Origin of the sequence: Marinococcus halotolerans DSM 16375 (genome assembly GCF_000420725.1) — a bacterium.
GTDB lineage: Bacteria > Bacillota > Bacilli > Bacillales > Marinococcaceae > Marinococcus > Marinococcus halotolerans.
In genome coordinates this window covers 1-47,537 of sequence record NZ_ATVM01000022.1, presented here as the reverse complement: position 1 = coordinate 47,537, position 47,537 = coordinate 1, and the positions used below count along the sequence as shown (strand labels likewise).

Sequence of the window (47,537 nt, the reverse complement as noted above, 5' to 3'; positions counted from 1 at the left end):
GAAAGCCACCGGATGAAAAACCGGCAGCGAATATTTTCAACAAAAGTGTAAACAGGAAATGAGCAAAAAGTGTAAAATTCGACTTGACGTCTACAGCACCTTTTCATCACTAAAGTAATTTATAAAAAAATCATCGGTTTGAGATTGATTCCATCCTTGTAAATATGGTTCTTTATATTTCGCTGAAGTCATGTTTTCGGTCATAGCCCAATTATATTCAAACATATTAATTTCCATCGCATTACGAACTTCTAGCATTCCTTCTTTATAACTAGCTTTTAATTCTTTAGCCAAAGCTTCTTGAGTCTCTTTTTGGGCTTTTAAAATATTGTTAAAAAAGGTGTTTATACTATAATTAATCAATAAAATTCCTCCTCATTTCACTCGCTTCAATTTCTCCTGGGACGTCAAAATTTTTGTCTCCCCATGTGCAGGCATAGGAGAGCAATAAAAACGGCCCACTAATAAGAAGTTCTTTTTGTTCTAAGTACCTCAAAATCTAGTTGCTTCATCCTGCTCCCAGTTGTCGCTATAGTGCTGCCAAGCAGATCGAAGCAGCGTAAATTTCCAGTAATGCTCCCCTTTTCTTTTTGCATCCTCTCAAATATCATTACGTACTAGATCTTTTCGCTAAAAGTCCCTTCCTTTGTTTTGTAGTGCCTCTCCCTCAACCGCTAACATCAGAACTTTTGCTTCTAAGTATTTGCTTACTTATTCACTACGGATTTTCTCCATTTCAAAATGTCTTCCTCCTGTCTGAAACTTTAATCACATTTTATCATTTTATTCCATATATATTTATTATTGAGTACTTTTTCTTATTACTTCTTTACAGTGGAGTTACGATAGTTCAATGTTTAAGCCATACAAATTAATCAAACAGATAGTTAGGAGGCAGACATTTTGCTTGGGTTGTTGTGAAAAAGGGAGAAAAAAGGCCTAATTAGAACATCGTGCTCGCCTATAACTTTAAAGAAAAAAACATTCTGACTGAAGAAGAATCCGAGACCAAGAAAGCAAAATTATTGAGGTAATTTAGGGGGCTCAGCAATGAGCGAACGACAGAAATGGTACAAAAAAATTCCGGGGTTTCGTACGCGACGCTGGTGGAAAATGCTTCTGGCTGCAGCCGGTTATGGGTTTATCCTTCTCTTATTGTTAGGGATCGGCCTGACAGTCACTGGGGTTGGTTCGAATCAAACAATTACTCAGCAGCAGGAAGAAATCTCCACGCTTGAAGAAGAGAAAGAACAGTTGAACCAACGTGTAAATAATTTAGAAGACGAAAACCAAATCCTGGAAGAGACAGCAGACGCTAACAATGCAGAAGCCAGTAAAGCAGAAGAAAATGCTACTCAGATCGACAATCTCCAGGGGAAAGTCGGTACATTACAGAGCGATAAGGAGCAGTTGAACGCAACGATCAATGATCTTGAAATAGAAAATGAAGAAGCGACTCAGCAGGTTTCGAATTTGGAAGATGAAAAAGAAGACTTAAATCAAAAATTATCAAATCTGGAAGAAGACAATAGTGAGCAGGAAGAGCTTCAGGGAAAAATCGATAACTTGAACGAAGAGATCGAGGAAAAAGATCAACGGATTGAAGAAGTAACATCAGATCTAGAAGACCTGCGCTCCTCGAGCAATGATACTTCATCAAATAACAATGAATCATCTAACAGTAACGAGACTTCCAGTAACGAGAGCAACGGCTCTTCCACTTCTGTATCCTCCGATATGAATTGCGGGGATTTTTCCAGTCAGGCCGAGGTGGATCAATTTTGGAACGATAATGATTATAGCGCAAATGATGACCCTCATAATCTGGATGGAGACTCAGACGGGGCCCCTTGTGAATCTTTTTTTGACACTTACAGCGAGCCTTCTGACGATTCCAGTGATTCCTCCTCTGAAAATGTATATTATGAAAATTGTACTGCCGCAAGAGACGCCGGAGCTGCCCCGGTACAGGAAGAAGATCCAGGATACGGCAGCCATTTAGACCGGGACGGGGATGGAACAGGTTGTGAATAATGTTCAAATATGTGAAAGTACAAGTCCTAAGAGATTTCTTAGGGCTTTTTCGCCCTGAAAGAGCGACTGCCCTAAATAAAGGAATCCACACAAAAAGCATGAAGATATAATATAGTAGTATTATATATTTAGGACAGGCTGGAGGGATTCGATGCAGAAGAAAATGATGCTTCTCACACTGGGAGTTTCTTTTGGTATTTTTTCCGCGGGCTGCAGTTTGGGAGAAAATGCTTCGCCGGAGGAAGAAAGCAAGGAGCAGCAACCTTCTGAAGAGCAGCCCGGTAATAATACGGAGGAGAGCTCTGCTCCGGAGGAATCGGTGGCCCAGCCGCCTGATGAAAGCGATTTTGAGGAAAATTTAAAAAATGCGGCTGAACCCTATTATGAGGATATGCATGAAGGCGCCCCTATCGTTGTCGAGGGAGAGATTACTCATGAATACTCGCCCGGCGAGAATTTTAACCCCTATGATGAACGTGTTTACAGAATGCATGCACCTTCAGGGGATAAAGACACTTATTTAGTCACTGCCCCAGAGGATAGTTACCTGAAGGTTGGTTTAACGATAGCGTTGTACGGCGGCTTCGACGGATTTGCCCCAAATACCGAAGTGCCGCTCGTTTTAGGGGATATTGCGGAGGACAGCGATATAGAAATTGAGAACGGGCCGGAGCAGGATGATCAGCTTGAAACATCAGATTAGACGAATATTGAGTAAAAAGTATTGCAATGTATGAAAAAAGTATTATAAATAAATTGCCAATCACTCGTATTACTGGTAAAATTAGCCTCGTTTCATTACATATGTAGGGGGTTAAATTTTATGGGTAAAATGTTTAAAGGCTGTCTGACAGGCGTCGGCGCCCTGGTCCTGGTGATCATTATTATTGTGATCATTGTAAGTGTGACCGGTGGGGACGGAGATGAATCCTCTGGTGACAGCAGCAACAATGAAGGTTCTTCAGAAGAAAGCAGCGCGTCGGAAGACGGAGGTTCTGAGGAAGAAACGTATGGTACTGGTGAGGAAGTTCAGGTTGGCGATGTGACTTATGTCGTTAATGGAATGGAAACGTCCGGGACAGTAGGTTCTGATGGCTTAGAAACAGAAGCTGACGGTACGTATATTCTCGTCGATGTAGAAATCACGAATAATGGCAGTGAAGCTATTACTGTAGATGAGTCTTACGTGAAATTACTGAGCGATGGCAATACTTACGAGCCAGACTCTGAAGCTTCTGGTTATGCTAATGAAGACGGTATGGGATTGTTCTTAGAGCAAATCAATCCTGATTCTACTTCTAGCGGGGTGATCGCCTTTGATGTTAATGAAGAAGTCGCTGAAGCAGATGATCTCCAGGCACAAGTTCAAGAAGGTATTCTTGGAAACAACTCTGCCAAGGTTAACTTAAACGAATAAAATCGCATTGTTTTATACTCAACAAAAGCCGACTCATGAGCGCTGAAGAAAAGCCGCTTATGAGCCGGTTTTTTATTTTCAATAATAAGTTTCTATGTATACCGAAACTCTGCGGTCATAATTTCATCCTTCCACCACCGTTTTCTGCCTTTCAAAATTCCGCTCCGCCTCTTTAAAGCGCTCCAAATTCCGCTGCACCCGCTCCCTTCGCAGCTGCTCTTCCACTTCGTTCAGCATTCTCCCCTGCATTACTATCGCGCACGCTGGCACCATTTAATACACTCCTTTGAGTCGGTAATTTAAGTCGTTTTTTGCCCCGGCGATCGTCACCAGGAAGGATTTGCACATCTGCACGATCCGGGAGGCGAGCGCGTCATCCACATCCACAAGCTCTTCCATGATCAGCTCGGTGGAAACGAGAATCGGCAGGTGATTCAGATACCGGTGATTAATCACGGCGTACATCTGCTCGATCTGCCAGGCGGTCGCCCGCGGCACCCGCTCATACCCATCCTTTGTCCACTGCTTCACCGGCTTGAACAAATCATCGATAAACAACACATCCGCCTTTTTCATGCGCTCCATTTTCCGCTCCAGCAGATTAAAGTCGTCCCGCAGGTCGTTAAACCCTTCAACGTAAGGAAAATACTGGACGGATATGCCCTGCTGCTGTCCACCCTCGTCCTCGATCTTTTTGCGCTGCATCAGATTATTGCTGAGCGCCGTTAAAATGTGCGTTTTACCGCAACCCGGAACTCCCATGATCAGCATGCTGTTCTCCCGCTGCTTCCGCAGATCCTGGTAATTGCTGTAGTAGGCGAGCGCGGCTTCTTTCATACTCGCTACCTGCGGATCCATGTTGTCGGTCTGAAACTGCCCGAAGGTGACATTCCGGAAGCTTTCGGTGATCTCACTGAATTGAAGCAGCCGCTGCGTCCGTCGCTCGCGAATACATGGGCAGATCACCCATTTTTCTACTCCCTCCACCCTTTCCAGCCAGCCGGTCTGGTCTTTGCATACCGGACACTGGTAGTCAGGTTCCCGGCCGGTACCATCCACGGCCGAGAGTGGATTGCTTTTCATTTCTGCTGATTTCTTTTCGAGACTGGCGAGTACCTCCTGCATGCCTTTGGCTGCTTCTTCCATGTCGGCGTGCCTCCTTCTGCTGTTTTTTTGTTTCTTCGTATTTCTCTACATCATCAAGCGTGCGACAGCCGAACCGCTGCCAGTCATTCAGGATCTGCTCAGCGTATTTCAGGCTGCGGCCGCCCTGCAGAATAGTAATCTCTAATGCCCGAAGCACAATCTCCGGGGAAAGCACCTCGCACCAATCACTCAGTCGCTCCCGGTGATAGGCTGTCATCTTTCCGCCAAAATTCTCCTCGTAAAACGGAACAACACTGCCGATGGCGCGGGGACTACTGTTTAATTCATCTGTTGAATTCAACTGCAGATCATCTGTTAAGGAATCCGACACTTTGTCCACATCCGGGTTAGTGACAGACTGTTCAGATGGATTTGCACATTTTGCCATAATGGAAGCAAGCATTTTGTCGTAATCCAGCGCATAGTGCAGCGTCGGCGCCCCGTTCGCCTTTTTCAGCTTGGTGGTGACCAGCTCTTTATGGATCAGCTTATCGATCGACCCCTTGATTTTGCGCCGGGACAACCCCGTCTCCACTTCCCATTCCCCGTAGCTTTTATAAAAGAAGCCGTCGGTGCGCTTTGTTTTGTCGGCGTAAAACACGAGCTGATTTAAAACGAGCGCCGTGTTCAGATCACCGTCCAAAAATTCGATAAAGATACGCGGCACCCTGATTATATGATCCTGTCCGCTCATTTTCTTCATGATGGCCCGCAGTTCATGATGCTTGCTCACACTTTTCACCTCTTTATAAATTTCCAGGAAAGCATCGAGTTTATTTTTCGTCTTCCCCACGTTGTATATTGTCTGGACTATTTGTTTTGGGGGATAAAAAACTATTATGTACGATGAATTTTTCTCATGCCTGGTTCAATACGGCCTCCAATTGAACATAAAAAAACCCGCTACTCGGTTTCGTAGCGGGCGCTTCCTGTCTTTTTCCACAGCACATCAATGATGGGTAATTCGCTCAGGCGGGTGATAATATATTCTTTTTGCCGGTACGTTTGAATGCTGTGAAATAATTCCTCTTCGGTTTCAAACGAATAAATTTCTTCTCCGTAATACGCATTGACGATTTCCTTGTACGCTCCGATGAGAATTTCATTGGTTTTTCCGCGTTTGATGTAAGCAAAGTTACTCATTTTATCACCTTCTGCCTACACATTACCATACTATTCTAGTTTTTCATCATTACATTTATTTTACAAAGTTTGGCTGCTCCAGCTGCTGCTGCAGCTCCTCCACACGCTCGGTATATTCATCGTGCGGAACCTCACCTTTATCGTACTCTTCCTCCAGCGCCAGTTTCTCCGTAATCAAATGTGCTTTATTCATTTTTTATCATCCTTTATTTTTTTATGTATTCCTCTCTACCTCTTTATATAAGGGAAGCAAACATCTAAATGCATTTTCGGGATGAAAGTCATATAGAATGCAGGCGCTAGGGTAATGCTTTAGAAAGCATTCCTACAAAGTTGTCCCAATACTTCTGTTTCGTCTTCTACCTGTTACAGCTTATCGCCCCAATTTTTCTCCGAAGGAAAATGAAAGCAAATGAGATTCATTTTGAAATCATTTTTTGCCACTTTGTCGTTCTTCTCCACCGGCTTCCGGTAGACATGCACATTTTTCACGTCTTTAGAGGCTGGCTATTCATAAATCGAAAAGATCAAATCCGTCCTGCTTCCGTCTTCTTGTGGGAAGTAGACGTTCCGGGCACAGTTCCTAATGGAGGTTTACTTCTTTCTAAGCAGTTTGACTTGGCTCTTCTAATTCTCATTCGTTTTAGATATCCGCTGCTTTATCCTGTTTGGCTGCCACTCGTTTCAAGGAGGAGGTTACATTACCCAAGGAGCGACTGATAAACATGGCTGGGGGTTCTGGGAATCAACTGAGACATGTTCGCCATGATATAGGCGTCTGTATGTTTCACGCGGTTTGTCATTCCTTTCAATATTTTATTCTATAGATACTTTGTCTCCATCCACTCTTAAAACTGACTTTTCTTCATCCAAAATATTACCTTTTAATTCATTATTATCAGTAAAGTAAATAAATGGGGTATTAAGAGTGTATTCGAAATTCTTAATATTTCTTTCACTTAGTACTCTTCTCCCTTCGGGATACTTTCCATACATTGTGCCATTATATCTGGGCTTTAACTGATTAATTAAAGCTCTTTCGCAATCTTGAATAATTAAAGCTTCGAGATCATTATCAATAACATATTCATTAAAATCAAAACCCTCTAATTCAATATTAAAAAAAGAAGTCAGTTCAAACAAAAAAACTTTGCATTCATTTTTCACTTCAGCTCCATACTCAATAGGAGAAGCGTTTTTTAATATTTTCTGTGTGGCGTGATGTGAGCCCTTGATTAAACGTGCATGAGCTCCTTTTGCTTTTGCCATACCAATATATAAAACTTCATAGTTTACAAATTGACCAAAATCAAATTCTTCTTCAATATCATACATTAAGTTATTGCTTAAAAGATGAGTCAAAAAAATATCGGAGGTAAATAAAAAAGTGTCATTGTTATCATTTTCAAGCGGTATCAAGTTGATCATTTTTTCTCCAGCTTTCAATCTATATTTATCAACTTCATACTGTTTTTCTATGGTTTCAATGATATAAAATTTAATAGTGGGCGTAGTAATTTTTCCCATTTGTAATTTAAAACAAATAGCGCCTTCTTCTCTTAAATTACTTTCATCTATTTCTATGAACTTCACTTCTTTTCGTTGCGTTATAAAATAAATAGTAGCCTTATTTATAATTCTTTCAAGTTCTTTTAGTTTCTCAATCCAATAAGTTTCTTGAAAAGACATAGGTACATATACCATATCTAGTTCCGTTATTAACTTACTCATATTATCCCCCCTGTCACTTTATTGCAGCAATTATTACTAGGAGTTTACATTGCTTATAAAGGCCTCACTTTTCAGGTTTATCACTTCCTAATTGTCCAACCCATACCAGATAGCGGAAAACGTGTTTGGACCGATATTGAATTCGCCTTCGATGCTCTCTCCGTCTTTGTTCATTTTAAAAGACAATTCTTCGATAAAATGTGGCCACGCTGTCGAGCAGATAATCTTGTTGAATAGCTTTACTTTCTTCGTATATTGGATTCGAGCACCTTGAAACTTCTTAGTTCCTTCCATGCGTAACCCTTTTTCCTTAAAATATGTAATAGTTTTTGTCTTAGCCGAATAGGTTTTATTTTTTGCGCTGCTGGCGAATCGACTCCAATTTCTTCGATGTTTCATCGTCAGTCTGTGCCCGCTTGTATTATTTCCAATAGATATAAAAGATTTCCTAGTGATGTTCAATCGCCATGTCGCTCGCCGCGTTGAAGGATGTTTCAAAACCAAAGTCCAAATCCGTTTTGACCAACAGCCTCCTAAGCTATGGGGCAGCCACTCGCGCCTCCTTCAACTGTTCAATGTAGTTAACGAGTAAAAAGAGATGCTCGTTAGAAGTGGAGCGATGATAACAAACGTTACTAAGTACCATTGCGCATTGATCTTGCAATTCCTTATCCTCCAACTTGAAGAAGCCGTTCATCTTTATCTTGGAAGAAGTATTTACAACACCAATTGTCTTGCTCAGCGAATTACTAGAAAAGACCAAGTGCAGTTTTACAACGTAGGATGGCGTAAGCGCCACAGCAATTCCTTAAAACCTTCGTACTTCAATCTGAAACACTTTTTAACCAGACGACCGATACGTTGTTAATGGACTATAATTATGCCGGCTTACCTATCCCTATAAAGATGATCTTGACGCCTTACGGAGAGCGGAGGCACATGAGAGGCGTAACACGTTTAATCCGGGTCTCCACCTCCAAGTCATGAATGATTTCCTCTAGCCATAATTATGAATACCGGTAATTAGATTTTGGTCTCTGCGATCCGTTACATCATACTCCGCTTGGCTAATGCCTTTCGACTTTTTTAGCATAGCAGCTTTAATTCTGTATGTTTGCGTTTGTTTATTAATATTACCACCTCTTAGGTTTCCAGCTTCAGACAAACCTTCCTGGAACCTCACAACCTCAGCTTTGAGCCAATATTAGCTGCTGATAACAGTATCGCTCTCTTCTCGGTCTAATAACTGATTTTCATTTTCTTTAATTGCTTCGCATATACGATAGCCCTGTCTTATTTCGCCCTTGAAGCCCGGGTTGGCTCGTCTATATGTTTACTTCGTTACCCCATCAACTCTTTCACTTCTCGCTCGGTCAGTTGCTGTTTCTTCTCTTGCGGTTACTTTTTCATAAATTCCCTCTTAATAAAAAAAGAGGACACCAAACTACATCGTTATGCTGTCATTCAGTGTTCTCCAGTGAACTGGTAGAACTAATTTTTTAATTTATAATCCTTTCGAATCTTATCCCAAGATCTTTCAGCACTTTCTACATAGTTTTTGAACCTTTCATTACTATAAACTTCGTTTAAAGGAGGCGACGGAAAATTATTATCTTTAACTACTATTTCTTTACCTTCAAATTTTTTAAAACCTAATATATTGTTAGTTGTTTTTAAGCCTCCAGCAAATATGCGCATTCTATCTATTTCTTCTGTTCGAATGATTTCTTTATTAAGTAACACTTCATTAATTGAAGTTATAATAATTTGGTTCTCTTTCACTAATCTTTCTAGTTCTTCGCCTTTAGGATCTTGTTCAAAAACTTTATTAAAATTTCTTATAAGCCTTCTAAAATCTTTTCTTTTATCGTTTAATCCTCGCCTTAACGGTTCACGTTCATCCATAATTCTAATCATTTTTTCTTTGTTAATTTGATAAGTTGTATAAAATAAAGTGAACAAACCAGAAAAAATAACTGCCAGCATCGTACCAAGGAAGCCTAACCATGCATCTGGCGAGACACTCTGAAAAAAATCAACTATCGCTAAAACTCCTCTCCTTCATCTCACTTCACCCGCTTCACTTTCTTCTATATCATTACGAAAGCACATTACTGGGTTGCCATTCAGTTTCCTTAAGTTAACTATTAGAACTTATTACTTATTATTCTGCGGTAATTCATTTTCATCTGATACCCATGTGTCTCCCGGCATAATAGGTAATTCGCTTGTGTGATAGTTTTTTGGTTTATTTTTTCGGGGTAAGTATTTTTTTGTCTAATTGCTTGGCGCTTAAACCATTGCATTTCCCAAAATGTTTTATTAAAAATACCCACCTGCTTAAAAGGTACATAGCTATCGTTTAAGTGAGTATTATCAAATTTGAGCCGAAATTTCTTTACATAATAACGACCAAAGAAGTCATTTGCAAAAACCATCAATTTTAACTTATCTTCAACATTGATAGGCCCGGAGTGAAATACTTCTAACAAGGAATTATAAGTTCTAGGTCTATCCACCAAAAATGATATAGAAATAGTTTTCTTATTACTCTCGTTTATTAGCATTTCAAGTCTAGATAAATGATACTCCTTTATATAACAATTTTTGAAACTTAATACTAGATAAGAATTCAATGCTCTGGACGAACCAAAATTCGTTAAATCCACTTCAACAGTTATTTTTTCATAGTAAGAACTCATATGCCTATTTTTAAGTCTTCGCTTTTTTATAAATGGTCTTGGAGCATCGCTAGATTGCAAAGCCAATTTACTTATTCGATAAGCCATAAAAGCAATAAATAACGTGCCGAAGCCTGTCGTAATTCTCCAAAAATCAGCTTCTGTTAAAAATGAAAAAATTAAAACACCTCCTCTCACCTTATTTCACGCACTTCAATTTCCTCTGGGGCGTCACAATCTTTGTTTCTCCGTGCTCTGGCAATGGAACTTAACGAACGCGCCCTTCTAACAACATTAAGACGGCTGATTCTTTTATCCTAATTATATCAAAATTTAGTTTTCCTGTGACTTTCTCCCATTGAGTTTCTTTCATACGGTCACCCATAATGCTGCCCCTTTGTCTCTGCTTTAGCTCCAATCCTATTGTCTCGCCTTCTATCCTAATACAGCAACAGTAACTACAAGTACCGTAAACATTACGATGATCAACATTCCACCGAGTATACTTCCGCCTTGTTTTAGTAATTTCTTTTCTTATATCATTCTGCTTGATGCCGGTCCCAATAGCACTTACACTAGCTTTCCTTAGTTCTTAGATATCGTTCAAGTAATGCCATCCTCGAATTGAACTGGCGTAAACCTTACATAGTACTCTTGTAATGATGAAATTCAAAACGACTTAAAATAAAAAAAGTAAACCGCATAATAATTATAACTACATTGCTTTATTTCTAGGTATAATTAAATATAGGCAAAAACTTAGGGGGGAGTTCTATGCAAAAGAAAAGAAAGTGGTATCGGCGCATCCTAGGCTATCGCTCAGGTTCGAGATGGAAAGCTACATTAGCTTCCATTTTTTACCTTTTTCTTCTTTTTAACATTGTCGGTGTTATTTTTGTAAATGCCCCTGCCCCTACCTTAGAAGAAAACGTTAGTGAAGAAGCTATTGAAGCAGAAGAAGTCAAGGAGGAAGAAGAACGCAAAACTCAAGAAGCCGAAGAACAAGCTACTAAAGAAAGAGAAGAAACTGAAAAACAAAAAGCTCGAGAGAAAGAACAGAAAGCTAAAGAAGAAAAGGAACAGGAAGAACAAAAAGCTAAGGAACAAGAAGCAACTAAGAAACAGGCCGCTAAAGAAAATGAAGAAACTAAAAGGCAAGAGGCTAAAGAGAAAGAAAAGAAACAAGAAGAAAGCGTTGATAAAAATTCCTCAGAAATGATTAACGATTACGTGCTTGATGATTCCTATGGAATTATGCTTGATTATGAAGGCGTAAAAGATGTTCACGCTGCGGTTGATGAAGACGGTAAAACTATTAGCTTAGCTATAGTAGTAGAAAGTGCGACCAATGAAGACTACGCTAAAGATTTAGCTGATTCATTTATACGTTCTTTATCTTCGGGAGCCAGTATTTACGGAAACGAAGACTTAGAGAGTCCTAATAAAAATAATCTTGGAGAATTGTATGATTATTACGATTTACATGTAGTAGTAGCCACTAGCTCAGAAGAATATATTGTTCAAGGTTTCAAAGCTAAAGGCAGGCAGTCGTTAGTGTATTAAGAAACTGCTATTTTCGAAACTTTTTAAATTGTAAAGAATAAAGTTTCTTGTATTTTGTAATTAGGGCACGTCCTCTAAAATAAAAATATACGACCAAACACAAAAAACCCTCCAGCCATTGCAGCTGAAGGGTTTCCTTAATTTTAATAAGTGGACAAGAACTGTTCGCGTTCCCAAGGGTGTACCTGGCTGCGGAACATGTCCCACTCGATTTCTTTTGCTTCGGCGAAGTGCTCAATGGCGTGCGGGCCGATGGCGTTAACAAGAACTTCGTCGTTCAGCAGGTGCTGAAGCGCTTCGTTCAGGTCTGCCGGAAGGTCCTCGATGCCGAGTTCTTCGCGTTCTGCTTTTTCCATCACGTAGATGTTGCGGTCTGTCGGCTCTGGAGCGTCGAGCTTCCGCTTGATGCCGTCCAGGCCAGCTGCGAGCATTGCTGCGATAGCAAGGTATGGGTTCGCTGCCGGGTCCGGGCTGCGCGTTTCGATACGCGTGCTCATGCCGCGGGAGGACGGAATACGTACGAGCGGGCTGCGGTTACGCAGGGACCACGCGACGTATACTGGTGCCTCGTAGCCTGGCACAAGACGCTTGTAGGAGTTGACGATTGGGTTCGTCAGCGCCGTGAACGCCTTCGCGTGCTCGAGTGTACCTGCCAGGAACTGCATGGCCGTTGTGCTCAGCTGAGAATCGGTCTTCTTGTCGTAGAACGCGTTCTCTTTGCCTTTGAACAGGGACATGTTGCAGTGCATGCCGGAACCGTTCACACCGAACAATGGCTTTGGCATAAAGGTTGCGTGCAGGCCGTGCTTACGCGCGATCGTTTTAACAACGAGCTTAAACGTCTGGATGTTGTCGCAGGCTGTTACAGCGTCTGCGTATTTAAAGTCGATTTCGTGCTGTCCCGGTGCCACTTCGTGGTGGGAAGCTTCGATTTCAAATCCCATGTCTTCAAGCTCAAGCACGATGTCGCGACGGCAGTTTTCACCGAGGTCGGTTGGCGCAAGGTCAAAGTAACCGCCTTTGTCGTTCAGGGTTGTGGTCGGCTCGCCTTTTTCATCGTTTTTGAAAAGGAAGAATTCAGGCTCCGGTCCAATATTGAAGTCGGTGAAGCCTAATTTCTCTGCTTCTTTAAGTACACGCTTCAAAATACCGCGAGGGTCGCCCTCAAATGGTGTTGGCTCTTCGCCAGGCTTGCCCGGCTCATATATGTCACAAATTAAACGTGCGACTTTGCCTTTTTCCGGGGTCCATGGGAAAACGATCCATGTATCAAGATCCGGGAAGAGGTACATATCGGATTCTTCAATACGCACAAATCCTTCGATGGAAGAACCGTCGAACATCATCAGGTTGTCCAGTGCTTTATGAAGCTGGTCCACCGGAATCTCTACGTTTTTAATAATTCCTTGCAAGTCAGTAAACTGAAGACGGATAAACTTAACGTTCTCATCTTCTGCAAACTTTAAAATGTCTTTTCTCGTGTTTGCCATGTTAATTGTGACTCCTCTCTAAAAAACTAGAATAGTGAATTATTAGATCTTTCCCCCGGCCGCAGCCGGGAAAAAGTTAATTCTGCTGTTAGTCGAAAAACCGTGACAGCTGTCCCTGAATCATGGACGGACGCGAATACTTGCCTGCCATCATCACTTCCTTGCGGAGGTGCTTGCGCAGTTCACGGTCGGTCATATCATGACTTCTCGGTGCTTTTGGCTCTTTCGGTTCTTCTGAATACGTTTTTAATTCATAGATTTCCTTGATGCCTGAAAGGTTCACGCCCCGCTCCATCATCGCTTTGATTTCAAGCAGACGATCCACGTCGCGGAAGGAAAACAACCGCTGGTTGCCTTCAGTCCGTGTCGGAAACACCAGGCCGTGTTCTTCGTAATAGCGAATCTGCCTTGGGGTGAGTTCCGTCAGCTTCTGGACGATACCAATCGGAAATAAAGGGGTATTCCGGCGTACATGATCATTCATGCGTTACGCCCCCTTTCATTGAAACTAAGTATATCCTACATGATGTAAGCTTTTCCGTCAAGTTCATGTAAGCTATTTTTACATCAAAATTTTCAGAACTTATTGTATCTTTATCTATTTTCACCCATCCCCCGTCAAATGTACAGAAAAAGCAGGCTCTCTCACGGAGGACCTGCCCTTCTATCGGTTATTGTATCGCCTTTAAAGCTTCACTAACGGCAATTTTCACGTGCGCATACGTTAATCCGCCCTGAACGAAGGCTGTATACGGCGGCCGGATCGGCCCGTCGGCGGAAAGCTCGATGCTTGATCCCTGGATGAACGCGCCGGCAGCCATGATCACGTCATCGCTGTAGCCGGGCATCGCGCTCGGCTGCGGCGTGACGCCGGAGTCGACCGGGGAATACTGCTGCACCGCCTGGCAGAACCGGATCATTTTGTCCCGGTCGCCAAACTGCACGGACTGGATCAGATCGGTCCGCTCCTGTCTGGAGGCCGGTGATGCCTGCAGACCGGCGTCCTCCATCAATGCCGCGGTCAGCACCGCTCCTTTGTGGGCTTCCGCCACAACATGTGGCGCGAGAAACAGCCCCTGAAACATTTCCTGGAGCATGCCGAGCGTCGCACCGCCTTCAAGGCCGATGCCGGGAGCGGCAAAGCTTGCCCCCGCCTTTTCAATCAGGTCGCTCCGGCCGGCAATGTAGCCGCCGGTGCGGGTAATGCCGCCGCCCGGGTTTTTAATGAGCGAGCCTGCCATCAGATCCGCTCCGATATGGCCCGGCTCGCCGGTTTCCACGAACTCCCCGTAGCAGTTGTCCACAAACAGCACGATGTGCGGATACGCCTGTTTCAGCTCCGCCATGTACTCCTTCATTTCGTCCAGGCCGATCGACGGACGGTCGTCGTAGCCGCGCGAGCGCTGAAACGCAATTACCTGCGTGTCCGGCGTGACCGCCTCGTGCACGGCGCCCATATCCACGTGGCCGCCGGCGAGCGGCACCACGTCGCAGCCGATGCCCCATTCGTTCATCGTCCCTGCTTCGCTGCCGTCAAGGCCGATCACCGTGTTCAGCGTGTCGTACGGCGTGCCGGTTGCATACAAAAGCCGTCCGCCTGGGCGGAGCGCCGCAAACAGCGCCGTGCTGATCGCATGCGTCCCGGAAATAAACTGCTGGCGCACCATGGCCGCCTCGGTGCCGAACACATCGGCGTACACCCGGTCGAGCACCTCGCGACCGGTGTCGTCATAGCCGTAGCCGGTGGAGTGCTGAAAATGAAACGCCGACACGTTGTGGGTGCGGAAAATATCGAGCACCCGCTGCTGGTTCACAAGCTCGCGTTCTGCAATTGCATCAAGCTGCGGCGCGATCCGGCGCTCGGCCTGCTGCAGCTGCTTTTGTTCCATTATCTCGCGTGTCATCGGTCCCCCGCATCTCCTTTAGCATACTGCTTGATCTCCCGGTGAATGGCCTGGTCGCTCTGCACGTATCCGGACAAAATCCAGCTTTCGTTTTCTTCATCGAGCGTTTCCTCGCGCACGACCGTTTCATGCTTGAACCGCTGCATAATATGGCCGTCGGCAAGTGGAATTTCCACCTGGTACGGCTGCAGCTGCTCGAGCAGCACGCTTTCCATGGACTCCCGCAACAGCTGCACGTCCTCGTCCTTCCGGGCCGAGATGGAAATCGACGGCTTTTCTGCCGCCACAATCGGCCCGTCTTCGACGGCGTCGCGCTTGTTGACGACCGTAAGCGCCGGAATGTGGCTTGCTTCGAGCTCCTTTAACAGCCCGCGCACCGTGGCGGCCTGCTCGGCTGCCCGCGGGTGCGAGCCGTCAATCACATGAAGCAGCACGTCTGCTTCCTTTACTTCCTCAAGCGTCGCCTGAAACGCCGCAATCAGCGCGGTCGGCAGGTCCTGAATGAACCCGACCGTATCGGTCACGAGCACCTCGAGGCCTGACGGCAGCTCCACCCGGCGCGTCAGCGGGTCAAGCGTGGCAAACAGCGCGTTTTCCTCGAGCGTGTCCGCTTCGGTGAGCTTGTTTAAAATCGTGGATTTGCCGGCGTTCGTGTAGCCGACGAGCGCAAACTGCAGCACGTTCTTTTCCTTGCGCCGTTCGCGGTACTGCTCGCGGCGGTTTTTCACCTGCTTAAGCTTTTTGCGTACGTCGTCCATTCGCTTCTGGATATGGCGCCGGTCGGTCTCAAGCTTCGTTTCCCCGGGCCCGCGTGTGCCGATTCCGCCGCCGAGCCGGGACAGGGATTCGCCCTGTCCGCGGAGGCGCGGCAGCATGTAGTTCAGCTGCGCGAGCTCCACCTGCATTTTCCCTTCATTTGACGCCGCACGGCCGGCGAAAATATCAAGTATCAGCTGCGTGCGGTCGATGATGTACAATCCGGTCTGGTTTGTAATCGTGGAAATCTGGCCGGGCGAAAGTTCATCGTTAAAGATCAAAAGATCCGCCTCCTGCTCCTCGGCGGTCGCCACCGCTTCCTCGAGCTTGCCTTTCCCGACGTACGTCTTCGAATCGAGCGAACGCCTGCTCTGCGTCAGTACGGCCGTAACCGTGCCTCCGGCCGTCTCCACCAGCTGTTCGAGCTCAGTGAGGGACGCTTCAAACGTCGCTTCATCGGTATCATCCTTGTGGACGGCAACCAGTACCACCCGTTCTTTATCTACCTGTTGGTTCTCAAAATCCTGCAATAGTTTAGATCCTCCTGTTTTTCCTGTCCTCTACATACTATAATATGGGTTAAGTGCCAAACAAACAAGCCGCGATGCTTAATCGGCAAACGAAGCAGGAGGAATGACAATGAATTTGCAACCCGAGCTCCTTCCGGACGGCATGCAGGCCTTTCTTTCCTTCCTGCAGTCCCGGGGGCGCAAGACGAGCACGCTGAAGCGCTACGAATACGACCTGGCCGACTTTCACCGGTTTATCGATGTGGTCCTCGACGGCGAAGAGGCGGCCGTTAAACCCGACGACATTACCACTTATTTTCATATTCTGGCCGAGGAGCGCCACTATCAGCTCCGGACCTTGAAGCGCATCCAGACCGTGCTCGTCCGCTACTTCCGCTTTCTGCGCGACACAAAACGGATCGCCTCCAACCCGATGGCGGAGCTGCCCGTCGATGACAGCGTCTGGAATGTACTAAAGGAGGAAGAGCTGATTGCCCCGAAGGAAATGAAGCGGCTCATGGATACACTCGAGTCCGATTCCGGACTGTCGGACAAGCAGCAGGCCGTGCGCCCGATGCTTGCCCCGCGAAACATCGTGATTTTAAAGCTGTTTTACGACTACGGCCTCCGCATGCACGAGCTCGCCTCGATCCGGATCGAGCACCTGCACCTGACGCGCGGGGAGCTCGACATTACCGAGGGCAATCCGCGGACGCTCCAGCTGACAAAGGAGCTGCAGAAGCAGCTGTACTATTACCTCGACGTCATCCCCCAGGCCGTGCGCCCGTCCTTTGACGGCGAGCCGCTGTTTGTGGCTTTTGACTTTCAGCGCCAGACGTACCGCTGGAGCTATGAAAACGACCAGCCGAAAAATTTAACCGAGGTCGCGATCCAGAAAATGATCCGGGAGGAACGCAAACGCGCCGGCATCGAACGGGCGATTTCCGCGACACATTTTCGCAACAGCTACATCGTGCGCGAGCTTCAAAGCGGCGTGTCACCGGAAGCGCTCATGGACCGGCTCGGGCTGCAGTCGATGCTCACCCTCACCAAATACATCCGCTACGTGAATGAAAAAGCTGCCGGCTGAGCTGGCAGCTTTTTCGTTAACGTTCCCGGTTTTGTTCCTGCTTCCTTTCCTCTTCCCGTTCCCGCTGCACCTGCTTTTTCCGTTGCAGCTGCCGGTGGCCATAGGTTCCGGTAAGCACCGTCTCCTCGTTTTCCAACCCGGCCCCCAGCGCCCCGATACAGGTCGCAAGCGACGCTGCCAGCCAGGCCAGCGACAGGTAGTACGGAAATTCGACGTTTTGCCCTACACCTAAGTTGGACTGAAGCATCGACGTCGGAATAAACAAAAATACGGCAAGGAAAAACAGCAGAAACAGGATACAGTAGTAGCATATGACCCCGAACCCGATCGTCAGCACCGTCGCCGAGTTGTACAGCCGCCTGATGCTTCTGGCCCGGTTTTTTGAAGGCCGTTCGATGAGCCCGTGAGCGAGAAGCATCCATACAGTTAACGAGGTTAAAGCCACAGCCATTAAGGTAATGGAGCGTACCGGGCCGTAGGCTGCCCCCAGCTGCCAGAGGGTGGGAAATATTAGTGCATAGGCGCCGGTGGCAAAGGCAATCGCGATCACGCTTTTAAAGGCGGTAAACACTTTTAACGGGTTGTTCGCCCGCGCCATTCCCGTGACCACCCGGGAATAACCGTTAATATTGGGCCGCGCTACGTAGCGGGTGTCCGACGTGTCATTGCTTTCGTCCGGGCGGATGCGGTACACCGGGGCGATTCGTTCTATCAAACTGTCCCCGAGCAGCTGCCGGGCTCCGGTATTTCGTACATATTTTCCCCTTGAGCTGCCCATGGAAGACTGCTTCTCTTCCTGACGGTTCCGGGCTTCGTCGGAGCTGCCGTAATGCATTTCGCTCGTCAGCTGAAGCAGCGCTTCGCGCACCCGGCGAATAATCGGGAGCGCCCCGAGCGTCGGGATGGACAGCTGGGCAATCCCGCGCTCCACGTTAGCCTCGGCGACGAGAAAATCCTCATCCCGGAACAGCGGCAGGTCCGTGAGACAAATCACATAATCCCACCCGCGCTTGTCCTTGAGCGTTTGGGCCTCTTCCAGAATGGAGGCCGCTTCTTCGGCAGATCCCGTTAACGGATCCACCACCACCTTGATGTCCCAGGCGTACTCGTCATCCACCTCACGCGAAAACAGCTCGGCAAGCTCCGGGTACAGAACATCAATCGCTTCAGAAGCAGACCCCGGCGCCGGGACGAGACCAACAATGAGCGACGGCTCGGTGGCATGCTTAGAAGCACCCTCCGAAGACTCGTCTTCGGGACTTTTTACATTATTCGGCTGATCGTTTGATGGGGCCATAAGACTTCCCTCCTTTGGTCAATGGTATATACCATAAAAAAATAAGCCGAAAAAGGGCACTGTCCCTTTTCCGGCTTATTAGCAGGCATTTGTCCTCTAATTACTGCCAGAGTTATATCGTTCGTTTCGTGAAAAACCTATTTTTATTAACGCTTCATTTGCAGGAGTCTAATTAATACGTTCCCATGCTGTGGCGGCTTTAAACGTTTGTTCAAGCTATCTCCCCCGCCCTGGGGGTCTTGACCGCTCATCCATTTTTTGAAATATCGAATGTTTTCCATCCGGCTGCATCGTGAATAGCACGTATTGTAAATGTTTACGCACTATCTCCAGAAAGGAGGGACTTTATGTACGAGGACATTTTAAACACTACTGGCCACCGGGGCACAAGCCTCCCGGAGGGGCCGTGGGTGATGAGCCAGCGGTGGAGGGACATGCTGTTTCTGCATTGTCCTGTGCGCGCAGGTAAAATCAGTCAATATCTTCCGGAAGGCCTTGAACTGGACACCTTTGAGGGGGAAGCCTGGGTGACGGTACTGCCGTTTCGGGTAACGGATATGCATGTACGGAGTCTTTCCTCTTTTCCTTATCTGCATGCGTATTTAGAGCTGAATGTACGTACGTATGTCCGGTACGGCGGTGCCCCTGGCATTTTCTTTTTCAGCCTGGATGCCGACAAACTGCTAAACGTTCTGGGAGCGCGGCTGACCACTCTCCCGTATTATTATGCTTCCATGCGTATGGATAAAAAACAGGAGGACTTTCACTTTGTCAGCAGACGCCGCAGAAAAGCAGCTTTTTATTTTGAAGGCACTTACCGGGCAGCGTCCGAAGCTTACTGCCCCCTGGAGGGCACGCTTGATCACTGGCTGCTTGAACGGTATTATGCCTGGTCTTCAATCAAAAACAGTTTGATCGAAATCGGCATTCATCACACCCCCTGGGAAGTGCAGGACGCCAAAGCTCATGTGCAGACGGTGTCCATTCCTCCTTTTGCAGCCGAAGACTGATCACTCTCCCGTATGAAGTGCCATTTTGCCCCGGAAAAACGGGCCTTATTCTGGCCTGGGAAACGGATTTTGTTTTAACGGTAATAACGGAAACAAAGCTCTCATGCTTCATCAAAAAGCGCCCCCGGCTGAGCCGGAAGGCGCTCGTTGTTTTTCACCCTGCTTTATCAGGATATTACTTTTTCGGCTGCACAATAAGCACGGCGTAGCCTTTGTCCCCGGTGAAATGCCAGGCTACAAACGTTCCGGTGATCTTGCCGTCAATCAGAGTCTCCAGGCTCGCCCGGTGAATCATCCGCAGCTCCAGGGGCTTCTTCACTTCTTTGAGTTCATTGGTGTACCCCGCCTGAATCAGTTCTTTTTCGATTTCCACGAAGACCCCGGTCCGTTTAATGACAATGGTCCGGTCATTCAGCCAGAAGGATTCCGTGGTCGCCGGCACCTTTTGTCCCCACTTGCTCAATTCGATGACTTTATCGTTAAACTTCTGGTGGTTTAAATGCGCCGGCCACTGGGCCTCGCATTCCGACGTGTCTTCCGACATGACGCCCAGAATGACGCCCCGCTTCTGCTGCAGGTCCCAGTCAAAATACATCTCACGGATCGTGACCCCAGCGATCACTTCGAGCTGGGCACGCATCTCTGTCTGGAGCTGCCCAAACAGCAGGTCTCTTGTTTCTTCCACCCGTTTATGTTCACCCTGATCCATCAAAATGGCTTCCATCGGTGCCAAAAAATCCCGCAGGTGAATGACTAGAAACGGGTGCTCAAGGGTGACATACACAGACGTCGGTCCTTTGCCAAAATTATCCCGGATCAGTTTGCCGATGTAGCCGGCTATTTCTCCGTGTTCAGTTCGTGTCTCTTCCATGGTCTGGCTCCTTTGGACAATTCAGCTGAAGCGTCCCAGGAGAACGGCTTTCCTCATTCATCCTTCGATTTTGTGTGTTTAACTTTCCACTCGTGCCTCCTTTCCCGCTGGTTCCTTAGAAAACGCGCAGCAATCTTTCCCTGCGGTTTGCAAAACACAAAAAACCACAGAGAAAAAACATCCCTGCGGCTTATTCCTCAGCGCTAGTTGTCTGATGACTTTGCCTGTCGGTATTCCATTGTTCGTGATTACCGATCGCCTGTCCCTAAAATGCCCTAAAATAGGCAAGCAGCCTCCTGGGCCGCTTCCATTCTCCGCGGTCTTTTGGCCTTGTTTCGATCCGGATTTTGCGTCCAGAACGTATCGAAACAAGCAACAGCATCCCGGGGCAGGTCATCGCGAGCACTACAGTCTCCAATGTTCCCCGCCATAAAGGCAATCCTGCTGATCACGGGCATTTTTAGCGTCGACGAGGACCACGCGTTATCTTTACCATAACATCCTTATCAGCCTGAAACAAATTTCCCATTCGCATTGCTTTTACACATCCACATCAGCCGCGAAAAGTCAGAATATATATTTTTAGTATATATTAAAAAACTATATATATATAAAAATACTTCTTGCCTATTTTTGCTGGAGGCCCTATAACTATATATAGAATATTAACGATTTCTATTCCTATTTTTTATCCAGTTACTATTCACTGTTCTACGGCCCCGGAGCTAAGACAAAAGCGCTTAGACTCCAAGCCATTCCTAAAGGACTTTCTTTAGGGATGGCTTTTTTTGTTTTTTAGCAGCAGTAAATTACGAAAGGGTGATTTTTATGCCTTATGTTGCCTATATTCAATATCCCCGGGAGAGAGAGGTAATCGTTGGTACTCTCACGGATTTAAAAAACCAGGGGCGGAAGTCATTCGACGCCACCTTTATCACTATAGATGAGCTATACACATCCCTTCAGGAATTCCGCGAACAGGAATGGATCATCACCTGCATCTCTGAGCTTCCCGAACTGAAGGAACGCTGGCACGATAAATGGACACGATCCTCGCCTTCGCTGGTAACAGCTTCCTCCACAAGCAGAGAGAACCAGGTGTGACTGCTTTGATGGCCGCTGCTCAAAGGAGAAATGAAACCAGATGAATCATACACTGCTCGGCGCGCTCTGTTTATCTCTCGCTGCAGGCATTTGGGGCGGCATGTTTGTGGCGAGTAAATACGTATTGGACTATATCCCACCGTTTAGCCTGATGGTGATTCGCTACCTCATGGCTGTGCGGTGCTGTTTGCCCTTCTGCGTTGGAGCCGCATTCCCCGGCCCGCCAAGACAAGAAGCGACTGGCTCCTGCTTGGCTGGATCGGCTTTATCGGGTACCTGGTGACCATTTCGTTTCAGTTTCTCGGGGTCGACCTGGCGGACGCCCATACGGCATCGCTTCTGACAGCGACGACGCCGGTCTTTCTCGTGCTGTTCGCCAGAATCATGTTGAAAGAAGCAATCACTGTCCGGAAGCTGTTCGCCCTGTTTTTGGCAAGCGTTGGTGTGGTCATCGTCATTGAGTGGAATACCGGCATGGGAGCGTATTTGCTCGGGAGCCTGATCCTGGTGATGGCCGCCATTTCCTGGGCTCTTCTTTCGGTTTATGTAAAACGGGCGTCGGTTAAATTCTCCTCCGTGGAAATCACCGCCTACGGCATCTTTTTCGGGATGCTTCTGACGATTCCTTTTGCAGGATGGGAGCTGCAGGCCGCTGGTTTGGCGGCCCCTAATATGATGGTGTTCTCCGGCGTGTTATACCTGGGCATCGTTTCGACTGCAGGCGGGTTCTTTCTTTGGAACAAAGGCATGCAGCTGATGGAGGCCGGCGTCGGCTCCCTGTTTTACTTTTTCCAGCCGCTGGCCGGCGCTGTCCTTGGCTGGCTGCTGCTCGGTGAAGCGTTGACCATCCAATTTTTTCTCGGATTTTTACTGATTATGGCCGGCATTGCCGTGATGACGTTGAGCATTCCTGTAAAGCTCGTCCCATCCTGGTACAGACGGCAGGCAAAACATAATCATAAAAGCAGCAAATAAATGCATAAAGAAGCCCCCGGGCGTTACGTTTTCACGTGAGTACCCAAAGGTTAATAGCAAGGCGTGGCCATATACACCATTCAGCGGATTGAGATTAAAGGGCTCCAATTATATCTTCATGTCTCTTGCCGTTCCCCAAAAACAGCTCATGCTGCGCCGGAAAAATTTTATATAAAAAGTACTAAATTACCAAAGGTTTAAGTCTATTATTCTATTATGAATTGTCTGCCCTTCAGCGTACTATAACAAATGGAAGACACATGGAATGGTGGCTTCTCCATAAAGAAACACCGCTTCCCGTGCCGGCAGGAAGCGGTGTTTCTTTATGAATAAGAGATTATTCATTTCTGGCAAACTGGAGCTGAAATCTTCCGGTCACTTTATGGGGAAATCGGGTGACCTGAAGACCACTTCAGCACACAAAAAGGCACCGCCAAACCCGGGTGCTCTTTGCCGCTTTTCTCTTTGAAAAACCTTTTTCATTAAGTTACTTTATTTCCTCATGATGCTATTTTATTGGCATAACTGCCACCTAATGATTAACTAGCTGTAAGACATTCACTTTCATGCTAACGGTGTGAAAACGTCAGGCGCCCTTACTCACATTGTTCAAGAAAGGGAATTAGGAAGACCGCCGGCACGATTGTAGGGAATCATGCCGGAACCGGGGCCTCTTCCTGCTTAGCGGCGGTTGTTGGAGTCGCTGTTGTTATCGGAGCCATTGCCGGAATTTTTTCCACCTTTTTGGCCAATATCTTGATAGAAGTCCTTATCGTGTTCTTCCTTGGTGGTTTCGCCACCCTTTTGACCGATCTCTTCGTAAAATTCTTTGCCATGTTCCTCGCTGGTCGTTTCGCCGCCTTTTTGGCCGGCTTCGGAACGGCTCATGGTGTTTTCGCTCTGGTTGGAGCCTGATTGCTGGCTACCGCTCCCGTTACCGGAATTTTCGCCGCCCTTTTGACCAATCTCTTCGTAAAATTCCTTGCCGTGTTCCTGGCTCGTTTTTTCGCCGCCTTTTTGGCCGGCTTCCTCGCGGGTCATTTTGTTGTTTTCTTCGTTATTCTTTGCCATGATGATTCATCCTTTCTGTTTTTAATTTGATAATCACCTGGTTTCGACAGTGGTCATCCTTTAAAACGCCCTAATGTACAGTAGAATTGAGCCATAAAAAATAAGCCGAAAAAGACACATCTATCGTTGTCCTTCTCGGCTTATTAGCAGGCATTTATTCCTCTAACTGCAGCCGGGCGCGTATATGGTTATTGGATTCACTTGAGCAAAACCAAATCATTATCATCTATGGCACTAGTTTTATTGTTCCCCAGGAAAGCGTAGCGTTAAACATACTTTATTTATTTTTTGCAACCGTTCTTTTAACACCTGTTTGTAACATACAGATGGGACACATTATTCGGAACGTCCGTATTTAGGTTCCAGGAGGCCGTTGCGGATAAATTCTTCAATCAACCTGTGAAAGGTGTCCGGATCCCGGGCTTCCACCGAAAGAGTTTCCAGCGACGTGTAAAACTCCAACTGTTCTGTGGCGTGGGCAAACGTATCGGCAAATGACTGCGCCACCACCTTGCCAAAGTGCCAGCACGCCCCTTTCTCACGTTCGGGCAGTGCTCCGCTGAGGAGGACAAGAGCTTTTAAAAGTTCATTTGTCAGCACGGGATCTTTCTTTACGTATACACTAATGTGCCCGAAGGCAGCATACAGGTAATCTTCGAAAGCTTCTTCTTTCATGATAATTCGAAGCGTTCCTTCCTCGTCGGTCAAATAAGAGGTAAAAGAAGTTACATCCGCAATCGACCGCAGCAGGTCCACCATTTGGTGCAGAGAATCCTCGAAGGTGCCGGGTTCGTCATTCGCCAGCGCTTTGATGGCGATATCCTTTAACTTCCGCACTCCGTAGCCCAAATCCTGGACTTCGGTTTTCCGGTCGCCCATAAACAAAAGCTCCCGGTATTTTCGTTCGTTTACAACCGTAGACCCTTCATCAGCCAATTTCCAGTAATCCAGCAGGACAAATCCCGGGAGAACAAAATCACCCACATTTGCTCGCAGCTGGACCACGACCCCGTCCTGCTTCGCCTGCTCGATCAGCTGCCCAAAATCGATAATCTGCACATACCCCGTCATCTCAGAGGCAATAGTACGCGCATGCTCATGATCCAGAGGCGAATGGTTCGGATGTGTGATCCGTTCCGGATGTTCAGCCCGGTGAGATTCGAGATCCTCATGCAGCGTGTGCAGGATGCGCTTTTGGGATTGCTGCTTCATGTCGTTCACGATGCTCGGGGCCTGCATCCATTTCACGGCGTGGTTGATGAATAACACAAAGTTCAGGACCGAGAAGCCGGTCATGAGCACCGCCGCAATCGGAAACACCGTGTACTGGCTCATGGACCCGTCAAGAAAGAAAAAGACAATTAACAGGTAAAAGAAACAGATGTTAAAAATCCCGATCGCGTGCTGGGTTTTCCGGTTCGAAATAAAGTTCAGCATCACGCGCGGCGTAAATTGATTTGAAACGTTCGTGAGCACCATGAGCATCGAGTTAAAGGTAAAGGCGTTCAGTGTTAAGATCCCCGACAGCATCGTGCTGTACATCGTTTCAGTTAACTGATATTCCGTCGTAAAGGCCGATAAAAGCTGCCATCCTGGCTTCAGGCCAAATTCCACCCAGTACGATATGCCTGCTAATAACGCAGCCAGTGCAATGTAGAGGGCTGGCACGACCCACAGGCTGGACCGGATCTCATGCCAGCGCTGGCGCTTCGACATGCTTTGCAGACGCTTTACCGGAGCTGGAAGCAACCGGTAGAACCAATAAGGCATGCTTTTTCCTCCTTTCCTGATCGTTTTTAAAATGGCTGTTAAAACAAAAATAAACCAGAAGCGTCTTAGTGACCTTCTGGTTTATTAATAGCGTTCATTCTATTAATTACAACCTTTAGCGTATCTATTTGTATTACAAACAACTTTATTTTTTATTCCCTTTCACCAGCGAAACAAACCGGATTTTCTTCCACCATTTTCGCCGATATCGCCTGATCGAACTGATCACCCGTTGGCTACTCGACCGGGTCGTTTGCCAGAACCAAGGTACTTTTATCCTTATTAAAATTCCAAGGTGCCGTTGCTAATCTTCAGTCTTCATCTGGCTTACTCTCTCATTCATAATATATGTATTTCTCACATTCTTTAACGCGGGCGTTTGGAACACTATGCGAAGTGCTACTAACCTCATGCTGCTGAAACCCGTATATTGTCTTTTTCTATTTGTGGTTCAAGAGTCCTTTTCTTCCTTTTTCTTTATATTTCATGTTTATTCTTGTTCATAAACGATAATAAAATATGTATAGAGGTTAATGTAAAGCATTTATCATGTGGGCATCGCCGCGTTCCTTTCGGACGACGGCACCAGATATTTCAAAATGCGGCAACACCTCGATACATCAGTTGGTGAAAATCGCCAGTCCGAAAAGCTGGCGATAAGCCAGAAAGCCCCTTGGGTCTTTCTGGCTTTTTTTAGGCTTTTAACCAATGGAAATGGAGTGATGGCATGGAAAAAGAACGCACAGCCACTACCGCTGCTGTCGGAAAAATAGGCAAGCTGCTTCAACGGAATTTTTGTAAAGGACCCAATTCTATCGAAGTCATTCTTTCGCCTCCTTATCTCATTATTTATCTGCAAGGCTTTTTAGCTCCCATGGAAGAATCCCTGCTCGACCAGGGTCAATACGACTCTGTCGAGAAATGCCGGATGACCACCTTCCGGTATCTGCAGCCGTCTTTAGAGGAAATCATGCAGACGGAACTGGATTTCCACTCGACGCACATGTATTTAGACTGGGATTTTACGCATTCCTCCTGCATGCTTTTACTGGTCGAAGAAGGCTCCTGCTCGCTTACTTCTCCTCCTCTGAATTTCTCCGGCGAAAAATCGTCGGCGGCCTCTCCCCTTCTCCCATCCGAGACGACCGGCATGCACGAATGGCAGGCATGGGGATGGATCGATGATCATGCGCTTCTCGCCCGGCAAAAAAATATCGTGACCCCCTTCGAGCAGGCCATGATCCCCGAACACGGCACGCGTTTGGCGGAAAGGCACCGGGCTGACGCGGAGCGGAAGGCTATCCAGCATGCAGTGGGAGATCAATCCTTCCAGTATTCCCTGAAGGACGTGTTTGTTACTGGCAGCCTGGAGGATTCTCACCGCTACGTACTCTTCTACTTTGATCCAAACGAATCCCTGTCTAGCACGGGACGCTTATAACTTTAATCCTTATACCGCATTAACAATTATTTTAAGGAAAAGGAGCAATCCTATGCAGCATTTTACCTTTATCAAACTTCCCCAGGAGAGGGAAGTAGTCGCCGGGACCCGAACGGATTTAAAACAACATGGCTGGACGGCTCCAGATGCTGTCTTCACCAGTGTAGATGAGCTGTTTGCCTCCCTGCAGGGATTTCGCGAGCAGGAGTGGATTATTACCTGCGTATCCGACCTTCCAGTACTGAAACAGCGCTGGGAGTCAAAATGGGAGACAGAGCCTCCCGCCCTTGACGCTTCTCTCTCCGTTAAACGTTTCCGCTCTTCTTAGGAAAAGATGAATCATTATATTTCGAAGCAACCAAGTATTTTACACAGTTGAAAAATTATTAATACCAAAGCATTAAAAGGAGAATTCGATGGACACGATTTCCATTATTGCTGTCGCTTCACTGGCACTTGCATTCATTTCTACCGCGATCGTGATCGTAGACGTCCGGAAAAATCCGCAGCCGATGATGGTGATGAATATTGTCTGGCCGCTCACCGTGCTCTACTCCGGGCCGCTCGGCCTGGCTTTCTACTACTATATCGGCCGGAAGGGCCACGGCGACAAGCCGATGTGGCAGTCCACGGTGGCGTCCACCAGCCACTGCGGTGCCGGGTGTGCGCTCGGGGATATTATCGGTATTCCGATCGTGGTGGCGCTTGGCTGGACGATCGCAGGCACCCGGCTGTTTGCCGACTATATCGTGGAATTTATCCTCGCCTATACGTTCGGGATTTTCTTTCAGCTGGCGTCCATCCTGCCAATGCATGAAAACATGAGCAAAAGCCATGGCATCAAACAGGCCGCCAAGGCCGACACGCTGTCGCTTGTCGCGTACCAGATCGGCATGTTTGGTTTTATGGCGCTCGTTCATTTTGTGTTCTTTGCCACCCCGCCGAGCCCGGCCGGTCCGACCTTCTGGTTTATGATGCAGATCGCGATGGTGATCGGATTTTTAACCAGCTATCCGGTGAACTGGTGGCTCGTCGACAAAGGCATCAAGCACGCGATGTAAGCAGACGTACGTTTAAGCCTTCTCAAACGTACAGCCAGGGCCTCCGGTGATATTTACCGGAGGCCCTGGGTTTGATTCAATCTAAGCATCAGTCTTTACTGTGACGATATAGTCTTTAATATACAGCATTCCCTCCACTACTAGTAAAACCAGCAGTACCCATGGTCCGGCCGCAAGGATTCCATTTTTGACAGGGGCTAAAAAACTCATTGCTTCAGGAAGGGAAACGTTCTTCGTAAAAACATAAAACATGCCGAACGTAAAATTCCGCGACCACTGCGTCACCGCATAGATACCCAGACCGGTTACGAGTCCTTCGTGTCCAATTCTTTTTACGGCACGGAATATCTCCAGGCTCTCAATGAAAATAAACGCTGCCGCAGTAAGGATCCAAAACCCGGCCAAAAGCCCGGCCGGAAAGAGCGCCAGCTTGACAGCGGCAGCACCGGAGATGGATAGGGCTCCGTGGACCATACAGTTGGTATTGGCCCAATGCTTCCAGAAGCGCTGCAGAATCAGCGGGAGGCTCGCGATGTAGAAAAGAAGGCCTATTCCTAACAGCCCCGCCCCAATCCCGATTGGGAAGGAAGCCGGGAACATTTTCACATACAACAGGATGAGCGACTGGGTACTGACCGTTGTTAACAGCAGCACGCCATGTGCCTGCTTTCTCTTTTCACGGTCCCGGACAAGGATCGCTAACTTTGCTGCGGCTGCGCTTATATATACGATCCAGACCACTGTACTGATCACGAGCAGAACATATACAGGACCTAAGGACCACGAGGCATATTCCAGAAGCAGCTGGGCAAGTACAGAGCTCCCTGCCACCCATGTACCGATACCGAAAAACGGGATATCGCCTATATTGGAAAGCTTATCAGTACCTGAACTCACCCGCGTATAGACGATCGAAATAAAAATATAGATTCCCAGGAGCGCCGTTACCGCAGTTAACAGGACTCCAGCCCAGCTGTTCAACGGAGAAAAGGCGGCAAAGGGACCCAGCAGGAAGATCCCCCATGCCATCACGATTGCCCCGGACGGAGGCTGGTTTTCTAAAACGATATTATTTGACTGCATGCCACCCTCCTTTTACGCAGGTTTGGTGTATTTATATCTTTTCAATCCGGCAGGACGCGTGCTTGAGCATCGGCTGGTGGGACAGCGGGTCCACCGCGTCAATGGTCAGTTCATTGACCGACGCTTCACCGTCCCAGTTGCCGTAGTGAAACGGAATAAACACTTCCCCCGGCTTCACTTCGCCGGAAATGTTCACCGGTACCGTGATGGCTCCGCGCGGGGAGACGACCCGCACTTCTTCAGCGTCTGTCACCTCCAGCTTTCGGGCGTCGTCTTCGTGCAGCTGCACAAACGCTTCCGGTGCTTTCTCCTCTAAATCCGGCGAAAGGCCTGTTTTGGTGCGGGTATGCCAGTGCCAGACCAGGCGGCCCGTATTCAGCCATAACGGATAGGCTTCCTTCGTCTGCTCCGGCGGCCCGAAGTAATGGGTCGCATGGAAAATAGCTTTCCCATTCGGATTAAAGGATTGGTATTCTTCCTGCGTGTACGGGCGACCGGTGTCCATGACTTTACCGAAGCTTTGGGCATCGTTTACCTTCGTCCGGAAATCTCCATTGGCATACAGTCGGGTAGTCCCCTCCGGTCGCGTTTTCGGCGCCGGCCAGTGGATCCCGTTCGCTTCTTCGAGCCGGTCGTACGTCATGCCGGTCATATCGCTCGGACGCCCCTCGGATACGCGTTTCCATTCCTCGAAGGCTTCTTCCGGGGTCGCGTACTGAATCAGCGGCTCTCCGTCCTGGTCGGTAAAGCCCATCCGCCGGCTGAAGTCCACAAGGATCTCAAAGTCGGTCCATACCCCGTTAGGCGGCTCCACCGCTTTTCGCAGCACATTAATCGTCCGGTCGGCGTTTTCCATCGTGCCTTCCTTTTCCCCCCACATGGCCGGCGGAAGAATGACATCAGCGACGTCTGTCGTTGCGGTGAGAAATGGATCCTGCACGACCACGAAGACGTCTTCCATCGCTTTTCGCGCCCGTTCCCGGTCCGGCAGGGAGACCAGAGGATTGGTATGAATGTTCCAGAAGAAGCCGATCTTTCCCTTTTCCATCATTTCAATCTGCTTGATAATCCCTTTTTCCGGCCCCACCGGCAGGGCCTCCTGCTCCACGTTCCATAAATTGGCGATGTCCTGCAGGTGGTCGGGGTTTTCCGGGTTTCGGTTGCCGGGATAGGTGCCGACGCCGCCCACAGTCCGGTTGCCGGAGGAGCTCGGCTGGCCGGCCATATGCAGCGGTCCGCTGCCGGGCTTTCCGATCAGTCCCCGCGCCAGATGCATATTGTTGATGGCCACACAGGCGGCGGTCGCATCGCTGCTTTGAAAGGCCCCCTGCAGTGTCGTGGATACCAGACTTTCCGTATGTCCCAGCTGCCGGGCCGCTTCCTGCAGCTGTGCCACTGGTATTCGGGTCACGTCGCTCGCTCGGTCAAGGGACCATCCCTCCAGGGAATCTTTCATTTCTTCATAGTGGATGGTGTGCTCATCAATGAACGGCTGATCCACCTGGCCGTGGTGAAGGATCTCCCGGAGCAGGCCGTTCATGAGCGGCACGTTTGTCCCGGGCTGCAGCTGCAGGTGAAGATCTGCATGCTGGGCCGTTAACGTTTCTCTTGGATCCACGACAATGATAGTCGGTTTTCCCGTCTTTTCTTTTCGTTCCATCACCCGGTCAAAAAAGACGGTGCCGGTTTCGGCCGGATTATGGCCAAAGAACATGACGGTTTCGGCTACATCGAGGTCTTCAAATGCGGCCGGTACCCCGTCCGCCCCGAATGACTGCAGCAGGCACCATTCGGTCGTTGCGGTGCAAAGGCGGGTGTTGGCATCGAGCAGGTGGGTTTTCAGGCCGGCCCTCCCGACTTTTGCGATAGAGTAATAATCCTCTAAAAAACCCTGGCCGGTCGAATAAATGGAAAAGCCGTCCCCGCCTTTTTCTTCCACCGTTTCCTTCGCTTTTTGAACGATCAGATCCATCGCTTCGTCCCAGGACGCTTCCTCGAGCTCGCCCTGCTGGTTTCGTATTAACGGGCTCAAAAGCCGGGTCGCATGGTTATTTGGAATCCACTGATCCTTCGCTTTTGGATCCAGCCTTCCGAGGTTGATGTCGTGCTCCGTTTTCCCCCGTATGCCGACAATCTGATTATCCTTGACCGCGATTTCCGTGCCGCAGCCGATGGAGCACAGATTACACGTGCTGTGAACCCAGCGGTCGACGGCTCCGGTCGTATCGATATGTGTGTCTGTCCGGTATGGTCCCCATTGCATGGATATCCCTCTTTTCTTCGTTATTTATATAATGCCGGTGCAACGTAGCGGATGTTTCGGGCCGACAAATGATCCGTACCTTCCGCCACATGTTCAAGCACCTCTTTCATGTGACTGAACGTCTGTTCCATGTGCTCAAGCACCGAGGCGTCCACGGCCTGGTTCTGCTGACACAGCCGCTTCCATGCCTGAAAATTCAGTTTTTCCACTTCATCGTCCCGGTAAATGATTTTCAGGCACCGCTTGATCTTCTGATCATCGGAAGGTTCGTTGGCCAGCTCGTCTAACACGGTGGTGATCATTGCTTTCTTTTCCTTTAAGACCAAATGGAAACGTGCCTCCAGGGCGTCATCAAAAATAGGAAGACGCGACAGTAAATCATCCACATTGCGGTCCAGGTCCGTGACGTACGATCGTAAATCATCCATATGCTTTCCTCCTTCATGAAACTACACGGTTTATTAAATCTTTACACATCAGCCAAAAAGCAGTCGTTTAATGCCTGCTGCAGCGTTCCCAGTGTTTTTACCTCAGGCTTCCATGCCACTTCTGAAGTGGCTATTTCCATTGCAAGCGCGGAGGGTATGCCTGTGATCACTGTTTTACAGCCCATTAATGAGATTCCATCAATCATGTGGTTGAATGAATTTACCACCCCCTTCTCTATATGGCCGATGCCGGAAAGGTCTACGATCAGTGTATGAATCTTCTTTTCTGCTACAATCTCCAGCACTTTCTCTTTCAAAAAATCGAGCCGGCTTTCTTCCACCGCGCCAATAAGCGGTAGAACACTTATGGAATTGTTTATTGGAATTATTGGCACCGACAGGCTTTCCACCAGGCGTTCCTGCTTCTGCATTACCTCCTCCCTATACGTCGTATAGCTTTCTACAAATGTATTCAAAAAAAGGTCGATGCAGTCGTTTACCTCTCGTTCCCACGAAAAAAAGTCCGTGCTCTCCTTGTTTTCGAGCAGGGAGTGATACTTTTCCACAAACGTCCATACGGTACGGCGAAGCGCATGGACCCATTCCAGTTTAAAAGACAAATCAATCGTATGCTCTGCCCACATTTTTCCTTCCTTCTGGGCAAAGGCTTCAATATTATCTTTTTCATTGTTAAGGGCATAGGCAATAACCTGCTGGGCATTATGCATAAGATCCACCTGGCCCCGGCGCAAAATCCTTCGAATGTCCCTCCGTATAGATTCAGCTTCCTCAAGTAATATCTGCTCAAAAATTTGTTGATTTTCTTTAAAAAACGTTCGCAGTGACATTGAACGGTAAAATGTATAGCTCATGTGGCGTTTCCTCCGCTGTGGTAGTAGTAGAAGCTCGAGCTAAAATAGACTGCAGCCTGCTTTGTTGCCTGAAAGCATAAAAAAATAAGCCGAAAAAGGGACGTCTCCCCTTTCCGGCTTATTAGCAGGCTTGATTCCCCTAATTACGGCCAGCAATTTATATTTTTTTCACAAAAAGACGCACTTTTTCACAGGACTAAGTATTTATTTCAAGTGCACTTGTTTTGTACCTTTCCCCTGCTTTTAGACCTTTAAACACAGAAGCTATTCTCTGTGTGGAGGAACAAAGGGAAAGAACAGGACAGTTCCCCTATATCAGCAGGCACCAGGAAAACTACTTTCATTTCCAGTAAAAAAATATATGCTTGCACCCAAAGCTTCGCGATTAATTCATTAGGACCACTGTCTAGTGCCCCTCCCCCCAAACAGAGCAGAAACCAACCTGATAGATTCCCGCCTCCTTTAGACTGGAACCCGTTCTAAATTGTGAATTAAGACGACTTTTCCCAATACGCGTTGGCTTCTAACGAATAGAAGAATACGAGCCCTGGAAATAAAATTTGTTTAAACTATGTTTAGTTCTGTTTCTCTCTGGTTAAATCATGAGTAGAAATAAATACCGCTTGGTGATAATAACCAGAAAAAATGCTGTGTTATAAGCCAGAGAAGGGAGAGAGCTCCTTTTTCTGGCTTTTTATTTTTTATAAGGAGGCGATAAATGAGTGAAGGAACGTAACACCCGGCACAGGAGAGGAAAGTAATAAGTATCTAACCTGCTATTATTAATAAAATAAAACTTTAATTATTAATTAGAAAGGGAGGTCCTATCATGGAAATGAAACTTATCGGCGGAGTATTTAGAAACGAAGAAGACGCGGTGAATGCCATTCAGTCTCTGGAAAGAAGCGGTCATAAAAAAGACGATATATCTGTTTTTGTGAAAAACAAGGAGATTGCCGATCATCTTTCAGAGGAAACTGATATAAATACTTCTGGTGATAAAGATCAAAGCAGCAGTGGCAAGGATGCCGGTAAAGGCGCCGGTATCGGGGCCGGCAGCGGTGTAGTCCTTGGGGGCGCTATCGGTCTTGGCCTGCTCGCTATTCCTGGTGCAGGTCCTATTGCAGCTGCTGGCCCGTTAGCTGCGGCTATTCAAGGTGGAACGTTCGGCGCGGCCAGCGGGGGTATTGCCGGAGCTTTAACAGGAGCCGGAGTGTCAAAGGAAGATGCTGATGAATACGAAAAATATCTGGAGCAGGGAAACATCGTCCTTCTTGTAGAAGCAGATGAAAACCAACAGGAGAACGTTTATAGAATCTTCACGACACACAACACTGCTAATGCAGGTATGTATCCTGAAGGGGTTAGGCACGATAACAATTAATGCTAACGTACGTGCTGCCCGGGCTGCTTAACGACCCGGGCGGTCCTCTTTTTTCAACAAATAGCCCTATAGCAAAGGGCTGGAGTACATAAAAAAGCCGGAAAACAGATAAAGTCCCTCTTGCGGCTTACCAATGGGTTTTTTGTCCTCCAGCTGCCGCCATTCATTATGTTTTGATTATTTCAGTCACCACTCTATTTTTATTAAACCGCGTATTTTTTTAGATGTTACCTTTTCCGCCTCTGTAAACAATTATGTTTTACAGCAGCAAATTACGTTAATAGGCATATGAAATATTACAAAAGTGTCGAAAGGAGGAAGTCGAATGAATGCCACAGAGGCTGATAAACGAAACAATCAGGAGAATGCCTCCCGGGATGCTTACGTTGAAAGCCGGATGCAGAGCCACACACCCTTTTTCAAAAAGATTTATCACACGCTTTATACGATCAACGATTTTTTACTGGGATTATGGTTTTTTATCGGCAGTATCTGCTTTTACTATGAAGGCCCGTGGCGCGTTCTCGGCGTAACATTGTTTGTCGTAGCAAGCTTCCAGTTTCTTATCCGTCCAACGATCCGGCTCGTTCACGAATTTCATGCCCGCCGCCATTACGGCAGAGAATACGACCGGCATTACGGGACAGAGAAACAGGAGTCATAAGACAAAGCCAAAGGGGACAATGACCGCTCATGACAAACTTAGAATGGTGGGAATCGGTCGGCTACATTATTCTACTGTTCAATATTGGGTGTGTACTGCTGATTATTTTGCGGGGCCGAAAAAGTGCAACGGCTACCTGGGCCTGGATGTTAGTCATGCTTACGCTTCCACTAGCTGGGCTCATACTGTATCTGCTGTTTGGACGGGAATTAAAGAGCAAGCGCTGGAATTCGGCGGATACCCCGCGCACTCAGATGTTAATGGACATGCAGCAGACCTCTCTTCGCCAGGGGCAATTATTCCAGCACAGCCAGAGCAGCAGACAAAAGCAGGAGCTCGTGCATATGCTTCTGCACGCCAGCCGCTCCCCGCTGACCGAAGACAATCAGGTAGAGCTGATTACCGATGGAAAAGCAAAATTCGATCAGTTATACGACGATATACAGGCTGCCCGCCATTCTGTGTATATTCAGTATTACAGCATCGCCCCGGACGAGATCGGCCGCCCGCTCCTCGAGCTGCTGACAAAGAAAGCTGATGAGGGATTGGACGTATTTTTATTGTATGACGGCCTGGGCTCCATCAAATTAACGAAGCAGCTGCTTGAGCCGTTACATCAGGCGGGCGGTCGGGCAGAGCCTTTTTTCCCGTTGCGTTCCGCCCTGTTCAGAGCTTCCTTGAACCACCGCAATCACCGGAAGCTCGTAATTATCGACCAGACGACCGCTTATATGGGCGGGTTTAACATAGGCAGACAATACGTGAAGAAAACGAAAAAATTCGGTTATTGGCGGGACTCTCATTTACGTTTGCGGGGTGGCTCCGTGTATTTGCTGCAGGATCATTTCATCTCTGACTGGAACAAGGGCGGCCCCTCCTCGACTCTTTCTGCCGATACCACGCTTCCCAAAGTCCGGAAGGAAGACGGCGTTGCCATGCAGCTCGTCCAGAGCGGTCCCGATATGGACAGAAGCCAGATTAAAAGCGGCTTTTTAAAAATGATCCAGGAAGCCGATGACTACATTTATATTCAGACGCCCTATTTCATTCCGGACCTCAGCCTGCTCGAAAGTCTGCGGGTCGCGGTATTAAGCGGCCGGGACGTGCGGATCATGATCCCGAATAAACCGGACCACATGTTTGTCTACTGGGCGACATCGTTTTTTGTCGGGGAACTGCTTCGGGAAGGAGCCTCTGTCTATATTTATGAAGAAGGCTTTCTGCATGCGAAAACAATGGTCATTGACGACCATGTAAGCACCCTTGGCACGGCAAATATGGATATCCGGAGCCTTCGCATTAATTTCGAGCTTAACGCCTTTATGTATGACCAGTCGACCGCCCGGAAAATGAAATCAGTGTTTGAATCCGATCAGGCCGTCTGCCGGGAATTAACCTGGGAAGAATACCAGAAACGCTCGGCGGCGGTCCGGATGAAGGAGAATTTTTCACGGCTGCTGGGTCCTTTATTGTGAATAAACGTTCATCCACCTAAATTGCAGCCTGCTGCGGAATTATCCGCGGCAGGCTTTTTTACTTTCACTGCTAAGCTTTCTGCCCAGCCAGGTGTACTATTTTAAAGCTGGCTGTTACTTCGGGCAGCATCTTCTCCCCTCACAATTTCCAATTTTCATGTTACTTTTACCGTAGATTACTATTGTTAAATTATTCCTTTAACTCCGTAAAAGGTATCACTATTTTTACACAGGCTTAAGTCTTCTTTAACAGCTGGCAGTTTTGTCCTCCGTTTGTATTTCCTTCAAAAACGGGGTTTTCCCGAATAGAATACTGCTCTGTATTAACGTATAATTTTGATATAATAACTATTAGTTGTGCATATTTAGTCATGAGTATATACTGAAGGACTTTTTAATGATGTAATTCCCTATTTTCAGTGTATACTGGTAAATATGAAGGTAATAAGGCCCTGGCATTTACTCCCGTTTTCATTTTACATAATTCATTTTATTTTATGACGCCTGCTGGCCGTAAGCCCAAATTATTATCGGAAGGAGCACGTTATATGGACGTATCGGAACAAAAATATTCGGGCGAGCCCTTTCATGCAGCACAATACTCTCTCGTCCGGTTCGTGTACCTTTCTGCAAATACAGAGCAGCCGAACAAGCTGTGGTTTATCGGCAGCCCCCTGGAGCTGCAGGAGGAGCTTTTTCTGGATCATTACACAGAGGTCAGCTTTGAGCTGGGAGAAGAGATTCGCTTCCGGAAGTCCGTGATGTATGTGGTGGCTATTGAGTCTTTGCCTCTTTCCTCCTCTCCCTCCACCACGACGGAGGAAAAATTAATCACGTATTATCTGGCCTCAGAGCATTTCCCGCTTATGTGATCTGTTCAGTACCTCTTTTCAAAACATTTAAAATGGAGGGACCATAATGCAACAGTTAATTGATCATGTACACAAGGCTGCCCGCAGGTACTCTGTGCTGGATTTTGGTGTGTTAAAGATCTGCCTCTTTGCGATTGGTTTATGGACCGGTATTAAATATGCCCGCCCCCTCCGCTCAGAGCTCGGGCTGGTGCAGGCCACGGCCCTCACTTCCTTCATCTACATTCTTTACACCACCTTTCGTAAAATGTGTAACGCCAGGCGTGAAATATAAGCAGTCCTTTCCACAGATTCACAAATGATGGATTACAGAAAGGAAGAAGTCTTATGCCTCTCCCTTACCGACGGATACTCGTAGCGCTGGATGGATCGGAGGAATCCGAAGCCGCTTTAGCCAAAGGCATCGATACCGCATTGGCCTATAAGAGCACCCTGGGGATTTGTCATATCGTCGACTACCATAATATTAAAGAGCTGCGGAAGCAGTATCCGGATTTAATGCTTCATGCCTTAAATAAAAAAGGAAGCGAAATCATCGCCCGGGGCAAAGAACAAGCCGAGAATGCCGGTATTTACCACGTGCGTGTTTTTATTAAGGAAGGCATACCGAAAGCAGCTGTCGCAGATGACATTGCAAAGTCCTTCGAGCCGGACTTGATTGTGACAGGCGGTTCCGGCGCCGGCACAAACGAAAAGAAGCGTCTTGGCAGTGTGTCCGCCGGTATTGTCCGGCGTGCCAAATGCGACGTCTGGGTTGTGAAAAACAGCGACACATCAGCCGTTTACCATTCGGTGTTAATCGCCGTCGACGGCTCTGATTCATCCAAAAGCGCCTTCTATGCCGGACTGGACATGGCCAAAAAGCACCAGAGCCGGGTTCAGGTCATTTACGTGCTGAACACGCAGTCCCTTTCCTCGCTTGAGCCCTATACCAAGGACCTCGTCGACGTATATAAAGAACACGCGGATGAATTGCTCCAGGAATACCGGACGTTAAGTGACGCAGAAAACCACGGCCTCAGTTCCGTGCGGTACTCTGTCGAATACGGCACGCCTAAAACGGCTGTTCCTGTGGAGGCCGCCCGCAAACACCAGGCTGATTTGATTGTGGTCGGCGCTTCGGGCATGGGACGCACGCAGCGTTTTATCCTTGGCAGCGTGTCTGAAAGCACGGTGCGCCGGGCGTCCTGCGATGTGCTGGTGGTACGGAACCAGCATCTGCCGGAAACATGAAGCTCTCTTTATTTTAAAAAAATCAGCTCCCGACACAGCTTCCGGTAAAACCCCTTTCGCGCAGGGGTTTTTTCTTTTTGGTTCATTCATTTTTGTTAAAAAAATACATAAACAGGCGTTGACATTATAAAAAATGTTTTATAAGGTAATTGCAGCACACAAATCGTAATAATTACGATTTACATTTTACATAAGGAGGAATCTAGTATGTCTTCAACTATTCCGGTCACTGTGCTGAGCGGATATCTAGGCTCCGGGAAAACGACCCTGCTGAATCACCTGCTTCATGAGCAGACCGGCTGGAAGGTGGCGGTCATCGTCAACGATATGAGCGAAATCAATATCGATGCCGATCTGATCGAACGCGGCAGCTCCCTTTCCCGCACGGAAGAGAATCTAGTGGAAATGTCGAACGGCTGCATCTGCTGCACGCTGCGGGGTGACCTGCTTCAGGAGGTCCAGCAGATTACTGAACGCGGCGGCGTGGATTATATTTTGATCGAATCCACCGGTATCAGCGAGCCTATTCCAGTCGCCCAGACGTTTACATACGAGGATGAAGAGTCTGGGATCGACCTTTCCGGCAGCTGCCGGCTCGACACGATGGTCACGATGGTCGATGCCGCCCGCTTCTGGGCCGATTATACGTCGGGCGAAACGCTGCAGGAGCGCAAGCAAAGTGCGGGAGACGACGATGAGCGCGAAATTGCCGACCTGCTGATTGAGCAGATCGAGTTTTGCGATGTACTGATTTTAAACAAAACAGACCTGCTCACCCGGGAGCAGATCCAGCATCTGATAAGCATGCTGCGGGCGCTTCAGCCAAGAGCTGAGATTATTGAAACGGCGTTTGGCCGCGTCGAGCCTTCCAGCGTACTTGGGACCGGAAAATTTTCATTTGATGAAGCTCTTCAGGCCCCGGGCTGGCTGCAGGAGCTCGAACAGAAGCATGAGCCCGAAACGGAGGAATATCACATCTCTTCCTTCGTTTTCCGGAGCCGGATTCCCTTTCATTCCGAACGGCTGCTGGCGTATTTGGAGGCCTTTCCCCGGCAGGTAATCCGGGCAAAAGGCATTGTCTGGTGCGCCACCCGCAATGATACAGCGCTTTTACTTTCACAGGCCGGCACGTCGATTCAGCTTGAGCCGGTGTCCTACTGGGTCTCCTCCCTCCCCGCCGGCGAGCAGCAGCGCATGCTCGAGGAGCAGCCGGAGCTAAAGGACAGCTGGGACCCGGCAGTCGGTGACAAATGTACGGAGCTGGTGATTATCGGCCAGCACCTGGATCAGCAGAAGATAACCCGGGAACTGACGGCGTGCCTGTTAAGCGAGAAAGAACAGCAGTTGGACGAAAGCGACTTTCACGACCCCTTCCCGTGGCTCGTTTCTCCGCACGAACCTGTTCACACCGGGAGCGAACATCCTCACGCTTGAGTGGTCCATGCATTTTTTTAACAAATAAATCGTAATGATTACGATTAATACAAGGAGTGGTATTCATGAGAAAATTTCCATTAAAAGGATTAAGTGCCCTCGCGGTCAGCACAATGATTATTACAGGATGCGGCAGCGCTTCGGAGGAAGGCTCGGGAAGCGAAAATGCTTCGGAATCCGAGAAACAGAGTCAGGAAAGCTCAGAAGAAAATCAAGGCAGTGACCAGGAACAGGCTGACGAGACCGACAGTGATAACAGCGAGGAGCATGAGCACGATCACAGCCACGAGAAGGAAGAAAGCCACAGCCATGATCACAGCCATGGCCAGGACGCCGAATCCGAGCGTATTTACAGCGGCTTTTTCTATAATGATGAAGTAGAAGATCGCCCTCTTTCCGATTGGGCCGGCGACTGGCAGTCCGTTTATCCTTATTTGGAGGACGGGACGCTCGATGAAGTCTTCGCCCATAAGGCGGAGGAAGACGGAGAAATGACGCAGGAAGAATACAAGGAATACTACGAGGAAGGCTATCAAACCGACGTGAGTGAAATCGCCATTGAAGACGATGGTATCGTTACCTTTGTGAAGGACGGAGAAGAAATGAGCGGCGAATATGTTTCGGGCGGCCATGAAATTTTAGAGTATGAAGCAGGCAACCGCGGGGTCCGGTACGTCTTTGAACTTGAGCAAGGAGACGAAGGCATGCCTGAGTACATTCAGTTCAGCGACCACGATATCAATCCGACCGATGCCGGGCACTACCACCTCTACTGGGGTGATGACAGCGACGAGCTGCTCGAGGAAGTGGACAACTGGCCAACCTACTATCCGTCAGACATGGACGGCGAAGAAATCACCCATGAAATGATTGCGCATTAATCCTTCCCCCAACCAGCAAGCTACTTATGAAAGGAACGAATATAGATGAAAAAACAAGCCGCTTTAGGCGCCTCGCTCGCAGCCGGAGCTCTCATGCTCCAGGCCTGCAGCACCAGTGATAATAATCAGCAAAACGCCTCCGGTGACAGTAATGAGCAGCAGCAGACACAAAACGAAAAGCTGGATGTCTACACCACCCTGTTCGCCTGGGAGGATTTTGCCAAACAAATCGGCGGTGACTATGTGGATGTCGAAAACGTCGTCCCTCCCGGCTCCAACGCCCATTCCTTTGACCCGACGCCCCAGACGTTGACCGATATTGCCGAAGGCGATGTGTTTATTATGACCGGCAGTGGTATGGAAGGCTTCGCGGACGAAGCGAAACGTACGGTAGACGGCGAAAATGTCGAAGTGCTGGAGCTGACAAATAATATGGAACTTCTGGATACGTCGGAGGAGCACAATCACAGCCATGACAACGGTCATGAGCACAGTCACGACGAAGAAGGCCACAGCCACGAGGAAGAAGAGCACGCCCATGACCACGGCCATGATGAAGAAGAACACGATCACAGCCACGGCGGCGTGGACCCTCACGTATGGCTCGATCCGGTCCGTGCCCAGCAGGCTGCTGAAAGTATTAAAAACGAGTTAGTCCGGCAAATGCCGGATCAGGAAAAAACTTTTGAGGAAAACTATCAGGCGCTCGCGTCCGACCTTGAAGACATCGACCAGGGTTTTCAGGACGCGGCTGACAATAGTGACAGCAATCAGTTTATCGTCTCCCACGCGGCGTACGGCTACTGGGAGGAGAGGTACGGCTTCGAGCAAATCCCCGTAAGCGGAATTAACGCCCAGGATGAGCCTTCTGTGCAGGAAATTAACGATATTGTCGCCACCGCGGAAGAAAATGATATTCATACGGTGCTGCTCGAGCAAAACATCCCATCGAAAACAGCAGAAACCGTGCAGGACGAAATTGGCGCAGATGTCGCCTACCTGCACAACCTTTCGAGCATCATGGAGGAAGATATTGAAAATGACGCCACCTACGTCTCTTTAATGGAAGACAACATTAAAAGCCTCGAGCAGGCGTTAAATCAGTAAACAGCAAAAAAGCCAGACGGACCGCCCGCCTGGCTTTTACATTTATATGGCTGCCAGCTATCCACGCAGCCGGAACAGCCTCAGGCTGTTTGCGACAACAATGAGTGCTGCTCCGGTATCGCTTAGCACCGCCATCCACAGCGTCAACAGGTCCGGCACGATCAGGGCCAGCGCGGCCACTTTAATCAGCACCGCAAACCAGATGTTCTGCTTAATGATACCAAGCGCCTTGCGGCTGAGCCGGATCGTATACGGAAGCTTTTCAAGATTATCCGCCATCAGCACGATGTCGGCGGCTTCCATTGAGGTATCTGCTCCGGCTCCTCCCATCGCAATACCAATATCCGCGGTGGCAAGCGCGGGCGCGTCATTGATGCCGTCACCTATCATGCCGACCCGGCGGCCCTCCTGCTGCAGGGTGCGCACGGCTTTAGCTTTATCCTCCGGCAGCAGCCCCGCCATGTACCGGTCAATGTTCGCCTGGCCCGCAATTTTTGCGGCGGTGCCTTCATTGTCACCGGTAAGGACGGTCAATTCACGGATGCCGTTTTTATGAAGCGATTGTACCGCTTCCGAGGACATCGGGCGGATTTTGTCGGCAACGCCTACGTAGCCCAGAACGCTTTCCCCGTTTCCGATTAGCACGACGGTCATGCCTTCGTTTTGAAGCTTCTCGACTTCTTCTTCGAATTTTTCCGTCTGAACGCCCTGCTCCTTCAGCCACTCCGGCTTTCCAGCAGCATACGCTCTGCCTTCAATGGTCCCGGCGACGCCTTTTCCCGGCTCCGCGTAAAAATTCGTTCCATCAAGGGAGGATACCTTCTGTTCCCCGGCATGCGCCGTAATTGCGCGGGCGATCGGGTGGTTGGAGTACGCCTCCAGGGTCGACGCAACCGACAGCAGCCGGTCCTCGTCGCCGTCTGCCGCATAAACCTTTTCCACGACGGGTCTGCCTTCGGTGAGTGTACCCGTCTTATCAAAGGCCAGGGCATTCAGGGTGCCGGCAGCTTCAAGAAAGGCTCCGCCTTTAATCAGCACGCCCTGCTTGGCCGCATTGCCGATAGCCGACACGATAGCGACCGGCGTCGAAATGACGAGCGCACACGGGCAGGCCACCACGAGCAGCGCCAGCCCCCGGTACACCCAGTCCGCCCAGCCGCCAAAACCAATGACCGGCGGTACGACAATGACCGCAATCGCAGCGGCAAACACAATCGGAGTATACACAGCCGCAAACCGGTCCACAAAGCTCTGGGTTGGCGCCTGCTGCTCCTGTGCTTCTTCCACTAAATGAATAATCCGTGCAAGCGTCGTGTCCTCCGGACGTGCGGTCACTTCAACCTCCAGGCTGCCGAAGTCATTCAGCGTGCCGGCATATACCTTATCTCCGGACGCTTTATCAATCGGGAGCGATTCCCCGGTGATCGGCGACTGGTCGACCATCGAGTTGCCTTTGCGAATGGTGCCGTCGAGCGGTATCTTTTCTCCCGGCTTAATGAGCATCGTCTGTCCGAGACGGACCTCCTCCACCGGACGCCGGGCCCACGTGTTTTCCGTCTTTACCCAGGCTTCGGCCGGGGCGAGGTCCATCAGGTGGCTGATCGACTTGCGCGTTTTCGCCACCGAATACTGCTGCAGCGCATTGCCGAGCGCAAACAGCCAGACGACCAGCGCCCCTTCAAAGTATTCTCCGATAAGCGGTGCCCCGATCGCAGCGCCCATCATGAGTACGTTCATATCGAGCGACCGGCTTTTAATGGCAAAATAAGCACTTTTTGCCGGCTTATAGCCTCCGACGACAATAACCGAGAGATACAGAATAATCGAAATGATGGCCGGAACCGGCGTCAGCGAACTGGCAATGCCGGCAAGCAGAAGGCCGCCGGAAATGATTGTATTCACCGTTCCGCGGAGCGGGGAGGCTTCCGGCTGACCGGGGGAAGCACGGCGCTCTGTGACCGGAGCCGCCTCAAACCCGAGCCGGCGGACCTCCGTTTTTACCGTTTCCTGCGACAGCTCGTGATCGAGGGTCATCTTTCCCGTCGCAAACTGCACCTGGACGTCGCGCACGCCGTCAAGCTGCGCAAAGTGTTTGCTGACCGTCGCGGCGCACGAGCCGCAGTCCATACCGTAAATGTTATACGCTTCTCCCGCCTCCGATGCCGGAAGCTCTGTGTCGTACCCGAGCCGCTGCACCGTTTGCTGAATCACTGCCGGAGCCAGCGTGCCATCAGTGGACACCTGCATGCTGCCGCTCGAGTACTGTACCTTCGCCTCCTGGACGCCGGGTAAGCGGTAGACGCCCTTTTGCAGCGTAGCGGCGCACGACGGGCAGTCCATTCCCTCCACCTGGAAGGTATACGCGTTCGTTGGTGAAATTTTTTCTGGCTTCGTCTGCCCTGCATGCTCCTCCGGTGCGCAGCAGTCCTCCTCCGCCCTATCCGAACTGCAGCACGACGTCTCTTCGACCGGGGTCAATTGGATGGAAAAGGACCGCGACGCAGACGGCCGGCTGGATGCTTCCTCGCTGCAGCAGGAGCATGCTTCCTCCGATGATTTTCGTTCAAGGGTTTCCTCTTTAGATGCCAAGCGGCTTCTCCTCCTTTTCTGGCTCCATGCCTCCAAGCAGATGAGTGATCTGATTTCCGGCCAGGGTATAGAACACCAGTTTTCCCTCGCGGCGGTAAGTGACGGCACCTGCCTGCTTTAAAATCCGTAAATGATGAGACACCGTCGCGGTTGAAGTCCCAAGAATATTTGCCAGGTCACACCCGCAAAGCTCTCCCTCGACGTTCAGGGCGTAAGCTACCTTGTAGCGGGTTTCGTCGGCAAGCACCTTGAACCACTGCGAGGCGCTTCGTGCATCCACCTGCCCCACCTGATCCTGAACGCGGGCCACCTTTTCCGGGTCGTAGCAATATATGTCACACTGTTCGTTTGTTTTAGCCATACCTATCTTCCCTTCAATTTAACGATTAAATGTTTGTTTAATTGAATCTTATACTTTTTTAATGAAACAGTCAAACATTCGTTTAATTGATCTCAAAGACTATAAATTTAATATGAAGCTTTTGGCACTGTTGCCATTATCTTCTTTACACGATGTTTAAATGAAACTAATATTCGCTTCATAAAATCTATTTATAGTAAGGGGCGTGGAGTTATCCACGGCTAAAAACATATAGGGGGTCATTGAATGAGCAAGTGGAAGCGTTCGACGAAAGCAGCCTTACTGTTAGGGGCAAGCGGATTGGTAGCAAGCACCGCGATGGCATCGGAAAATGACGGCAGCAACGATTCAGCCGGAGAGACAAAGCCGGCCGCCGAGGAAGCGCAGGCTCAAAACGTGATTCTCATGATTCCCGACGGGTTCTCGGACAGCGTATCGAAAAACTACAGCCTTTATAAAGACGGAGAGCCGGTATGGGAAGAGCGGGATATGACGACCGGCAAGGTGGATACCTCCTCCGCTGACGCTGTCATCACGGACTCAGCGGCTGCGGGGACGGCTTACGCCATCGGCGAACGGACGAACAACGGAATGATCGGCATGACACCGGACGGCGAGTCCAAGTCCTCCATTCTGGATGAAGCTGCCGACATGGGCAAATCCACCGGACTCGTAGCCACATCGACCATTACGCATGCCACTCCGGCCGTTTTTGCTTCTAACGTTGAAGACCGCAATAACTATACTGAAATCGCAAAGCAGATGGCTGAAAATGAAAACCTTGATCTGATGTACGGCGGCGGACGTGAGCACTTCCTGCCGGAATCGGAAGGCGGCATCCGCGAAGACGGCGAAAACTACATTGACCATGCCGTTGATGCCGGGTTTGAATATGTGGAAACCGAGCGCGCCATGGATGAGGCAGACGGCGAGCGGATCATGGGATTGTTTGCAGATGACGCAATGAACACCTCTATGGAGCAGAGCCCGGTGCAGCCATCCCTTTCCGAAATGACCTCCTCGGCGATTGACCACCTGTCGCAGGATGAGGACGGCTTCTTCCTTATGGTTGAGGGCAGCCAGATTGACTGGGCCGGCCACGCCAACGACCCTGCCTGGATGATGTCTGATACCGAAGCCTTTGAACAGGCGGTGGAGGAAGCGACGGCTTACTCGGAGGAGCACGAAGATACGCTCGTCGTTGTCGCGAGTGACCACGACACAGGCGGAAGCGCCAGTGAAGCCACAGAGGAAAACCATCCTTCCAGCCTGAAGGACGTAGAAGCAACCGGGGCAGCCATGCAGGAGCAGGTTCTTCTCGGAGATGAGACTCCGGCCGAAGTATTTGAAGAGCATACCGGCATGACGATGACCGACGAGGAACAAACGATGGTGGAAGAAGCCGAAACGCTTGAGCTTGGGTTTAACCATGTATTGAGCGAACGCTCCGGTATTGACTGGACGAGTACAGATCATACAGCGGTGGATATTACCGCTTACGCGGAAGGGCCTGGCGAAGAAGCCTTCTCCGGAAACTTACAGAACACAGAAGTATTTGACGCGATGCAGCAGGCAATGAAATAGCATTTCACGCTCATAAGCGGCCTTCAAAACGGGGGCCGCTTTTTTGCGCATAAAAAGCGGAGACCCCGGCATGGGGGCCTCCGCCTATCTATCGCAGCTTTTCATTGAAGCGCAGCACTTCGCCTTTATTAATTATCAAAAGCCCACTTCACTTTTTTAAGCCTCAGCTTCACCCGTTCAAGCACGGTGCTTCGGTATGAGGTGGTTTGGGGCTTCTCGACGATATCCAGGAAGTTCCATCCGCCCCTGCCATTCTCTGCGTAAATCCATTGCGTTTTTTTGTCATAGTAGTAACGAAAGCCGTCATTGTCCTTTAAATGCAAGGACCGCTCCCCTTCCATTACTACATGTAAGTATCCGTCACACGTTAACATAATGTCGTCCAGCGTGATATTTTCGCATTGCTCCTGCATAAAAAATACCCCTTTCAATAGCACAAAGCTAAAGCACAATCCGCATGCTTCTTTGTTTCCCCTTACCTAATTACGTAACGTCTCCTGTGCTTCCCCCGCAGTCTTAGTTTTATCATGTGTGCCTGCTTAATGGTCCTCCGTCTTTCGGCTCCGCTGTCTGCTCGTTTTAATATCTTTATATATAACCCCTAATGAATATAAGTAAACGTACTAATTATGATAGCGTATTGGCCCAGGGGGCAGACAGGGAATTTACTGGTATAATTTGCCGGTTTAGGAGGATCGCTGCTTAGTATTTTTATATACTCTCACAGGTCTATTGATGATTTCAACAATGCACATTTGAAAAATATCCGCAACCGATAAAAACTGGAAAACGCCGGCTTTAACTATGTACGAAAATATGAAACGATTAATCAGATGTACTGGAGCACCCAGAAGAAGCCAACGGTAATAAACGGCATCAGCAGCAGAAGGACACTGAGGATAATCAGCAGTCTGTTTTGCAGAGCCAGGGCCGGGACCGTCAATAATTTTGTGTAAACGGCTGTCCTCTTCCAGCCTTGAAGTTAACCCTGCCGTTGAAACATCTCTTCCAATTGATGTTGGGCCTGGGCGAAGCCCAGGTGACAGCGGGTGGAAAACTTTTGATTGTACGCGTCGAACCGGCTGACCAAAAACCGTTCGATGGACGCTTCATTCGGAAACTGTTCTTTGCGTTTAACGTATTTTTTCAGCTGCTTGTTGAACGATTCGATGAGATTGGTGGAATACAGGCTCCGCCAGATGGCGGACGGGAAATCATAAAAGGTAAGTAACGTGGGGTGCTC

General features: G+C 48.6%; 47 protein-coding genes and 1 pseudogene. 22 read left to right on the top strand and 26 right to left on the bottom strand.

Going from position 1 to position 47,537, the window contains the following annotated elements:
* Nucleotides 1-90: 90 nt before the first annotated feature.
* Nucleotides 91-363, bottom strand: a complete 273-nt coding sequence (locus G548_RS0113700; protein ID WP_022794724.1) for a hypothetical protein — start codon at nucleotides 361-363, stop codon at nucleotides 91-93.
* Nucleotides 364-1,050: 687 nt separating this feature from the next.
* Between G548_RS0113700 and G548_RS19535 the strand changes: the two genes are divergently transcribed.
* From G548_RS19535 to G548_RS18300, 3 genes are all read left to right on the top strand, one after another.
* Nucleotides 1,051-2,034, top strand: a complete 984-nt coding sequence (locus tag G548_RS19535) for an excalibur calcium-binding domain-containing protein (protein WP_022794723.1) — start codon at nucleotides 1,051-1,053, stop codon at nucleotides 2,032-2,034.
* 151 nt (nucleotides 2,035-2,185) lie between these two features.
* Nucleotides 2,186-2,737 (top strand): hypothetical protein, encoded by a 552-nt coding sequence (locus tag G548_RS0113690; protein ID WP_022794722.1) that lies wholly within the window; start codon nucleotides 2,186-2,188, stop codon nucleotides 2,735-2,737.
* 120 nt (nucleotides 2,738-2,857) lie between these two features.
* Nucleotides 2,858-3,451: a DUF4352 domain-containing protein gene (locus G548_RS18300; protein WP_022794721.1), complete on the top strand. Its 594-nt coding sequence runs from the start codon at nucleotides 2,858-2,860 to the stop codon at nucleotides 3,449-3,451.
* A gap of 123 nt (nucleotides 3,452-3,574) precedes the next feature.
* Here the strand turns inward: G548_RS18300 and G548_RS19295 are convergent, their stop codons facing one another.
* From G548_RS19295 to G548_RS19285, 9 genes are all read right to left on the bottom strand, one after another.
* The gene (locus G548_RS19295; RefSeq protein WP_022794720.1) at nucleotides 3,575-3,724 is read right to left on the bottom strand and encodes a hypothetical protein; all 150 of its coding nucleotides are present in this window, start codon (nucleotides 3,722-3,724) and stop codon (nucleotides 3,575-3,577) included.
* Nucleotides 3,725-4,597, bottom strand: a complete 873-nt coding sequence (locus tag G548_RS0113675; protein ID WP_040881095.1) for an AAA family ATPase — start codon at nucleotides 4,595-4,597, stop codon at nucleotides 3,725-3,727.
* Nucleotides 4,485-5,330 (bottom strand): DnaD domain-containing protein, encoded by an 846-nt coding sequence (locus G548_RS18870; RefSeq protein WP_022794718.1) that lies wholly within the window; start codon nucleotides 5,328-5,330, stop codon nucleotides 4,485-4,487. The genes G548_RS0113675 and G548_RS18870 overlap by 113 nt, the downstream gene beginning before the upstream one ends.
* A 170-nt stretch (nucleotides 5,331-5,500) precedes the next feature.
* Nucleotides 5,501-5,740, bottom strand: a complete 240-nt coding sequence (locus tag G548_RS0113665; protein ID WP_022794717.1) for a hypothetical protein — start codon at nucleotides 5,738-5,740, stop codon at nucleotides 5,501-5,503.
* A gap of 55 nt (nucleotides 5,741-5,795) precedes the next feature.
* Nucleotides 5,796-5,933 (bottom strand): hypothetical protein, encoded by a 138-nt coding sequence (locus G548_RS19290; protein WP_022794716.1) that lies wholly within the window; start codon nucleotides 5,931-5,933, stop codon nucleotides 5,796-5,798.
* Between the two features lie 623 nt (nucleotides 5,934-6,556).
* On the bottom strand, nucleotides 6,557-7,471 hold the full coding sequence (locus G548_RS0113655; RefSeq protein WP_022794715.1) for a GIY-YIG nuclease family protein: 915 nt from the start codon (nucleotides 7,469-7,471) through the stop codon (nucleotides 6,557-6,559).
* A gap of 87 nt (nucleotides 7,472-7,558) precedes the next feature.
* Complete coding sequence (locus tag G548_RS18865) at nucleotides 7,559-7,870, bottom strand: terminase large subunit (protein WP_022794714.1); 312 nt, start codon at nucleotides 7,868-7,870, stop codon at nucleotides 7,559-7,561.
* 1,092 nt (nucleotides 7,871-8,962) lie between these two features.
* Entirely contained in the window at nucleotides 8,963-9,457 is a 495-nt protein-coding gene (locus tag G548_RS0113645) for a hypothetical protein (RefSeq protein WP_022794713.1), read from the bottom strand.
* A 161-nt stretch (nucleotides 9,458-9,618) separates the two neighbouring features.
* Complete coding sequence (locus tag G548_RS19285) at nucleotides 9,619-10,350, bottom strand: hypothetical protein (RefSeq protein WP_156847947.1); 732 nt, start codon at nucleotides 10,348-10,350, stop codon at nucleotides 9,619-9,621.
* Nucleotides 10,351-10,926: 576 nt separating this feature from the next.
* Between G548_RS19285 and G548_RS19280 the strand changes: the two genes are divergently transcribed.
* Nucleotides 10,927-11,715, top strand: coding sequence for a hypothetical protein (locus tag G548_RS19280; RefSeq protein ID WP_022794710.1), 789 nt, complete (start codon nucleotides 10,927-10,929; stop codon nucleotides 11,713-11,715).
* A 143-nt stretch (nucleotides 11,716-11,858) separates the two neighbouring features.
* Here the strand turns inward: G548_RS19280 and glnA are convergent, their stop codons facing one another.
* The 4 genes from glnA to hflX form a co-directional block, all read right to left on the bottom strand.
* A complete protein-coding gene (glnA, locus tag G548_RS0113625; RefSeq protein ID WP_022794709.1) occupies nucleotides 11,859-13,205 on the bottom strand; it encodes a type I glutamate--ammonia ligase in 1,347 nt (448 codons plus the stop codon).
* Between the two features lie 88 nt (nucleotides 13,206-13,293).
* Nucleotides 13,294-13,689 carry a MerR family transcriptional regulator gene (locus tag G548_RS0113620; protein ID WP_022794708.1) on the bottom strand — a complete coding sequence of 132 codons (396 nt, stop codon included), beginning with the start codon at nucleotides 13,687-13,689 and terminating at the stop codon, nucleotides 13,294-13,296.
* 187 nt (nucleotides 13,690-13,876) lie between these two features.
* Nucleotides 13,877-15,109 carry a methionine gamma-lyase family protein gene (locus tag G548_RS0113615; RefSeq protein ID WP_022794707.1) on the bottom strand — a complete coding sequence of 411 codons (1,233 nt, stop codon included), beginning with the start codon at nucleotides 15,107-15,109 and terminating at the stop codon, nucleotides 13,877-13,879.
* The gene (gene hflX, locus G548_RS0113610; RefSeq protein WP_022794706.1) at nucleotides 15,106-16,395 is read right to left on the bottom strand and encodes a GTPase HflX; all 1,290 of its coding nucleotides are present in this window, start codon (nucleotides 16,393-16,395) and stop codon (nucleotides 15,106-15,108) included. The genes G548_RS0113615 and hflX overlap by 4 nt, the downstream gene beginning before the upstream one ends.
* A gap of 109 nt (nucleotides 16,396-16,504) precedes the next feature.
* On the opposite strand from hflX, the gene G548_RS0113605 reads away from it, so the two are divergent.
* Complete coding sequence (locus G548_RS0113605) at nucleotides 16,505-17,464, top strand: tyrosine-type recombinase/integrase (RefSeq protein ID WP_022794705.1); 960 nt, start codon at nucleotides 16,505-16,507, stop codon at nucleotides 17,462-17,464.
* A gap of 16 nt (nucleotides 17,465-17,480) precedes the next feature.
* Here G548_RS0113605 and G548_RS0113600 read toward each other — a convergent pair whose 3' ends face one another.
* Complete coding sequence (locus G548_RS0113600) at nucleotides 17,481-18,761, bottom strand: hypothetical protein (RefSeq protein WP_022794704.1); 1,281 nt, start codon at nucleotides 18,759-18,761, stop codon at nucleotides 17,481-17,483.
* 347 nt (nucleotides 18,762-19,108) lie between these two features.
* Here G548_RS0113600 and G548_RS18285 point away from each other — a divergent pair, with 347 nt between their 5' ends.
* Entirely contained in the window at nucleotides 19,109-19,771 is a 663-nt protein-coding gene (locus G548_RS18285; RefSeq protein WP_022794703.1) for a YqjF family protein, read from the top strand.
* A 175-nt stretch (nucleotides 19,772-19,946) separates the two neighbouring features.
* Here G548_RS18285 and G548_RS0113590 read toward each other — a convergent pair whose 3' ends face one another.
* Nucleotides 19,947-20,642, bottom strand: coding sequence for a Na-translocating system protein MpsC family protein (locus G548_RS0113590; protein ID WP_022794702.1), 696 nt, complete (start codon nucleotides 20,640-20,642; stop codon nucleotides 19,947-19,949).
* An 828-nt stretch (nucleotides 20,643-21,470) separates the two neighbouring features.
* On the opposite strand from G548_RS0113590, the gene G548_RS0113580 reads away from it, so the two are divergent.
* The 3 genes and pseudogenes from G548_RS0113580 to G548_RS19745 all read left to right on the top strand — a co-directional run bounded on the left by G548_RS0113580 (nucleotide 21,471) and on the right by G548_RS19745 (nucleotide 22,721).
* Nucleotides 21,471-21,746, top strand: coding sequence for a hypothetical protein (locus G548_RS0113580; RefSeq protein ID WP_022794700.1), 276 nt, complete (start codon nucleotides 21,471-21,473; stop codon nucleotides 21,744-21,746).
* A gap of 40 nt (nucleotides 21,747-21,786) precedes the next feature.
* A pseudogene (locus G548_RS19750) lies at nucleotides 21,787-22,145 on the top strand (EamA family transporter); the annotation flags it as partial.
* Nucleotides 22,131-22,721, top strand: a complete 591-nt coding sequence (locus tag G548_RS19745) for a DMT family transporter (RefSeq protein ID WP_483803748.1) — start codon at nucleotides 22,131-22,133, stop codon at nucleotides 22,719-22,721. The pseudogene G548_RS19750 and the gene G548_RS19745, both read left to right, overlap by 15 nt.
* 681 nt (nucleotides 22,722-23,402) lie before the next feature.
* On the opposite strand, the gene G548_RS0113570 is transcribed toward G548_RS19745, so the two are convergent.
* Together G548_RS0113570 and G548_RS18275 are read right to left on the bottom strand one after the other, a co-directional pair.
* The gene (locus G548_RS0113570) at nucleotides 23,403-23,792 is read right to left on the bottom strand and encodes a KGG domain-containing protein (RefSeq protein ID WP_022794699.1); all 390 of its coding nucleotides are present in this window, start codon (nucleotides 23,790-23,792) and stop codon (nucleotides 23,403-23,405) included.
* A 336-nt stretch (nucleotides 23,793-24,128) separates the two neighbouring features.
* Complete coding sequence (locus G548_RS18275; protein ID WP_022794698.1) at nucleotides 24,129-25,562, bottom strand: DUF2254 domain-containing protein; 1,434 nt, start codon at nucleotides 25,560-25,562, stop codon at nucleotides 24,129-24,131.
* Between the two features lie 727 nt (nucleotides 25,563-26,289).
* Here G548_RS18275 and G548_RS0113560 point away from each other — a divergent pair.
* From G548_RS0113560 to G548_RS0113550, 3 genes are all read left to right on the top strand, one after another.
* Nucleotides 26,290-27,003: a Na-translocating system protein MpsC family protein gene (locus tag G548_RS0113560; protein WP_022794697.1), complete on the top strand. Its 714-nt coding sequence runs from the start codon at nucleotides 26,290-26,292 to the stop codon at nucleotides 27,001-27,003.
* A gap of 52 nt (nucleotides 27,004-27,055) precedes the next feature.
* Nucleotides 27,056-27,331 carry a hypothetical protein gene (locus G548_RS0113555; protein ID WP_022794696.1) on the top strand — a complete coding sequence of 92 codons (276 nt, stop codon included), beginning with the start codon at nucleotides 27,056-27,058 and terminating at the stop codon, nucleotides 27,329-27,331.
* 88 nt (nucleotides 27,332-27,419) lie between these two features.
* The gene (locus tag G548_RS0113550) at nucleotides 27,420-28,064 is read left to right on the top strand and encodes a DUF4396 domain-containing protein (protein WP_022794695.1); all 645 of its coding nucleotides are present in this window, start codon (nucleotides 27,420-27,422) and stop codon (nucleotides 28,062-28,064) included.
* 81 nt (nucleotides 28,065-28,145) lie between these two features.
* On the opposite strand, the gene G548_RS18270 is transcribed toward G548_RS0113550, so the two are convergent.
* Genes G548_RS18270 through G548_RS0113530 form a run of 4 tightly spaced genes read right to left on the bottom strand, consistent with a single transcriptional unit; the run spans nucleotide 28,146 to nucleotide 32,710 of the window.
* Nucleotides 28,146-29,147: a TDT family transporter gene (locus G548_RS18270; protein WP_022794694.1), complete on the bottom strand. Its 1,002-nt coding sequence runs from the start codon at nucleotides 29,145-29,147 to the stop codon at nucleotides 28,146-28,148.
* Nucleotides 29,148-29,178: 31 nt separating this feature from the next.
* Nucleotides 29,179-31,410 (bottom strand): molybdopterin oxidoreductase family protein, encoded by a 2,232-nt coding sequence (locus tag G548_RS0113540; RefSeq protein WP_022794693.1) that lies wholly within the window; start codon nucleotides 31,408-31,410, stop codon nucleotides 29,179-29,181.
* Between the two features lie 20 nt (nucleotides 31,411-31,430).
* Nucleotides 31,431-31,838 (bottom strand): hypothetical protein, encoded by a 408-nt coding sequence (locus G548_RS0113535; RefSeq protein ID WP_022794692.1) that lies wholly within the window; start codon nucleotides 31,836-31,838, stop codon nucleotides 31,431-31,433.
* 41 nt (nucleotides 31,839-31,879) lie between these two features.
* Nucleotides 31,880-32,710 carry an STAS domain-containing protein gene (locus G548_RS0113530; RefSeq protein WP_022794691.1) on the bottom strand — a complete coding sequence of 277 codons (831 nt, stop codon included), beginning with the start codon at nucleotides 32,708-32,710 and terminating at the stop codon, nucleotides 31,880-31,882.
* Nucleotides 32,711-33,539: 829 nt separating this feature from the next.
* Between G548_RS0113530 and G548_RS0113520 the strand changes: the two genes are divergently transcribed.
* The 9 genes from G548_RS0113520 to G548_RS0113480 all read left to right on the top strand — a co-directional run bounded on the left by G548_RS0113520 (nucleotide 33,540) and on the right by G548_RS0113480 (nucleotide 41,760).
* Complete coding sequence (locus G548_RS0113520) at nucleotides 33,540-34,094, top strand: general stress protein (RefSeq protein WP_022794689.1); 555 nt, start codon at nucleotides 33,540-33,542, stop codon at nucleotides 34,092-34,094.
* A 325-nt stretch (nucleotides 34,095-34,419) separates the two neighbouring features.
* On the top strand, nucleotides 34,420-34,758 hold the full coding sequence (locus G548_RS18265; RefSeq protein ID WP_022794688.1) for a YrhK family protein: 339 nt from the start codon (nucleotides 34,420-34,422) through the stop codon (nucleotides 34,756-34,758).
* Between the two features lie 29 nt (nucleotides 34,759-34,787).
* Nucleotides 34,788-36,233 (top strand): cardiolipin synthase, encoded by a 1,446-nt coding sequence (gene cls / locus G548_RS0113510; protein ID WP_022794687.1) that lies wholly within the window; start codon nucleotides 34,788-34,790, stop codon nucleotides 36,231-36,233.
* A 548-nt stretch (nucleotides 36,234-36,781) separates the two neighbouring features.
* Nucleotides 36,782-37,105 (top strand): hypothetical protein, encoded by a 324-nt coding sequence (locus tag G548_RS0113505; protein WP_022794686.1) that lies wholly within the window; start codon nucleotides 36,782-36,784, stop codon nucleotides 37,103-37,105.
* Nucleotides 37,106-37,151: 46 nt separating this feature from the next.
* On the top strand, nucleotides 37,152-37,379 hold the full coding sequence (locus G548_RS0113500) for a hypothetical protein (RefSeq protein ID WP_022794685.1): 228 nt from the start codon (nucleotides 37,152-37,154) through the stop codon (nucleotides 37,377-37,379).
* A gap of 53 nt (nucleotides 37,380-37,432) precedes the next feature.
* Complete coding sequence (locus G548_RS18860) at nucleotides 37,433-38,338, top strand: universal stress protein (RefSeq protein WP_022794684.1); 906 nt, start codon at nucleotides 37,433-37,435, stop codon at nucleotides 38,336-38,338.
* Nucleotides 38,339-38,545: 207 nt separating this feature from the next.
* Nucleotides 38,546-39,772: a GTP-binding protein gene (locus G548_RS18260; protein WP_022794683.1), complete on the top strand. Its 1,227-nt coding sequence runs from the start codon at nucleotides 38,546-38,548 to the stop codon at nucleotides 39,770-39,772.
* A 65-nt stretch (nucleotides 39,773-39,837) separates the two neighbouring features.
* Nucleotides 39,838-40,653, top strand: a complete 816-nt coding sequence (locus G548_RS0113485; protein WP_022794682.1) for a ZinT family metal-binding protein — start codon at nucleotides 39,838-39,840, stop codon at nucleotides 40,651-40,653.
* 45 nt (nucleotides 40,654-40,698) lie between these two features.
* On the top strand, nucleotides 40,699-41,760 hold the full coding sequence (locus G548_RS0113480) for a metal ABC transporter solute-binding protein, Zn/Mn family (RefSeq protein WP_022794681.1): 1,062 nt from the start codon (nucleotides 40,699-40,701) through the stop codon (nucleotides 41,758-41,760).
* A 57-nt stretch (nucleotides 41,761-41,817) separates the two neighbouring features.
* Here G548_RS0113480 and G548_RS0113475 read toward each other — a convergent pair whose 3' ends face one another.
* Nucleotides 41,818-44,349: a heavy metal translocating P-type ATPase gene (locus tag G548_RS0113475; protein ID WP_022794680.1), complete on the bottom strand. Its 2,532-nt coding sequence runs from the start codon at nucleotides 44,347-44,349 to the stop codon at nucleotides 41,818-41,820.
* Nucleotides 44,339-44,710 carry an ArsR/SmtB family transcription factor gene (locus G548_RS18255; RefSeq protein ID WP_022794679.1) on the bottom strand — a complete coding sequence of 124 codons (372 nt, stop codon included), beginning with the start codon at nucleotides 44,708-44,710 and terminating at the stop codon, nucleotides 44,339-44,341. The genes G548_RS0113475 and G548_RS18255 overlap by 11 nt, the downstream gene beginning before the upstream one ends.
* 246 nt (nucleotides 44,711-44,956) lie before the next feature.
* On the opposite strand from G548_RS18255, the gene G548_RS18250 reads away from it, so the two are divergent.
* Nucleotides 44,957-46,294: an alkaline phosphatase gene (locus G548_RS18250; protein ID WP_022794678.1), complete on the top strand. Its 1,338-nt coding sequence runs from the start codon at nucleotides 44,957-44,959 to the stop codon at nucleotides 46,292-46,294.
* A gap of 128 nt (nucleotides 46,295-46,422) precedes the next feature.
* Here the strand turns inward: G548_RS18250 and G548_RS0113460 are convergent, their stop codons facing one another.
* Both G548_RS0113460 and G548_RS18245 read right to left on the bottom strand, forming a co-directional pair.
* Nucleotides 46,423-46,707, bottom strand: coding sequence for a hypothetical protein (locus G548_RS0113460; RefSeq protein ID WP_022794677.1), 285 nt, complete (start codon nucleotides 46,705-46,707; stop codon nucleotides 46,423-46,425).
* A gap of 569 nt (nucleotides 46,708-47,276) precedes the next feature.
* Nucleotides 47,277-47,537: transposase (locus tag G548_RS18245; RefSeq protein WP_022794675.1), on the bottom strand; the 261-nt coding region annotated here is incomplete at its 5' end.

Excerpts from the sequence above, each read along its gene's own strand:
- G548_RS18265 (WP_022794688.1), top strand. The coding sequence starts at position 34,420 with ATGAATGCCACAGAGGCTGATAAACGAAACAATCAGGAGAATGCCTCC.
- G548_RS0113690 (WP_022794722.1), top strand. The coding sequence starts at position 2,186 with ATGCAGAAGAAAATGATGCTTCTCACACTGGGAGTTTCTTTTGGTATT.
- G548_RS0113480 (WP_022794681.1), top strand. The coding sequence starts at position 40,699 with ATGAAAAAACAAGCCGCTTTAGGCGCCTCGCTCGCAGCCGGAGCTCTC.
- G548_RS18260 (WP_022794683.1), top strand. The coding sequence starts at position 38,546 with ATGTCTTCAACTATTCCGGTCACTGTGCTGAGCGGATATCTAGGCTCC.
- G548_RS0113555 (WP_022794696.1), top strand. The coding sequence starts at position 27,056 with ATGCAGCATTTTACCTTTATCAAACTTCCCCAGGAGAGGGAAGTAGTC.
- G548_RS0113570 (WP_022794699.1), bottom strand. The coding sequence starts at position 23,792 with ATGGCAAAGAATAACGAAGAAAACAACAAAATGACCCGCGAGGAAGCC.
- G548_RS0113675 (WP_040881095.1), bottom strand. The coding sequence starts at position 4,597 with ATGGAAGAAGCAGCCAAAGGCATGCAGGAGGTACTCGCCAGTCTCGAA.
- G548_RS0113600 (WP_022794704.1), bottom strand. The coding sequence starts at position 18,761 with ATGGCCCCATCAAACGATCAGCCGAATAATGTAAAAAGTCCCGAAGAC.
- G548_RS0113460 (WP_022794677.1), bottom strand. The coding sequence starts at position 46,707 with ATGCAGGAGCAATGCGAAAATATCACGCTGGACGACATTATGTTAACG.
- G548_RS0113605 (WP_022794705.1), top strand. The coding sequence starts at position 16,505 with ATGAATTTGCAACCCGAGCTCCTTCCGGACGGCATGCAGGCCTTTCTT.
- G548_RS0113500 (WP_022794685.1), top strand. The coding sequence starts at position 37,152 with ATGCAACAGTTAATTGATCATGTACACAAGGCTGCCCGCAGGTACTCT.
- G548_RS0113665 (WP_022794717.1), bottom strand. The coding sequence starts at position 5,740 with ATGAGTAACTTTGCTTACATCAAACGCGGAAAAACCAATGAAATTCTC.
- cls (WP_022794687.1), top strand. The coding sequence starts at position 34,788 with ATGACAAACTTAGAATGGTGGGAATCGGTCGGCTACATTATTCTACTG.
- G548_RS0113485 (WP_022794682.1), top strand. The coding sequence starts at position 39,838 with ATGAGAAAATTTCCATTAAAAGGATTAAGTGCCCTCGCGGTCAGCACA.
- G548_RS19295 (WP_022794720.1), bottom strand. The coding sequence starts at position 3,724 with ATGGTGCCAGCGTGCGCGATAGTAATGCAGGGGAGAATGCTGAACGAA.
- G548_RS19280 (WP_022794710.1), top strand. The coding sequence starts at position 10,927 with ATGCAAAAGAAAAGAAAGTGGTATCGGCGCATCCTAGGCTATCGCTCA.
- G548_RS0113520 (WP_022794689.1), top strand. The coding sequence starts at position 33,540 with ATGGAAATGAAACTTATCGGCGGAGTATTTAGAAACGAAGAAGACGCG.
- G548_RS0113540 (WP_022794693.1), bottom strand. The coding sequence starts at position 31,410 with ATGCAATGGGGACCATACCGGACAGACACACATATCGATACGACCGGA.
- glnA (WP_022794709.1), bottom strand. The coding sequence starts at position 13,205 with ATGGCAAACACGAGAAAAGACATTTTAAAGTTTGCAGAAGATGAGAAC.
- G548_RS0113550 (WP_022794695.1), top strand. The coding sequence starts at position 27,420 with ATGGACACGATTTCCATTATTGCTGTCGCTTCACTGGCACTTGCATTC.
- G548_RS19535 (WP_022794723.1), top strand. The coding sequence starts at position 1,051 with ATGAGCGAACGACAGAAATGGTACAAAAAAATTCCGGGGTTTCGTACG.
- G548_RS19745 (WP_483803748.1), top strand. The coding sequence starts at position 22,131 with ATGTTGAAAGAAGCAATCACTGTCCGGAAGCTGTTCGCCCTGTTTTTG.
- G548_RS19290 (WP_022794716.1), bottom strand. The coding sequence starts at position 5,933 with ATGAATAAAGCACATTTGATTACGGAGAAACTGGCGCTGGAGGAAGAG.
- G548_RS18300 (WP_022794721.1), top strand. The coding sequence starts at position 2,858 with ATGGGTAAAATGTTTAAAGGCTGTCTGACAGGCGTCGGCGCCCTGGTC.
- G548_RS0113505 (WP_022794686.1), top strand. The coding sequence starts at position 36,782 with ATGGACGTATCGGAACAAAAATATTCGGGCGAGCCCTTTCATGCAGCA.
- G548_RS0113560 (WP_022794697.1), top strand. The coding sequence starts at position 26,290 with ATGGAAAAAGAACGCACAGCCACTACCGCTGCTGTCGGAAAAATAGGC.
- G548_RS0113620 (WP_022794708.1), bottom strand. The coding sequence starts at position 13,689 with ATGAATGATCATGTACGCCGGAATACCCCTTTATTTCCGATTGGTATC.
- G548_RS18865 (WP_022794714.1), bottom strand. The coding sequence starts at position 7,870 with ATGAAACATCGAAGAAATTGGAGTCGATTCGCCAGCAGCGCAAAAAAT.
- G548_RS0113535 (WP_022794692.1), bottom strand. The coding sequence starts at position 31,838 with ATGGATGATTTACGATCGTACGTCACGGACCTGGACCGCAATGTGGAT.
- G548_RS18860 (WP_022794684.1), top strand. The coding sequence starts at position 37,433 with ATGCCTCTCCCTTACCGACGGATACTCGTAGCGCTGGATGGATCGGAG.
- G548_RS18255 (WP_022794679.1), bottom strand. The coding sequence starts at position 44,710 with ATGGCTAAAACAAACGAACAGTGTGACATATATTGCTACGACCCGGAA.
- G548_RS0113655 (WP_022794715.1), bottom strand. The coding sequence starts at position 7,471 with ATGAGTAAGTTAATAACGGAACTAGATATGGTATATGTACCTATGTCT.
- G548_RS18275 (WP_022794698.1), bottom strand. The coding sequence starts at position 25,562 with ATGCCTTATTGGTTCTACCGGTTGCTTCCAGCTCCGGTAAAGCGTCTG.
- G548_RS18270 (WP_022794694.1), bottom strand. The coding sequence starts at position 29,147 with ATGCAGTCAAATAATATCGTTTTAGAAAACCAGCCTCCGTCCGGGGCA.
- G548_RS0113615 (WP_022794707.1), bottom strand. The coding sequence starts at position 15,109 with ATGACACGCGAGATAATGGAACAAAAGCAGCTGCAGCAGGCCGAGCGC.
- G548_RS0113580 (WP_022794700.1), top strand. The coding sequence starts at position 21,471 with ATGCCTTATGTTGCCTATATTCAATATCCCCGGGAGAGAGAGGTAATC.
- G548_RS18250 (WP_022794678.1), top strand. The coding sequence starts at position 44,957 with ATGAGCAAGTGGAAGCGTTCGACGAAAGCAGCCTTACTGTTAGGGGCA.
- G548_RS0113530 (WP_022794691.1), bottom strand. The coding sequence starts at position 32,710 with ATGAGCTATACATTTTACCGTTCAATGTCACTGCGAACGTTTTTTAAA.
- G548_RS0113590 (WP_022794702.1), bottom strand. The coding sequence starts at position 20,642 with ATGGAAGAGACACGAACTGAACACGGAGAAATAGCCGGCTACATCGGC.
- G548_RS0113645 (WP_022794713.1), bottom strand. The coding sequence starts at position 9,457 with ATGCTGGCAGTTATTTTTTCTGGTTTGTTCACTTTATTTTATACAACT.
- G548_RS18285 (WP_022794703.1), top strand. The coding sequence starts at position 19,109 with ATGTACGAGGACATTTTAAACACTACTGGCCACCGGGGCACAAGCCTC.